The 57,671-nt window shown below is 40.0% G+C and carries 52 protein-coding genes (2 of these 52 only partly in view); 42 read left to right on the top strand and 10 right to left on the bottom strand.

The features are described 5' to 3' along the window. The 4 genes in view from IGJ45_RS13410 to IGJ45_RS13395 are tightly spaced (at most 11 nt apart) and all read left to right on the top strand, a layout consistent with a single transcriptional unit that may run on beyond the window. Window positions 1–902, top strand: partial view of an alpha-amylase family glycosyl hydrolase gene (locus IGJ45_RS13410; protein WP_096710768.1) — the 3' portion only. The gene continues 607 nt to the left of window position 1, outside the view; the window shows 902 of its 1,509 coding nt (coding positions 608–1,509); its start codon lies off the left edge, out of view; its stop codon occupies window positions 900–902. Next, on the top strand, window positions 899–1,804 hold the full coding sequence (locus tag IGJ45_RS13405; protein ID WP_003125481.1) for an MTP-1 family protein: 906 nt from the start codon (window positions 899–901) through the stop codon (window positions 1,802–1,804). Before IGJ45_RS13410 ends, IGJ45_RS13405 begins: the two co-directional genes overlap by 4 nt. 11 nt (window positions 1,805–1,815) lie before the next feature. Then, window positions 1,816–2,883 carry a BtaManbiosPhlase gene (locus tag IGJ45_RS13400; RefSeq protein ID WP_003125483.1) on the top strand — a complete coding sequence of 356 codons (1,068 nt, stop codon included), beginning with the start codon at window positions 1,816–1,818 and terminating at the stop codon, window positions 2,881–2,883. Next, window positions 2,880–4,583 carry a phospho-sugar mutase gene (locus IGJ45_RS13395; protein WP_096710767.1) on the top strand — a complete coding sequence of 568 codons (1,704 nt, stop codon included), beginning with the start codon at window positions 2,880–2,882 and terminating at the stop codon, window positions 4,581–4,583. The genes IGJ45_RS13400 and IGJ45_RS13395 overlap by 4 nt, the downstream gene beginning before the upstream one ends. Window positions 4,584–4,676: 93 nt before the next feature. Here IGJ45_RS13395 and IGJ45_RS13390 read toward each other — a convergent pair whose 3' ends face one another. Both IGJ45_RS13390 and IGJ45_RS13385 read right to left on the bottom strand, forming a co-directional pair. Then, complete coding sequence (locus IGJ45_RS13390; protein WP_096710766.1) at window positions 4,677–6,293, bottom strand: ATP-binding cassette domain-containing protein; 1,617 nt, start codon at window positions 6,291–6,293, stop codon at window positions 4,677–4,679. Further along, window positions 6,290–8,278 (bottom strand): hypothetical protein, encoded by a 1,989-nt coding sequence (locus IGJ45_RS13385; protein WP_438768690.1) that lies wholly within the window; start codon window positions 8,276–8,278, stop codon window positions 6,290–6,292. The genes IGJ45_RS13390 and IGJ45_RS13385 overlap by 4 nt, the downstream gene beginning before the upstream one ends. A 699-nt stretch (window positions 8,279–8,977) precedes the next feature. On the opposite strand from IGJ45_RS13385, the gene IGJ45_RS13380 reads away from it, so the two are divergent. The 9 genes from IGJ45_RS13380 (at window position 8,978) to IGJ45_RS13340 (ending at window position 18,461) form a co-directional block, all read left to right on the top strand. Then, on the top strand, window positions 8,978–9,829 hold the full coding sequence (locus tag IGJ45_RS13380; protein ID WP_438768689.1) for a helix-turn-helix domain-containing protein: 852 nt from the start codon (window positions 8,978–8,980) through the stop codon (window positions 9,827–9,829). Window positions 9,830–10,368: 539 nt separating this feature from the next. After that, window positions 10,369–10,734, top strand: coding sequence for a RidA family protein (locus IGJ45_RS13375; RefSeq protein WP_005470422.1), 366 nt, complete (start codon window positions 10,369–10,371; stop codon window positions 10,732–10,734). 285 nt (window positions 10,735–11,019) lie between these two features. Continuing rightward, a complete protein-coding gene (locus IGJ45_RS13370; RefSeq protein ID WP_005470423.1) occupies window positions 11,020–11,781 on the top strand; it encodes a formate/nitrite transporter family protein in 762 nt (253 codons plus the stop codon). Between the two features lie 310 nt (window positions 11,782–12,091). After that, on the top strand, window positions 12,092–14,818 hold the full coding sequence (locus tag IGJ45_RS13365) for a sigma 54-interacting transcriptional regulator (RefSeq protein WP_156247766.1): 2,727 nt from the start codon (window positions 12,092–12,094) through the stop codon (window positions 14,816–14,818). A gap of 79 nt (window positions 14,819–14,897) precedes the next feature. Continuing rightward, a complete protein-coding gene (locus IGJ45_RS13360) occupies window positions 14,898–15,338 on the top strand; it encodes a PTS sugar transporter subunit IIA (protein WP_003125495.1) in 441 nt (146 codons plus the stop codon). Beyond that, window positions 15,313–15,795: a PTS sugar transporter subunit IIB gene (locus IGJ45_RS13355; RefSeq protein WP_003125497.1), complete on the top strand. Its 483-nt coding sequence runs from the start codon at window positions 15,313–15,315 to the stop codon at window positions 15,793–15,795. The genes IGJ45_RS13360 and IGJ45_RS13355 overlap by 26 nt, the downstream gene beginning before the upstream one ends. Before the next feature lie 18 nt (window positions 15,796–15,813). Next, entirely contained in the window at window positions 15,814–16,599 is a 786-nt protein-coding gene (locus tag IGJ45_RS13350; RefSeq protein ID WP_287040408.1) for a PTS mannose/fructose/sorbose/N-acetylgalactosamine transporter subunit IIC, read from the top strand. After that, window positions 16,592–17,389, top strand: a complete 798-nt coding sequence (locus IGJ45_RS13345; protein WP_103300160.1) for a PTS system mannose/fructose/sorbose family transporter subunit IID — start codon at window positions 16,592–16,594, stop codon at window positions 17,387–17,389. The genes IGJ45_RS13350 and IGJ45_RS13345 overlap by 8 nt, the downstream gene beginning before the upstream one ends. A 16-nt stretch (window positions 17,390–17,405) precedes the next feature. Further along, window positions 17,406–18,461, top strand: a complete 1,056-nt coding sequence (locus IGJ45_RS13340) for an SIS domain-containing protein (protein ID WP_113849276.1) — start codon at window positions 17,406–17,408, stop codon at window positions 18,459–18,461. A 335-nt stretch (window positions 18,462–18,796) separates the two neighbouring features. Here the strand turns inward: IGJ45_RS13340 and IGJ45_RS13335 are convergent, their stop codons facing one another. Continuing rightward, window positions 18,797–19,120, bottom strand: a complete 324-nt coding sequence (locus tag IGJ45_RS13335) for a MazG nucleotide pyrophosphohydrolase domain-containing protein (RefSeq protein ID WP_113849277.1) — start codon at window positions 19,118–19,120, stop codon at window positions 18,797–18,799. Window positions 19,121–19,190: 70 nt separating this feature from the next. On the opposite strand from IGJ45_RS13335, the gene IGJ45_RS13330 reads away from it, so the two are divergent. From IGJ45_RS13330 to IGJ45_RS13290, 9 genes are all read left to right on the top strand, one after another. Next, window positions 19,191–19,754, top strand: a complete 564-nt coding sequence (locus IGJ45_RS13330) for a TIGR00730 family Rossman fold protein (RefSeq protein WP_003125504.1) — start codon at window positions 19,191–19,193, stop codon at window positions 19,752–19,754. A gap of 346 nt (window positions 19,755–20,100) precedes the next feature. Further along, entirely contained in the window at window positions 20,101–22,023 is a 1,923-nt protein-coding gene (locus tag IGJ45_RS13325) for a BglG family transcription antiterminator (protein WP_156247762.1), read from the top strand. Between the two features lie 4 nt (window positions 22,024–22,027). Then, window positions 22,028–22,348 carry a PTS lactose/cellobiose transporter subunit IIA gene (locus IGJ45_RS13320; RefSeq protein ID WP_003125506.1) on the top strand — a complete coding sequence of 107 codons (321 nt, stop codon included), beginning with the start codon at window positions 22,028–22,030 and terminating at the stop codon, window positions 22,346–22,348. 25 nt (window positions 22,349–22,373) lie between these two features. Next, window positions 22,374–22,712 carry a PTS sugar transporter subunit IIB gene (locus tag IGJ45_RS13315; RefSeq protein WP_003125507.1) on the top strand — a complete coding sequence of 113 codons (339 nt, stop codon included), beginning with the start codon at window positions 22,374–22,376 and terminating at the stop codon, window positions 22,710–22,712. A gap of 15 nt (window positions 22,713–22,727) precedes the next feature. Then, complete coding sequence (locus IGJ45_RS13310) at window positions 22,728–24,077, top strand: PTS sugar transporter subunit IIC (protein WP_003125508.1); 1,350 nt, start codon at window positions 22,728–22,730, stop codon at window positions 24,075–24,077. A 233-nt stretch (window positions 24,078–24,310) separates the two neighbouring features. Further along, entirely contained in the window at window positions 24,311–25,393 is a 1,083-nt protein-coding gene (locus tag IGJ45_RS13305) for a M24 family metallopeptidase (RefSeq protein ID WP_409531209.1), read from the top strand. Beyond that, window positions 25,377–26,417, top strand: a complete 1,041-nt coding sequence (locus tag IGJ45_RS13300; protein WP_252711582.1) for a M42 family metallopeptidase — start codon at window positions 25,377–25,379, stop codon at window positions 26,415–26,417. The genes IGJ45_RS13305 and IGJ45_RS13300 overlap by 17 nt, the downstream gene beginning before the upstream one ends. Then, window positions 26,410–27,603, top strand: coding sequence for a MalY/PatB family protein (locus IGJ45_RS13295; protein ID WP_409531702.1), 1,194 nt, complete (start codon window positions 26,410–26,412; stop codon window positions 27,601–27,603). The genes IGJ45_RS13300 and IGJ45_RS13295 overlap by 8 nt, the downstream gene beginning before the upstream one ends. Before the next feature lie 512 nt (window positions 27,604–28,115). Further along, window positions 28,116–30,455, top strand: coding sequence for an HAD-IC family P-type ATPase (locus IGJ45_RS13290; protein WP_176333031.1), 2,340 nt, complete (start codon window positions 28,116–28,118; stop codon window positions 30,453–30,455). An 82-nt stretch (window positions 30,456–30,537) separates the two neighbouring features. Here IGJ45_RS13290 and IGJ45_RS13285 read toward each other — a convergent pair whose 3' ends face one another. Further along, complete coding sequence (locus IGJ45_RS13285) at window positions 30,538–31,512, bottom strand: S41 family peptidase (RefSeq protein WP_103300168.1); 975 nt, start codon at window positions 31,510–31,512, stop codon at window positions 30,538–30,540. A 242-nt stretch (window positions 31,513–31,754) separates the two neighbouring features. Here IGJ45_RS13285 and IGJ45_RS13280 point away from each other — a divergent pair, with 242 nt between their 5' ends. The 11 genes from IGJ45_RS13280 to IGJ45_RS13230 all read left to right on the top strand — a co-directional run bounded on the left by IGJ45_RS13280 (window position 31,755) and on the right by IGJ45_RS13230 (window position 41,852). Then, the gene (locus tag IGJ45_RS13280) at window positions 31,755–31,967 is read left to right on the top strand and encodes a helix-turn-helix transcriptional regulator (protein WP_003125516.1); all 213 of its coding nucleotides are present in this window, start codon (window positions 31,755–31,757) and stop codon (window positions 31,965–31,967) included. Next, window positions 31,964–32,548 (top strand): hypothetical protein, encoded by a 585-nt coding sequence (locus IGJ45_RS13275; RefSeq protein WP_409531212.1) that lies wholly within the window; start codon window positions 31,964–31,966, stop codon window positions 32,546–32,548. The genes IGJ45_RS13280 and IGJ45_RS13275 overlap by 4 nt, the downstream gene beginning before the upstream one ends. A 287-nt stretch (window positions 32,549–32,835) precedes the next feature. After that, entirely contained in the window at window positions 32,836–33,300 is a 465-nt protein-coding gene (locus tag IGJ45_RS13270) for a PTS sugar transporter subunit IIA (protein WP_005470450.1), read from the top strand. Between the two features lie 11 nt (window positions 33,301–33,311). After that, window positions 33,312–33,620, top strand: a complete 309-nt coding sequence (locus IGJ45_RS13265; protein WP_103300170.1) for a PTS fructose transporter subunit IIB — start codon at window positions 33,312–33,314, stop codon at window positions 33,618–33,620. Between the two features lie 21 nt (window positions 33,621–33,641). Then, window positions 33,642–34,754, top strand: coding sequence for a PTS fructose transporter subunit IIC (locus tag IGJ45_RS13260; protein WP_223132521.1), 1,113 nt, complete (start codon window positions 33,642–33,644; stop codon window positions 34,752–34,754). A gap of 34 nt (window positions 34,755–34,788) precedes the next feature. Then, complete coding sequence (locus tag IGJ45_RS13255) at window positions 34,789–35,673, top strand: class II fructose-bisphosphate aldolase (protein WP_409531213.1); 885 nt, start codon at window positions 34,789–34,791, stop codon at window positions 35,671–35,673. Window positions 35,674–35,710: 37 nt separating this feature from the next. Then, a complete protein-coding gene (locus IGJ45_RS13250; RefSeq protein ID WP_225585869.1) occupies window positions 35,711–37,690 on the top strand; it encodes a BglG family transcription antiterminator in 1,980 nt (659 codons plus the stop codon). Beyond that, window positions 37,662–38,327 carry an RpiB/LacA/LacB family sugar-phosphate isomerase gene (locus IGJ45_RS13245; RefSeq protein ID WP_113849285.1) on the top strand — a complete coding sequence of 222 codons (666 nt, stop codon included), beginning with the start codon at window positions 37,662–37,664 and terminating at the stop codon, window positions 38,325–38,327. Before IGJ45_RS13250 ends, IGJ45_RS13245 begins: the two co-directional genes overlap by 29 nt. Window positions 38,328–38,517: 190 nt before the next feature. Further along, complete coding sequence (locus IGJ45_RS13240) at window positions 38,518–39,444, top strand: LacI family DNA-binding transcriptional regulator (protein ID WP_113849286.1); 927 nt, start codon at window positions 38,518–38,520, stop codon at window positions 39,442–39,444. Between the two features lie 251 nt (window positions 39,445–39,695). Further along, window positions 39,696–40,850, top strand: coding sequence for an EndoS/ChiA family endoglycosidase (locus IGJ45_RS13235; RefSeq protein ID WP_225585868.1), 1,155 nt, complete (start codon window positions 39,696–39,698; stop codon window positions 40,848–40,850). A gap of 126 nt (window positions 40,851–40,976) precedes the next feature. Further along, window positions 40,977–41,852, top strand: a complete 876-nt coding sequence (locus IGJ45_RS13230; RefSeq protein ID WP_029486419.1) for an endo-beta-N-acetylglucosaminidase H — start codon at window positions 40,977–40,979, stop codon at window positions 41,850–41,852. 506 nt (window positions 41,853–42,358) lie between these two features. Here IGJ45_RS13230 and IGJ45_RS13225 read toward each other — a convergent pair. From IGJ45_RS13225 to IGJ45_RS13215, 3 genes are all read right to left on the bottom strand, one after another. Then, a complete protein-coding gene (locus IGJ45_RS13225; protein WP_003125527.1) occupies window positions 42,359–42,547 on the bottom strand; it encodes a hypothetical protein in 189 nt (62 codons plus the stop codon). 183 nt (window positions 42,548–42,730) lie between these two features. Continuing rightward, on the bottom strand, window positions 42,731–43,393 hold the full coding sequence (locus IGJ45_RS13220; protein ID WP_409531214.1) for a hypothetical protein: 663 nt from the start codon (window positions 43,391–43,393) through the stop codon (window positions 42,731–42,733). Window positions 43,394–43,929: 536 nt separating this feature from the next. Next, complete coding sequence (locus IGJ45_RS13215) at window positions 43,930–44,694, bottom strand: MurR/RpiR family transcriptional regulator (RefSeq protein ID WP_156247750.1); 765 nt, start codon at window positions 44,692–44,694, stop codon at window positions 43,930–43,932. A 180-nt stretch (window positions 44,695–44,874) separates the two neighbouring features. Here IGJ45_RS13215 and IGJ45_RS13210 point away from each other — a divergent pair, with 180 nt between their 5' ends. The 4 genes from IGJ45_RS13210 (at window position 44,875) to IGJ45_RS13195 (ending at window position 49,683) form a co-directional block, all read left to right on the top strand. Next, a complete protein-coding gene (locus IGJ45_RS13210) occupies window positions 44,875–46,464 on the top strand; it encodes an alpha-glucoside-specific PTS transporter subunit IIBC (protein ID WP_156247749.1) in 1,590 nt (529 codons plus the stop codon). A 58-nt stretch (window positions 46,465–46,522) separates the two neighbouring features. Continuing rightward, entirely contained in the window at window positions 46,523–47,854 is a 1,332-nt protein-coding gene (locus tag IGJ45_RS13205; RefSeq protein ID WP_176332920.1) for a 6-phospho-alpha-glucosidase, read from the top strand. 197 nt (window positions 47,855–48,051) lie between these two features. Continuing rightward, window positions 48,052–49,215 carry an MFS transporter gene (locus IGJ45_RS13200; protein WP_409531215.1) on the top strand — a complete coding sequence of 388 codons (1,164 nt, stop codon included), beginning with the start codon at window positions 48,052–48,054 and terminating at the stop codon, window positions 49,213–49,215. Window positions 49,216–49,227: 12 nt separating this feature from the next. Further along, a complete protein-coding gene (locus IGJ45_RS13195; protein ID WP_176332921.1) occupies window positions 49,228–49,683 on the top strand; it encodes a PTS sugar transporter subunit IIA in 456 nt (151 codons plus the stop codon). An 89-nt stretch (window positions 49,684–49,772) separates the two neighbouring features. Here the strand turns inward: IGJ45_RS13195 and IGJ45_RS13190 are convergent, their stop codons facing one another. The 3 genes from IGJ45_RS13190 to IGJ45_RS13180 are packed head-to-tail and all read right to left on the bottom strand — an operon-like array spanning window position 49,773 to window position 52,326. Beyond that, window positions 49,773–50,549 (bottom strand): ABC transporter permease, encoded by a 777-nt coding sequence (locus IGJ45_RS13190; protein WP_409531216.1) that lies wholly within the window; start codon window positions 50,547–50,549, stop codon window positions 49,773–49,775. 2 nt (window positions 50,550–50,551) lie between these two features. Next, complete coding sequence (locus IGJ45_RS13185; RefSeq protein ID WP_138371185.1) at window positions 50,552–51,355, bottom strand: ABC transporter permease; 804 nt, start codon at window positions 51,353–51,355, stop codon at window positions 50,552–50,554. Continuing rightward, entirely contained in the window at window positions 51,352–52,326 is a 975-nt protein-coding gene (locus tag IGJ45_RS13180; RefSeq protein ID WP_409531217.1) for an ABC transporter ATP-binding protein, read from the bottom strand. Before IGJ45_RS13180 ends, IGJ45_RS13185 begins: the two co-directional genes overlap by 4 nt. 358 nt (window positions 52,327–52,684) lie before the next feature. Between IGJ45_RS13180 and IGJ45_RS13175 the strand changes: the two genes are divergently transcribed. The 5 genes from IGJ45_RS13175 to IGJ45_RS13155 form a co-directional block, all read left to right on the top strand. Then, window positions 52,685–53,011 carry an LPXTG cell wall anchor domain-containing protein gene (locus IGJ45_RS13175; RefSeq protein ID WP_171917309.1) on the top strand — a complete coding sequence of 109 codons (327 nt, stop codon included), beginning with the start codon at window positions 52,685–52,687 and terminating at the stop codon, window positions 53,009–53,011. After that, on the top strand, window positions 53,008–53,805 hold the full coding sequence (locus IGJ45_RS13170) for a WxL domain-containing protein (RefSeq protein WP_171917308.1): 798 nt from the start codon (window positions 53,008–53,010) through the stop codon (window positions 53,803–53,805). The genes IGJ45_RS13175 and IGJ45_RS13170 overlap by 4 nt, the downstream gene beginning before the upstream one ends. A gap of 73 nt (window positions 53,806–53,878) precedes the next feature. Continuing rightward, on the top strand, window positions 53,879–54,937 hold the full coding sequence (locus tag IGJ45_RS13165; RefSeq protein WP_371823112.1) for a DUF916 and DUF3324 domain-containing protein: 1,059 nt from the start codon (window positions 53,879–53,881) through the stop codon (window positions 54,935–54,937). Window positions 54,938–54,941: 4 nt separating this feature from the next. Then, a complete protein-coding gene (locus IGJ45_RS13160; protein WP_409531218.1) occupies window positions 54,942–57,260 on the top strand; it encodes a WxL domain-containing protein in 2,319 nt (772 codons plus the stop codon). A 217-nt stretch (window positions 57,261–57,477) separates the two neighbouring features. Then, on the top strand, window positions 57,478–57,671 hold the 5' portion of the coding sequence (locus tag IGJ45_RS13155; protein WP_409531219.1) for a hypothetical protein. Its footprint extends 1,213 nt past the window's final position; 194 of the gene's 1,407 nt are visible here — the first part of the coding sequence; the start codon lies at window positions 57,478–57,480; its stop codon lies off the right edge, out of view.

Below are 57,671 nucleotides of genomic sequence, written 5' to 3'. Positions count from 1 at the left end.
TTGATAATCCAGTGGGAAAAGATGGGAAACAAGATCATCGCAATGATGTGAATCAACCGGGGATCAAACGTGTGTTAAAGGAATTAAATCAGTGGATCAAAGCAGTCGATCCATCAATTTTTACAGTGGCTGAAATTAGCTCGGATCAACTCTCATTGATCAACAGTTATACAGAAGATGGATTGTTCGATACCGCATTTCATTTTAATTTGGGCAGCATGGAAGCATTGGATCTTGAGAAACTAGCTAGGGATTTTAAAGAAATGAGTCAACAAAAGAAAATGCCTACGCTGTTCTTTAACAGCCATGATATGAGCCGTTCATGGCAGCGGCTTGCAAATGAAAACCGCGACATCTATCGCTTATTGACCGTGTTTCTGTTGATCAATCGTGGCATTCCCTTTTTATTTCAGAGAGAAGAACAAGGTGTCGGTGACTATTTGCCTCAGCAGCTAGCTGATATCAGGGATATCCAAGCAAAAAATAAATACCAAGAAGAACTGATTTTAAGAGGAAAGTCACACGCTTTAATAATGGCCAACCAAGTGAATCGTGACCGCTCGAGGGGCATGCTCCCGTGGCTATCAAATCAGCAAAGCGGTTGGATCGGATTGGCAGCGGTGAACCAGGAGGCGAAGGGGATTTTGGCAGATTATCAAAAACTGATCCGATTGCGAAAAACAGAAGGACCTTTTACAGCCATCCGCAACATTGAGTTAACAGGAGATTGCTTGAGTTATCAAACGGAAAGCCTACAAATTATTTTAAATTTTGGACAGCCGATCAAGCACTCGTTAGAAGGAAATCGAAAGACCATTTTTGGAAATGGCATGTTAAGTGAAGATGGTCACTGGGTTCATCTGCCGGCAAATGCATGTTGGATTGGAAAGGAGCAGCTATGATTTATATCAAGCAATTATTGCAGGAGTATCGAAATGAGAAAGCCAAAGTAGTCAAAAAAGCCGCAATTTTGCGATTTAGCGGTGTGGGTGATCAAGATGTTTATAATATCACTGCCCCTTTTGAATTGGCGGGGAAAGAAGTGATTGCAGGTCGCATTGAATCAAGAGACAGTGAAGTTTCCACTGTCAGTTTATTTGAAGAGGTTGAATCAAACAGGTGGACACTAATCGCTGATAGTATCGAACTTTCTTTACAGGATCCTTTTTATACTCGAATTGACGGACAAGTCATCCTTGGGGGGGTTGAAGTTGTTTTTCTAGAAGATGGCACAGCGAATTGGCGTACGGTTTTTTATCACTTGGCGACTCTTTCCGAAGCAAAGAAAATCTTTGAGGGGCCGTGGGGGATGAAAGACTTGCGCTTGAAACAATTATCTTCTGGAGAAATCCTAGTGCTGACACGACCGCAAGGAACTAAAGGTGGCCGAGGCAAGATAGGTGCAACGATCGTTCATACTCTTAGTGATTTGACCATTGAAACAATTACAGAAGCCCCGTTACTGTCTGACCAGTTCTGTGAAAGCGAATGGGGTGGCGGCAATGAGATCCATGAGATTGATGGCGACATTTGGGTCTTAGGCCATATCGCGAATTTCGATGATCAAGGAAATCGTCATTATTATGCGATGGTTTTCTGTCTGGAACGAAATCAATTTGCTATGACACAGGCAAAAATTATTGCAGAAAGAAACGATTTCCAACAAGGACCAATGAAACGCCCAGATTTAGAAGATGTCGTCTTTAGCGGTGGTATTCATATATATAAAGATCATATTGTACTATATGCCGGCATCAGTGATGCAGGCGCGCAGAAAATCAAACTAGAAAATCCATTTAGATAGAGGTTAAGCAGATGAAAATAGAACGTTTTAATGAAAATCCATTGATCACTCCCGCAGATGTGAAACCATTACATGAAGGGTATGAAGTGATTGGCGCCTTTAATGGTGGAGTAGCAAAATACAACGATGAAGTCTTACTTTTATTACGTGTGGCAGAGCGCCCAATCTCTGACGACCTTAACGTTATTAAAGCGCCTGTATTTGATCCAAGAACACAAACGATGGAAGTATTAACATTCCACCGAGATGATCCAGATTATGATTTTGACGATCCGAGAATGATCCGCAAAAAAGACAAGTTGGATAGTTTTGTCTATCTGACATCTCTTTCTTATATTCGAATTGCCCGCAGTAAAGATGGGCATCATTTTACGATTGATGAGGAGGCATTCTTGTATCCTTTCAATGAATATCAATCATATGGCATCGAAGACGCGCGATGCACACAGATTGGCGATATTTACTATATCAACTTTAGTTCTGTCTCACCAATGGGTGTTTGTGATTCATTAGTAGCTACCAAGGATTTTCAATCCTATCAAGATTTAGGGAATATCTTTGCACCAGAGAACAAAGATGTGCTGATTTTTCCAGAACAAATCAATGGGCGTTATTACGCCTTACACCGTCCCTCTCTGAAAAGCATTGGCAACTATGACATTTGGATTGCTTCTTCGCCAGATTTAGTTAGCTGGGGACAGCACCGGCATTTACTAGGGATTCGTGAAGATTGTTGGGACAGTGGGCGTGTAGGTGGCGGGTTGGTTCCTATTAAAACCAGCGAAGGCTGGTTGATTATTTATCATGGTGCGACTCCTGAACATCGCTACTGTATGGGTGCAGCCTTAGTAGATTTGCAAGACCCAACGAGAGTCCTTGCTAGAAGTCAAAAACCAATCATGGAACCTGAAGCAGACTATGAAAAGAATGGGTTCTTTGGCGATGTCGTCTTTGGCTGTGGTGGCATACAAATTGGCGATCAATTGACGATGTATTATGGCGTAGCAGATACTTCAATGGCTGGCTGCACCTTGTCGATTGCAGAGATTCTCAAACAATTAAAAGAGGAAACAAAATGAATTGGCAACGAAAATATCAAGAATGGTTAGATTATCCATCTTTGGAAGCAAACTTGAAAGATCAGCTGCTCGCTCTGTCTGATCCTGCTGTGATAGAAGAACACTTTTATGACTATTTGGCTTTTGGGACAGGGGGGATGCGGGGAGAGCTAGGTGTTGGCATCAACCGAATCAATGACTACACCATTAAGCGGGCAGCACTTGGATTAGCTCGCTATGTTCAAAAAGCGCATGCTGAACAACAGGGGGTAGTGATTTCTTTTGATAATCGACATGGTTCTAAACGATTTGCGGAATGGACCGCTCGCGTATTAGCCAGTCAGGGGATTCGGGTCTATTTATCTGATCAATTACGTCCGACCCCGCAATTGTCTTTTCTAGTTCGGTATTATAAAGCCTTTGCAGGTGTCATGATCACTGCGAGTCATAATCCTAAGCAATACAATGGATTTAAAGTGTATGCTTCGGACGGCGGTCAAATTACACTAGGAACTGCCGAAGAATTGATGGGAATATTAGCAAGTATTCAAAATGAATTAATGATCGAAGCGGATTTATTGTCAACTTATGTCGAGCAACAGTTGATTGATATTTTTGGGAAAGAAGTAGATGCGTTGTATTTAGATCAATTGATTCAGGTGGCCCAAAATCCTGAAAGGATCCGCCATTTTGGCTCACAGCTTTCAATGGTTTATACCCCACTTCATGGTACTGGAAATGTATTGATACAAAAGGTCTTTCAACGCTTGGGATTTACGAATCTTCGGACAGTGAAAGAGCAAGAACTGCCTGATCCTGATTTTACAACTGTCTCTTCTCCTAATCCAGAAGACCAACAGGCGTTTACTCTAGCATTGAAAGAGGCTCAAACACAGCCAACACAGCTAATTCTAGCCACAGATCCAGACGCGGACCGCTTGGGTGCTGTTGTACGTAAGGACGGACAGCCAGTCTTTCTAAATGGCAATCAAATAGGGGTGTTATTGCTTGATTATTTGGTTCGAGTAAAACAAGCAGCAAATTCATTTATCGCAAAAACGATTGTAACATCTGATTTAGGGGCAAAAATTGCCGAAGCTTATGGCATTGAAGTTAGAAACACGTTAACAGGATTTAAATTTATTGGGGAACAAATCCAATTATCAGAAGAAACAAAAGATAAAACGTTTCTTTTCGGCTATGAAGAAAGTTTTGGGTACCTGGTAGCCCCATTTGTCAGGGATAAGGATGCGATTCAAGCAGCTGTATTATTGGCTGAGACCGCACTGGACTGTTTCCTTTCCGGAATTGATTTAGTTGATCGCTTGAATGAAATCTATGACCGTTATGGTTATTACGAAGAGCAATTAGAAACAAAAGTTTTTCCCGGTAAAGATGGACTGTCGCAGATGAGTCAGCAGTTAGATCGTTTAAGATCACTGTCATTTTCTCATTTGGGGGATTTTGTCTTAATGGCCAAAGAAGATTTCCTGACTTCTGAACGGTGGATGGCCGGTCAATCAATCGAAAAAATTACATTACCATCATCCAATGTTCTAAAATATATATTTACCGATGGTTCGTGGGTCTGTCTGAGACCTTCAGGTACAGAACCAAAGTTTAAAATTTATTATTCTGTCAATGCGTCAAATCAACCATCCGCTACACAGAAGATGCAGCAGTTGCGAACAGCTTTTCACCAGCTGTTAAAATCTGAATAAAAAGGCTTCTAAAAAAGTGTCCTCCAAAACTGGGGGACACTTTTTTGAAGACTTTTAATGATGAGAATTTTTTGCTCCACGGTTCATGAACTGTTAACCTTCGGCAGTGGCCATCCGTTGATATTCGGGCGTTAAAGGGGCGCTGATAGAAATAATTTGATCAAATTTATGAAGGTTTTCTTCCAGTGGATGATGACTGATCATCACAACCGTCAACTCGTTGTCTTCCAAAAGGAGATTCTCAATGAGCAACGTATTCTTTTTATCTAATGAAGAGGTTCCTTCATCAAAGAGGATGACTGATTTTTTTTGAATAAAGGCTCTGGCTAAACCAATGCGCTGTTTTTGTCCACCGGAAAGATTGGTACCGTTGTTTTCAACTACTTTGTCAATATCATCTACAAAATCTGCCGCGGCTTTATTCAATGCTTCGGCTATTTCTGTGTTTGCGTAGTTGTTCCAAAGAGCGACATTTTCTTTATAAGAAGTGTTGAACAAATAATTGTCTTGGTCGATATATTGAATAAAAGAGTGGCTATCCATATCCATCAACTGATGACCATCCACCTTTATTTCGCCTGAATAGCCTTCCAAATCACCAATCAAGATTTTTAATAAAGTACTTTTTCCGCTGCCACTATCACCCGTGAGGAGATATTTCCCCCCTTTTTTTATGTCTAAATTGAAATTTTCTAGGATCGGGAGATTTGCGTCATAGCCGAAAGATAAATTTTCGATTCGTATACAATCAGTGAATTCGTTGTAGGTTTTTTTCGTGGCGCGAACGATTGGCTTATCAACAAAAAATGTTTCTATGACGGGCTCTATGGATCTTAGTTCCATGGCCGACTGACCTACCAACGATACAGAGTTAAAGATGTTTGCTGCTAAATTGCCACTGGAACTAATAGCTCCAATCGTCGTTTGTCCGATAATTGCCAGAAAGCCTGTCACAATATCTACGACTACTTGACTCAATAAACTAGAAAAAGCAATGAGGTTCATAATCTTGTGATTTGTTTTTGCAATGGCAACCTTATTCTCAGAAAGGTCTTGAGAGTATTCGGTAATCTTTTTTGGAATTTCTGCCAGCCTATTATTGTAACGGAAAACGTTGTAACCTTTTAAGATATTGGCAATCCTTTTTGTATAAGAGGAATTACTAGTAGATAACTTTTGTCCAAGCGCCACAAGGACTGTCCCGAATTTATTAGGGATATAAAGGATCAATCCCGTTAAACCAAGGACCAAAACGACCAGCCAAAGGTTAAAAAGGGCCAATGCAACAATTGAGAACAAAATCAACCATCCGTTAGAAAAAAGACGATATAAACTCATCACGCCCTGCGTTTCGATTTGTGTGATATCATTTGTCAGCTTCGACACATAGCCATCAGCCGTGATTTTATTGAAGTCTGCTAATGGGACTGTCTTGATAGAGTCAGCTTCACGTTTTCGCAATGAAAGACTGATTTTTTGTAGTTCTTTCTCCTGATAAACTGAAAATAAATAGTTTGAGCAGACATAAATCAGCCAAAGAATGAGAATCACTAGGTCCCAAAAAAGAAATTGGCTGATATTTCTGGCAAAGATAGCATTCGTGGCAAAAGCCAGTAGATAACTTGGCAGAACGCGTAAAAAGGATAAGAGGCCTGACAGCAACAAAATTTTAAGAATATTGCTTTTATAATGTTTATAGAGTGTTTTCACTGATGATCCTCCAATGTCTGTCGGATACAATCCACTAAGAATAAGACGCCGATTTCCCCTGTGAGAAATCTCGCTTCTATTCTTGAATTGGTGCAGTCCGGGTATCGATTCTTTCCTTTGAAATTGACCTTGTAGGATAGTAGATTCGTTAATAGAGAGTTGTAATCGTTTCTTTTGAGATTATTTGTCAGAACTTTCAAATAGGCGATACCACTAATACCGTATCCAAAGCTGACATTTGAAGAAACCAGTGGCAGTTCTTTTATTTGCTCAAAGGTTTCATTTTTCATGGCTTCTGTCCCTGATCCACTTCGCAAAACATACCATTTTGCCAGTAGCAGACCGGCTTTACCATTTGCCAAATAAGGTGATTTATTCGCATTTCTTTTACTGATTTGCGGGAAATGTGTCTTGCCAAATTTTTCTGTATAGTTCAGCCAATCAGTAAGACTCTGGAGTATTCTTTCCTCACGAAAAAAACGATAAGCTTCCACCAATGAACAGACGATCATTGCTGCACCATCAAGAAGCCCCTCTCCCTCAACCCCATCAAATTCTGAAATAAAGCTGCCATCTTGATTCTGAGAACCGATTAATTTTTGTATCCAGAGGTGAATCATAGGTTTCAATCGATTGATCGTTTCTGCTGGACTCATAACCAAAACAAGAATAATCAAGTGAGCATAATCAACCGAACCGGTTTTATTTACATGTCCTATTTTTTCAAAAGAGAAATCTACGTTATTTGTAAAAGTTATTTTTTGATTGTCCATTAAATAACTGAGATAAGCCAAAATGAATAGTTCTTTTTCGTTTGCTAAGTCTGTTAAATCAACCGAACTGCTTTTTGAGTCGATCAAATGAACTGCATTCTTATCCACGTTGGAAAGATCATCAGCTAATAGATTTTCTTTTATTTCGTTATACGCTAATGAGACGGCTTCAAGTGGGTGGGTGCACATAAGATGGAGCTGGATTTCAAGGTTCGTCGAATGAGGTCTCAATAGTAAATTGCTGATCAGTGAATAATAACGACGGTCTAGCTGATAATGACAAGCAAAAAGATAAAATGTCTCCAGTGCTGCTTGCTGATCCAATTGCGCCAGTTGGTTTGTTCCGATGAAAAGGTTAATAATCAGGAGCCCTAAGGAAACATAATCTCGCTTCATTCTGTCGATTGAATGATCCCCATTATCAAAACCAGGAGTCTTTACGATGTAATCGTATTGTTCAAAAGCAAATTTTCCACCTTCAAAATCTATGATTACTGGCTGTCCGTCTCGTAACATAATATTAGTATTGGAAATGTCATGAATCGTGATTCCAAATTTATGAATCGCTACTATCATTTTCATTAACTCGATGATTATCTTTTGAGCATCCTGGCGATAGCTGCCAGTAAGATCGTCGAAATACACTTCTTCAACTACTCGATCTGAGAACTCAGAGAGGGTGGGTCCTTCAATAAATTCGACTACCGTAAAATAATGCTCCCACTCGTAAAAACTGTCATAAACCTTTGGGCAATACTGCGGAAAAAGGTTAAAGAAGGCTATTTCTTTCTTGCGCATGTCAATACAATCACCTGATGAAGAGGATTCGATATAGGGGCGCGCTTCTTTAATAATCACCTTTCGATTGCCGATAGTATCCGTTCCTAAATATACATCGCCGGTATTGGAGTAATGAACAGCTGTTTCTACTTTGTATCTATTATTCAGCAATGCAGATGGGTTCTCTTGTTGTGAACTATCATGAAAAGGATCTTGTACAAAAGGCGGCTGAGAATAATAAGGCAACCGTTTGTCTTCGATAATAGAGCCATCGGGACAAATTAATTGCTTTCTTTCTGTCTCTGATTCATTTTCGTCCGCTCGACAACGTCCATACCTGTAGTAGAGGACTTTACAATCTTTATATCTCTTGTCTGAAAGAACGTAAGGTCCCTGAAAATCATTTAATCGGGTATATAACTTTTCGCACATCACAATAAACTTCTCTAAAGTTGAGGGATAGATTGTGATGAACTTTCCTGAATAGGCTCTAGGGGTACTTTTAGAAAGGTTGTTTGTAAACTGATCAAGATTCTTCAAAAATTTCATATCTACATCATTTTCGATACAGCATGAGATACATTCGCTCAGTATCAAAAAATAATTAGTATAAGTAGCAGAAACATGAATTTTCCATCCTTGCTTGGGAACGTTCTGGTTAATGTTTAAATAAGTAAATGCTTGATCTGTATATGTATTTTTTAGATCAGGATAGATGAAGTGGAATGTATTGATGAAATCCATTGATTCCCTCTTTTCTTGACGTATTGATTTCATTTTTTTGAAAAACTGGCTTTATTCCCCTTTTGCTCGACAAGGATCAAACCTAAGCAAGGGGGACTTTGACATCTCTTTGTATCTAATTAAAAAAGAATAGAATGACCAAGGGGGGAGTATTCTATTCTTTTTTAATCGCATTTATTTTGTTGCTGGTACTTTTAGTGAGATTTGACATTTAAACGTAAAGATTGAATTTGGAGAAACGGCAGAATCTTCTTTAAATGCTTGTAAGCTTAGTACTGTATTCATCTGAACACCACCTTTCCACTTGTTACCGTTACTATATCATCGGTAAATGTTCCCCCGTATTTAAAAATGTGTAGTATACTATACGTGAAAAGGAGTGGTCAGATGAAGGCGTATGGCCCATTGATCAAAAAAATCAGAATGTCGAAACACTACACTCAAAAAGAAGTTTATTCAGGTGTAGCTTCCCGCAGCTTTTATGCGAAATTTGAAGCAGGAGAGTATGCGATCGAAGCATTTAAATTCAAGCGTATCTTAGAAAATATGAATATGAGTGAACCAGAATTTTTCTTCCTTTATGATAAGGAGAATCCTGCAACTAAACGAATCACGATTAGAGACGTCATTGCTATTTACTATGACTTCAATCTGCATTCTGTCGATAAGTTATTAGTGATCTATAGGGACAATAAAGCGTCAGAGATAAGCTCAGATCGGTTGATCAGCTCTGCAGCATATGCTTTGGCTTGGTCACTAAAACCGACCATCGATCACTGGCCTTTAGTGACTTTAAGAGAATATTTCACACGTCTTGAGAGTTTTTCAATGATGGAACTGGAATTGTTCATTACAACTTTTTTTATCTTTTTTGATGAGGAAGAACGAATTGAGCCATTACTCTCAAAAGCGATTGCTGCCGCAATCACTTGGTGGTCACTTTACCCAGAGTTGATTGATCGACTAATCGGCGCATTGTATGTCAATATGATTCAATTCTTGATTACAAATAATGAGTTAGAGAAGGCATCACTCTTAGATGAAAAATTGACGGAATCGCTTACTGATTCTACCTTCTCTCTGACCACGCAGCTCTACTTTGCTTTTTTTAAAGCCTTTCTAGCAGAAGTAACGAATATCTTAAACTTGCTCAGAAAGAACGATCGACAAACTTATACCATTCTTAGTAAGATCATCCAGTCGACAGCTTTTAGAAAAATTCTCGATATATCTTCGTAAGCAGGCTGCTTAAAGGAGGGGCTAGTGAGCAAAAAGACATTGACCGCTACCTAACTGTTTTCGTTTCTGACTCGGGGAGTAGTGGCTGCCGGTCTGTTTCCACTCGTGCTAGTTGATTGAAGGATCAACTGGCTTTTTTTGTTTGCCCTGCTGAATCATTCGTGAGAGTAAAAGTCTGAGACGTAACTATGCTTTTCCAGCGCCTGGTTGGAGATTATTTTCTAAAAGGATCAAAGCGATTAGCGAAAAGAGCTATCGAACGAGCAGCAATATGGATCACGTGTGTTCGAATCGCTGTTTTGATTCACTGTTGAAGGTAGGGGAACAAGACGCAACCTTTCTTTTTTTACATCAAACATGTCGCCTCATTTTCTAAGTGGTAGGCGATAATTAAAGGTGCAGAAAAAGCAGAGGAGGCATTGAGAGGTGTTGAGTATCTCGTTGGAACAAAGCAGAACAATTTTATGTATTTTAGTAAGAAACCAGAGGCTGTTTTTTCAGACAAAAATTCAAATAGATTATTTCAGGAGGCGAGTTAGATGAAGCGCTATGACATTAACCGAGATTGGGCAAATTCAGGAGTGATTGAGGCTGGGAATTTAGTCTTTGTTGGCTATTGTGTCGGAAATATCGGACAATCGGTCGAACAACAAATAATCGGTGCTTTCGATCACTTGGAAGAACGGTTGAAACTAGCGGGACTTACGTTAGCAGACGTGGTCCAAATGGACGCTCTTTTCAAAGATATCTTTGATATTCCGATAATGGAAAAAATCATCAAAGAAAAATTTAATGGACAATACCCTGTCAGAAAGTCTATTCAGACTTCTTTTGCGCACCGTGGTGAGGTAGGCATCTTGTTTCAAGTGGATGCCATCGCATTTAAAGGAAAGGACTTTGAATAATAAAAGAGCTGAATTAGTCATTCAATTCTAAGATATTCAACTCAAGAAGGGGATTTGCTTCTAGAGTGCTTCCCCAGATCAAAAACAAACGGATTCCTCGGTAAACAACGGACGTTGATTTAACCGGGGATTTTTTAATAGAATCTGATGAAAATTTCGTGAATTTTTTTACAATAACAATGCAAAATCAAAAACGATGGTGTTATAATCGTTGATGGAAATGTGAAGAAAATCACTATTGTTTTTTATCAGAAAATCTATTGGAAAAGTAGGGATCAAAGAGTTATGCACACACCAGAAGAAATTATGGACATTAGTATTCATCTAGGCACCAAAAAAGTACAAAAACCGATCATTGCGAAACTTATTTTAGGATTTATCGGAGGGGCTATGATCTCTCTTGGCTATTTAGCCTATGTTAGAGTCTCTGCCTCTATTCCAGAATCACTTTCAAGTCTCACCAGTCTAGTTGGAGCAGCGGTTTTTCCAATCGGGTTGATCGTCATCCTGCTTGGGGGCGGTGAATTGATCACAGGGAATATGATGGCGGTAGCGATTGCTTTTATGGATAAGAAAGTCACGTTTCTGCAACTAGTGAAAAACTGGCTGATCATTACCTTAGCTAATATGGTCGGTGCGATCTTTGTGGCGTATTTTTTTGGTCACTTTGTTGGATTGACAAGTTCAGGAGTTTATTTAGACCAAATCATTCACCTTGCTGATCACAAAATAGCTGCGTCTTGGTTACAGGCAATTGGTTCTGGTATCGGCTGTAACTGGTTTGTCGGTTTAGCATTATGGTTGTCTTATGGTGCGAAAGATGCGGCTGGGAAAGTATTGACGATATGGTTTCCAGTCATGATTTTTGTTGCCATCGGGTTTCAGCATAGTGTGGCAAATTGTTTTGTCATTCCGGCAGCGATCTTTGAAGGCCACGGCACATGGTTGGAATTCTTTGCGAATTTTATTCCTGTCTATATTGGGAATATCATCGGAGGTGCGCTATTTGTATCCGGCTTTTACTATGCCAGCTACAAACATCATTAAGAAGTTTTCGAATAACAACACAATCCTATTCGTTTGTTGATAATGAGCTTTTTATATGGAAACTTGGTTCATTGTAAAAATAAAATTACTAAAGAACATCGAAGCGCGTTTTGAGCAGCTTCGATGTTTTTTTGTGACAAAGTTGTTTAGTAATAAAAACAGAAAGTATCAGGCATTGGACAGGCCATGAAATAACAAATAAATGAAAGCGATTCCCTGTGAGATTTAATTTCGTCTTTAAAAGAAATTTTTCCGTGGTATACTCTTCTTTAACATTTGTTATTTCGAGGGCAAAGAAAGAGGTGTAGAAATGAATGTTGAAGTAGAAGTGACTACATGGAGCCGAGAATTAGCGAATCGTGCTACTAAAGAAGCGGTTGAATCGGGACTGTTTACAACAGCCGATATTGAAGCTCAACTCTCCTTTAGTCGAACACAAGCGAGTCGATTGGCCAATCGTTTTGTTGATCAAGGCATTTTTTTTAAAATCAATACACGGCCCGTCTTGTTTGGCAATCGAGGAGGTTATCAAGAAAAGTTCGCTATCGAAGTATCTGAAGTCCTGAATTCAGTAAAAGAGTTAAGCGACAAAATCGAGAAAGTACCTATCAATCGTGTATTTGAAAAAGTGATCGGTTACGATAAAAGTTTGGCTGAACCCATTGAACAATTGAAGACAGCTGTATTTTATCCAAATAATGGTCTTCCTGTTATGGTAATGGGGGATACAGGCATCGGAAAAAGTTATTTCGTGCAAATCATGTATGAATATATGGTCAAAGCAGAAGTTCTATCAGAAACAGCTCCATTTAAAGTATTAAATTGTGCACAATATTATAATAATCCAGAGCTCTTGTCAGGATTATTGTTTGGTTACTCCAAAGGAGCCTTCACTGGTGCCTACGAAAAGAAGCGCGGGTTATTAGAAGATGCGAACGGTGGTCTACTATTTCTAGATGAAGTCCATCGGTTGAATGCGGAAGGACAGGAGAAACTTTTTACTTTCATGGATAAAGGGACCTTTTCTCGGATCGGTGAATCAACCGAGCGAAAAGCAACTGTCCGATTAGCCTTCGCGACAACTGAGAAAACCACCGCTTTTTTACAGACGTTTTTGCGTCGAATTCCTATTACTATCTATTTACCTAATCTGAGCGAACGCAGTATTTTAGAAAAAAAAGAAATTATCGAGAAGCTCTTTCAAGTTGAAAGCAAACGGCTTGAAAAGAAAATAGTGGTCAGCTCGCAGGTAATGAATATTTTTCTTCATACCATTTATTCAGGAAATATTGGTGAAATTGAAAATGCCATTAAGTATGTTTGCGGCAGTGCGATTTCTCAAAATGTTACTTCAGATGAAGTCCATGTTTCCATCAAGGATCTGCCTGCACAAATGTATACGCTTCCTCGAAATAAAATCGTTAGCCAGTTTTCTGAGTCAACTAATTACGTTTTCGACGGGGAAAAACAATCTCTTTCCGAAAATGATGGCCGGCAAGACCTTTATGCGTTTATTCATCGATTAAATCAAATTTATTCGTTGAGAAAAAATGATGAGGATGCGGAGATGCGTACGTTGATCGATCAACAAGTGGTTGGCTTTATGGATCGGTTAGTCTTTACGGATTCAAAGCAAAAACCAGTTGCTTTGGAAGAGTTTGTGCATCAAACGATGCAAGAATTATTTCGGGAAATCGAATATCAGGCGTTCTTTCATTATGATGGAAGCTTCGTTCTATTTGTGTCTCACTACATTTACAAGTATATTTTGAGAACGTCTTTCGTTTCTCAGCCTTCTGAATTTTTGCTGGAAGCCTACATTGAGCAGCATTATGGGAAAGAACGGCAAACGCTAAAGAAAATTTTTCCTGAAATTGAGCGACGTTTAGATATTCAGTTCGATTCATTAGACATTAATCTTTTCTCATTATTCTTTTCGACACTACGTTATACAAGAAAGAGCAAAGACATTGATGGATTGATTATTGCTCATGGTTTCGCAACCGCTAGCAGTATCGCCAATGTGTGTAATCGCATGCTAGGAGAGTCAATATTTACCAGCTTTGATATGCCAATCGAGGCCTCCATTCATGACATCTCTACAAAGGTAGAAGAGTATGTACGAGAAAACGGAACAGTCAAAGGACTGGTAATCCTAATCGATATGGGGTCGTTGAATATGATCTATGATTTATTGAAAAAGACCGTAGCAGTTCCAATTTTGTGTATGGATCAGCTAGGGACTTTGATGGCACTAGAGATTGGCAATATGATGCTTCAAGGCACTCCTTTAACCGAGATTGCGGAACGGATGAAGGAATCGATCACACCGAACATTCAACTGTTCGAACCGGAAAAGGCTCAAAAAAAAGCGATAATCACCACTTGCTTTACTGGGATAGGTACAGCGATTCAGATCCAAAAAATGTTGTCGGAATGTTTGGAAGGATTGCTTGAGGTAGCGTTTTTCCCTATGGAATATAGTGAATTGGTTACCAACGGGGTACCCGCTAGTATTTCTCAACACTATAATTTATTAGGCATTATTGGAACCGACGATCCTCTGATTCCAGAGGCCGAGTTTGTTTATTTAGAAACCATTATCTCTGGTGGGAACGCGCAAAAAATGTCAGAGATCTTTGGAGTTGACTTGGATGAAAATGGCATGAAGATTGTGAATGATCGGATGGTAAAAAATTTTTCCCTCATTCGAGTCCTCGATTCGTTAACTATTTTAGATACTCAAAAAATCATGTCGATCATTGAAGAATTGATTGTCACACTGGAAGAACGATTAGCACTGAAATTGACGAATCCACGAAAAATCGGTCTTTATGTTCATATCTCCTGCATGGTAGAGCGTTTGATACGGCAAGTAGAAATTACCGAATTTGCAGATCTTGAACAATTTGTATTTACTCATCAACGTGAAATCAGAGTGATCAAAGATGCAGTCAGTGTGCTGGAAACAATCTATAGTGTGCAGATTCCATTGCCAGAAATTTGCTATATCCATAATATCCTTTTTCTTGACTGATAGATGAGGACTTTTCGAAGCGTGTCACTAGTTGGCACGCTTTTTGCATTATAAAAAAGTGTAGTGAGGAGGAAAAGAGATGAAATATTTAGTAGCAACCCACGGCACATTTTCTAAAGGGATTATTGATAGTTTGAAATTGATTGCTGGTGAAGATATCGAGATCGATTGTTTTTCAATGACCAAAGAAAAATCGAGTGATGATGCGGAAGCAGAGATGACTGCTTACTTAGAGCAGAATCAAGATCAGACGTTGATCGTCCTAACAGATGTCTTTGGGGGAAGTGTGGCAAATCTATTTACCAATCATTTATTAAACGGATATGAATTCCAGTTAATCACCGGTGTCAATTTACCTATGTTACTTTCTCTCATACTCTCAGAGGAAACAGCTGAGCTATCTGTTGAGGATTGGGTACTTAGGGGAATAGAAGAAGGGAAGAAAGGAATTTTACACATTAATCAACTAATCAAACAGCAAGGAGGACAAAACAATGACGATATCTTTAGTGAGGATTGATGATCGGTTGATCCACGGCCAAGTAGCTTTTGGCTGGACGACGGCCTTAGGGATCAATACGATTTTAGTGGTAAATGACGATGCCAAAAATGATCAAATGAAATCTATGGCTTTAAATTTGGCGAAACCTTCCAATGTTGTTCTATACATTCGAGGAGTAGCGGAATCCGGAGAAATCGTTCAAAAATTTGCATCATCAAAAAAGAGTAATGTCTTGGTTTTAGTTAAGACGACCGAGGATGCTCGCCGATTGGTCGAAGCTTCAGGTGGGGTAATTACCACATTAAATGTTGGGGGCTTGCGTTATGGCGAGGGGAAAAAGAAATTAACGGATCTAGTGGCAGTGGACGAAAAGGATATCGCTAACTTAAAAATGATTAAGGATGCCGGTGTCCAAGTAGAATTTCGGATGCTGCCTAGAGATAAAAAGAAATTGTTGACGGACTTTGACATTTAGAAGAAGGAGGGTTACACGATGGTTGCTCAAGCAATAATGTTAGGGTTAATTGCTGGAATCGGTATCTTGGATGGCAGAATATTTGGTCAGATGATGTTTGATCGTCCGCTTGTTACCGGTTTATTGGTGGGGTTGGTTTTAGGCGATGTAAAGAATGGAATTATCATTGGGGCGCAACTTGAATTGATCTGGATGGGGATCGCCGGTATTGGGGCTTCTACACCGCCAGATGTGGTGACAGGAGGGATTTTAGGAACAGCATTTGCGATTTTGTCTAATAGCGGTGTTGAAGTAGCTTTAGCATTAGCTGTGCCGATCGCAGTTTTAGCGCAATCTTTAGGCGTATTGGTTCGGATCATCAATGCTTATTTTACCCACAAAGCAGATAGCTATGCGAAAGAAGCAAATTACAAAGGATTAGCCTTTTGTATGTGGATTCCAGTTGGTTTGTTCTTTTTAAGTACATTTCTACCAACCTTCTTAGCTATTTTATTAGGTGCGGATAAGGTAACGGGAATGATCGAAGCTGTTCCAAATGTCATATTAGACGGGTTATCTGTAGCTGGAAATCTGCTTCCTGCCATCGGATTTGCTTTGTTGCTGGACATGCTTTTTTCAAAGAAAATGGCGCCCTTCTTTTTCTTGGGCTTTTTAGCAGCTGCCTACGGAGGACTAAATATTACTGCGATTGCTTTAATCGGTGCTTGTATCGCAGTGATCTTGCACTTCTATATTGAACAGAAGAAAGAGTCTATCCCCAGTGTCCCAGAAAACTTGACGGAAGGAGAGATCGATTTTGAATAAGATTGAGAAGAAGCAGCTAAAAAGTGTATTCTGGCGGTCCTTTGCTCTTCAAGGTGCGTTTAACTACGAACGGATGCAAAATGTCGGTTACATGTATGCCATGCTGCCAGTCATCAAAAAGCTCTATAGAAATAAAGAGGATCAAGCAGCAGCAATCACACGCCACTTGGAAATTTTCAACACGACACCAGCGGTAGTACCAACGATTATGGGGATCAGCGCAGCGATGGAAGAAGAAAATGCGAACAATCCGGCTTTTGATGTCCAATCAATCAACGCTGTCAAAGCATCACTGATGGGGCCTTTAGCTGGGATCGGTGATTCGATCTTCTGGGGAACTGTTCGGATCATTGCTGCCGGTATTGGTGTATCGATCGCAAAAGATGGCAATCTTTTTGGTCCATTGCTGTTTTTAGTTTTGTATAATTTGCCAAATCTATTGGTTCGGATCTTTGGATTGAAACTGGGGTATCAAGTAGGGGTTAATTCGTTGGACCGTATCCAAAAAGAAGGCTTGATGGATAAAATTATGGCAGTAGCAACGATCGTTGGATTATGTGTTGTTGGAGGTATGGTGGCGACGATGCTGAATATCACGACTCCATTAAAGTGGAATATCAGCGGAGCAGAAATCGTGGTTCAAGATATACTGGATCAGATATTACCAAAGATGCTGCCGCTAGCCTTCACCTTTGGCATTTATAAGCTGCTAAAAAAAGCGAGCATTACTAAGATTACGATCGGCATTATTATTTTTGGGATCGCTGTTCATTTGATTGGCATTCTATAATATTGGAGGAGAAAAAATGGCATCAATTCAAGAGTATTTACAAGAGACACCAAGTAAATTGTTAGAAATTATCGAAAAAGGAGACCGTCTTTTTTCAAGTATCAAAAAAGAAAAAATCACTCGGATTTTTTTGACAGGGTCTGGAACGAGCTATCATTCCGCGTTGCAAATGGCTCCGCAAATGCAAAAACTATTACAACTTGAAGTAAGAGCGGTCTATCCTTTCACGATCACTGAAGAGACTTTTCTGAGTGATAATGAACAGACATTAGTTGTCGGAATCTCTCAAGGAGGTAGCTCTTTTTCCACCTACAACGCTATGAAACTAGCGAAAAGCAAAGGTTGTATCACTGCTTCCATGGCAGGAGAAGAACAAGCATTTATTGATGAAATGGCTGATTTTGTTCTGACTGTCCATTGTGGACCTGAGAAAGCAGGGGCAAAAACAAAGGGCTTTTATTGTACAAAACTGAATCTATTATTACTTGCTCTCTATCTGGGACTTGAGCAAGGAACGATTTCTGAAGAGACATTTGAACAACAGATCCAAGGGGTGGAAACTGCTGCTGGACAGTTCCAAGCTGTTTATGAGACTTCATTAAAATGGATTTCTGCAAATCAGGAACGATTAGTCACTGCAAAAGAAATCCGTGTGACTGGTCCGGCAGCTATTTATGGAGATGTTTTAGAAAGTGCCCTGAAGTTGTTAGAGACGATGCGTTGTCCGGTGAGTGGATATGAATTTGAAGAGTTTATTCATGGCATCTATAATGCGATCAATGAAGATTCGATGGTCTTTATTTTAGACAACGGCGATGAGCCAAGGTCTGAGAAAATGAAAGAAGTTTTGTCCGAATGGTCGGATACTATTTTTCTGATTACGACTTATGAGTCAGACGCAGCAGATCTGGTCTTACCTGTGACCACCGATCCAGAGTTTATGACGTTCAATTTCATTGTCTTATTGCAATTGATCTGTGGAGAAATTCCTCATTTGCGGGGTGTCGATCCTTCCACACCAAAAGATCCGCAATTTCATATGAAATTAGGCAGCAAAAAATTCAATCGTTGATCTGTAATAATGATTTATAATACGGGACTGTGACATAAGTCATCATCCAACAAGTTAAACCGAATAATAGTCTGTTGCTAGGATAGATTCCTCTGACTTTTGCGACGAGGAGTCCCTGCACCGCAGGAGCAATAATCATTAATGTTCGGCTAGTTTTACTTGTAGGAGACTTATGGCACAGTCCCTTTTTTTGCTTCAAGTAGACTAGAAAATCTGACAATATTTTTCCCCTAGCTAACTCGTTGACAATGACAGGTGATCAACTGGGCGCACAACTTAGGATAACGCAAGATAACGCGTAGGAAAAGAAATATAAGTGATAGTTAGCAGCTAGACTATCCTTCCTCTTTAAATCGCTCTTCCAGTTTTGCTTTATGATGAATCATAATGTCTTCGAGAGCAATATCGTATTTATCTGCGAGAATCAATACGTTGTCAAAGACATCGCCAAGTTCTTCCATCAAATTCTCTCGATAGTAGGCTTGATCTTTTGCAGACTCATCAGGTCGATCTCGCCCAATTTCGACGCCGCGGATGGCCCGGGATAGTTCTCCTACTTCTTCCGTAAGAAATCCAACACGAATAAAAGGATCATATTGATACCAGTTCCGTTTTTTATAAAAGTCGATCACCCATGAGTTGTATTCATTGATTTTCATATTGAGCCCTCCTTATTTCTCGACTATAATAACATGAAGTGCAATCAGATCGAAAGGGGATCATTTGAGAATGAATGTCGCAGTCTATTGTGGAGCAAGTATCGGAAGTTCAGAAGAATACAAGCAAATCACCAAAGAATTAGGCAGATGGCTAGGTGAAAATCAGTATAACCTTGTCTATGGAGGCGGTAATGCGGGATTGATGGGGATAATTGCCGAAACCGCTATTGAAGAAAATTGTGAAGTAACAGGCATCATACCAGAATTCTTGGTGGCACGAGAATTAGCAAAAGAGAATCTTACGTCACTAATCGTTGTCTCGAATATGCATGAAAGAAAACAAAAAATGATCGAGCTGGCTGACTTATATGTGGCATTACCAGGAGGACCGGGAACCATTGAGGAAATTACAGAAGTCATCTCTTGGGGCAGGATCGGGCAACATGCCAACCCATGTGTGCTGATCAATTTCAACGGCTTTTTTGATCCATTGAAACAACAATACCAGGCAATGGTAACAGAAGGGTTCTTGACCCAAGAAGACTTCGACAAAATTCTTTTCGCCGAATCACTTGCCGAAATCAACGCATTTGTCACTGATTTTGTGCCTCCTGCGATTAGGGTGTATAAATAGAAGTATACTTGATCAAAAATAGAAGAATCGATTCGATCAATAATGGTTCTGTATTGAACAAGCCAACAGCTTTGTAACGAGGCTTTTGGCTTGTTTTTGTATATTAGTTATCTTTTTTAGAATGCGAATGGAGTAGTTGAATGAGGCTAACAGCTGAAATGATGCAGGATCAGCAGTGTTCAGAAAAATATCGATCGATCCCGGTTATGTAAACCGAATCGTTTGCACGTAGAAGGAAGTGGTTATTCTTTTGAATCAGATTATTCTTGCATCATTTATCGGAAAAAGTTGCCATTTTAAGTAAAGGGCTTACATTGTATAGTTTATGTGAAGGCGGGAGGAAATTATGCGACAAGAAAAAATTGTTGAATACTTATATGCAAAGAAGCAAGCAATTGCTCCCAAGGCATTGGCCGCTGAATTTCAGATTTCTGAGCGGACCTTGGCTAATGATATCAAGTGGTTAAGAGATATCGGACGAACAGAAGGATTTTCAATAGAGCGGATTCGTTCGGCAGGCTATCAACTGGAAATTTCTGATAAAACAAAGTTTCTAAGGTTTTTATCTCATGCAAAACGTCAAGAAAAGATCGATAGCGGGAACCCGAAAGAACGAATTAAGAATATCGAACTTCTCCTGCTGTTTCATGAAGAATACATTACGATGCAGCAGATTTCAGAATGGTTAGAGGTAAGTCTTTCAACAGTTAAAGCAGATATCAAACAAGTCGAATTGTTTTGCAAGGACTACGGATTAACTTTATTCAGCAAAGCACATTATGGTTTGAAGATTGTCGGGACTGAAGAGAAGAAAAGACAAGCAATTCTTTATTTGATTCGCAACATTATCCATACACCCGTCCTGACGGAACGATATAAAGCTTTTCACTTCGTCTTTGATGAAGAGGCGCTACGTTCCTGTTTATCAGAAAAGTTGCAACAGCATCAACTTAAAGCGAGCGATATTGTTTTTGAGAATATCATACAGCATATTCGATTGCTTGTTTTTCGAATCACACAAAATAATACTTTAACGAATGACGAACGAACCGTAAGGACAGCAACCGATAAGTATGACCTTTTAACAGAAGATTTGGTCTCCTATTTGGAAACGGCTTATCCCATTACTTTTTCTACTATGGAAAAAAATTATTTGCATGAGCAACTGAGAGGAAAATTTTCGGTCCTTGATGATCGAACCAGTAATCAGCAATTGAAACAAGCAATTGAAAAAACACTAGAGCTTGTCGATTTACGTTACCATACACAGTTTAGAACAGATCAAGAATTAGGTAATGCCCTGTTGATGCATGTCGCTCCATTACTTCAAAGACTGTATACCGGACATCAACTAGATAATCCGATCATTGATGACATTTATACGCAATATGCCAATGTATTCAACGTTGCGATGGTGTTCATCAGTGAATTAAACAAGGACTTGGACGCAGATATCAGCAAAGATGAGATAGGCTACGTTGCTATCTATTTCGCAGCTAGTCTTGAGAAGCAGGCGAATCAGTTAATCGATGATTATAAAAAAATAGCTGTCATTTGTTCTACTGGTGGCGGTGCTTCTTATTTATTGAAAGTTAATTTAGAGCGGCTTTTCAGCAATGCTGAAGTCACCACATTTGCTTTGAACGAAGTTGATCAGATTGATAAAAGTTTTGACTTACTGATTTCCACTGTTCCTCTGGATCAGGAACAGTTTGCTATCCCTATCATCTACACAAAAACGATTTTAAATCGGGCAGAAATCAATAAAATCGAAAAAGATTTAAGCCTATTGCGGGAATCGGAAAATAAAGTATTTGATGTACACCAGTTTATTCTCAGTTTATTTGATCCTCAGTGGTTTCAAATTGATACGGAATCAGAAGATTATTTGCAACTACTAGAAAGCGAAGCGGCTCGTTTAGAAGATGGGTGGGCCGAGCAGGGATTTAAGCACAGTGTTCTTGAGAGAGAAAAAATGATCGATACCATCTATCAAAATGGTATCGCAGGACCCCATCCTATGGAGCAGGCAGCGATCAGGGAAGTCATCGATGTCATTTTGTTAAGAAAATCAATTTGGTACAGTAAAAAAGAAATCAAGGTTATTTTCTTGATCAATATCAAGAAAGATCATTTAAATCTGCATAAAGAAATCAGTCGATTGATGATCAAAATGATGGAAGACCAAGCGTTAGACAATCAACTAGCCAAAATCACGAATTTTCAAGACTTTAAGTCTTATATACAAAGTTTAATGAAAGAAGGATGAAACAATGAACGAAAAAGAAGTTGATATTTTTAAAATCATCTCTGCAGCAGGAGATTCGCGAGGAGCAGCTTTTGAAGCGCTAAGATTCGCCCGTAAAGGGGATTTTGAACAGGCAGAAGCAAAAATGAAAGAAGCCAAAGAAAGGAGTATTGATGCCCATGATGTCCAGACAAAGTTGATTACCGGTGAACTGAATGGCGAGAAAACAGAAACTAGTCTATTAATGGTTCATGCGCAGGATCATTTAATGACAAGCTTATTGGCACGCGATTTGATTGAAGAAATGATTGGTATGTTAAAGGAAAAAAGCGAAGAAAATAAGTAATCAAAAAAAGTAGGAGGAAAGAAACATGAAAATATTGCTTGTTTGTGCAGGAGGCTTCTCAACGACAATGATGATGGAGTCAATGAAAAAAGTTGTCAAAGAATCAAAAAGCTTAGATGAAAAAGACTATCCAATGGAGGCAATCGGTGTCGACAAATTGGAACGCTATATCAATGACTATGATGTCATCTTAGTTGGGCCACAATTGAGTCACAAATATGATTTCATTAAAGGGGAAGCAGATAAAGTGAACAAACCAACTGTTTTATTAACGTCGGATATCTATGGGTCCATGGATGGGGCTACGGTAATGAAACAAGCGTTGGTTGCATATCGTAAGAATGAAGCATTGAAAACTCAATAATTAGGAGTGAAAAAAATGGAAAGTCCAAAAAAACAGGGTGCTTTTGAAAAAGTAGAAGCATTTATTCGTAAAACATTGGTGCCGGTTGCTAATAAAGTTGATAGTAATGCTTACTTGACTGCGATCAAAAAAGGAATGGTCGTAATGACACCAGTGCTATTATTAGGGTCTGTTGCAGCAATTTTTCCGTCTATTCCTGAGTTCATTACTACACAGGGAGTTGCAAATTGGTTTGAAAGCTACGGTTATATTTTTGGGATTATTTCAAAAGTTTCATTAGGGTTAGTTGGTTTGTATGCAGTTCTAGCAATTTCGTATTTCTTAAGTGAACACTATAAACTTTATACAGTGGGATCAATGATGTTGTCAGCAATTGCCTTTTTGATTGTAGCAATGGATGTGGATGACAACGGCAATATCGTCGCCAGCTATCTTGATTCTAAGGGCTTATTTACTGCAATTTTCATAGCGATTATTTCGGTCAAACTCTACCAATTCTTCACGAAGCACAAGTTGGTGATCAAAATGCCAGAGGGGGTTCCGGATTTTGTTTCCAGTTCTTTCGAATTGATCACGCCCACTGCGGCTATCGGGGTTCTGTTTATTGTGATCCGTGCGGTTACCGATAGTTTATCTGGGGGTGTTCTTTTACCGCAAGTCATCATGGATATTTTAGCACCGGCTATTGGCAGTCTAGATTCGCTATGGGTGATTTATCTAGTATTAGTTTTACGGTTGGTTTTCTGGTTTTTTGGTATCCATTCAGCGGTTCTTTCCCCGATTCTTTCACCAATCGCAGTGCAATATTTGTCCGAGAACATTGCAGCGCACGAAGCGGGAGAACCATTACGCCATGTCATTACGAATGGTACCTTATCGGCCTTTGCCAACTTTACCGGTTCTGGTGTGACGATTGGCTTAGTTTTAGCAATGATCATCAGTAAGTCACAACGATACAAAAAAGTAGGGGCAGTTGCTTTACTCCCTTCCATGTTTGGTATCAATGAACCTGTGTTGTTCGGTGTGCCGATCATCTTGAATCCAGTTTTGATGATTCCATTTATCTTTGGTGGGGCATTAGTAGGAATGTTCCCAATGATTTGTATGAAACTAGGTTTACTGAACTACCCGATTTTTGATCCGCCTTATGTGCCAATATTTATGGAAGGGTTTCTCACAGGATTCGATTGGCGAGCAGTCATCATTCAAGTGATTCAAGTCGCTTTATCTTTTGGCTTATATTTGCCATTCTTCAAAGTATTGGAGAAACAAGAATTCGAGCGGGAAGCATTATTAGAAGCAGAAAAAGGCAACTCAGTCATCTCAGATGAAGATGAACAATACTTAACAGATATTGATTTCTAGCCAAAGGGGCTGGGGCATAAGTTAGAACAAGTAGCGGATAAACAATAGTGTGGGGAATCTTGTCTGGTAAATTGGGGTACTAGTCCTCTTGCAAAAGAAACCATTCTATCGGTCATCACTTATCTTGTGAACTTGTGCCCCGTTTTTACTATTCTGAGTATATTGTTTACCCTTGAGACGAGAATCAACTATTAAAGATGATTCAGGTTAGAAAAGGAATGAGGGGAAAATAGATGAGGATCGATGCATTAAGAGCAAAACTAGCGGAAAAAAAATTATCCGGACTTGTAGTCACAGATAAAACGAATCGTCGCTATCTTTGCGGATTTACGGGGTCAAACGGCTTACTACTAGTTACTGAAAATAAATTAATTTTGTTTGTGGACGGTCGTTATACAGAACAAGCGTCTCAACAAACAACTGGTGTGGAAATTTGTGAGATCCCGATTGGAAGTCATTTGATCGAAGTAATGCGACCATTTATTGCAGGAATGAAGGTAGGTTTTGAGGCGGAAACCATTTCCTATCAGACTTTTACTGAACTTCACTTTTTAATGAAGGAGGCCAATGGTCAGCTAATCGCCACCAAAAACATGGTGGAAAGTTTAAGAATGATCAAATCATCTAAAGAAATTTGTGCCCTCAGACAGGCGGCGCAGATTGCCGATCAAACATTAGAACGGATCATGCCAATGATTCGAGTAGGGATGACAGAACTAGACTTAGCGAATGAACTCGATTATCGTAGCAAGAAATTAGGTAGCGAAGGCCCGGCTTTTGAAACAATCGTCGCTTCTGGAGAGCGTACCGCGTTGCCTCATGCCCATGCTAGTCAGAAAAAACTTGAAGCGAATGAGCTGATCATGATTGACTTTGGAACGATCTACGACGGGTATTATTCGGATATCACACGGACGATAGGCTTTGGCGAAGTAAAACCCGAGATTCGAGAAACTTATGAGATCCTATTGGCAGCTCAAAAATCAGCTGTTCAAAAGGTTTCTTTCAATAAAACGTTAGGAGAGATTGATCAAGTTGCAAGACAAGCACTGAGGAAAGAGGGCCTTGAGGATCATTTTAGTCATAATTTGGGACATGGCATTGGTCTTTCTTGTCATGAATATCCGGCCCTAGCACCCCAAAATGAGTTGCCAATTCAAGCCAATATGACGTTCACAATTGAGCCAGGAGTCTATTTCCCGAAAGAAAAATTCGGTATTCGCATCGAGGACGATGTATTAGTAAATGATCTGGGGAATGCTGAACTTTTGACGAAATTCAGTAAGGAGTGGATAACCATTGATTGCAACCGATAAATTATTAATGCGTCTTTCTAATTTAGATGCACTGCCTGGTCAAGAGTCTCAAGTGCAAGAGGTGCTGATGACGATCATTGATTCGAATGGTATCAAAGATTCATTTGGAAACCTCTATTTTGGAGATTTGACAACAAAAAAGAAAAAAATCGCACTCTATGCCCATATGGATGAAGTCGGTTTTTTTGTCCACCGTATCACAGAGGAAGGCTTTGTCTACTTCTATCCGATTGGTGGATGGTGGGGGCATGTCATTTTGGGGCAGCAAGTGCGAGCAACTTGTCGTAAAAACGGCTCTATCATAGAAGGTGTGGTGGGAACACTACCAAAATCAACGCATGCAATGTCGGAAGTAGTACCAATCAGTGAGATGTATATAGATTTTGGGGCCAAATCAAAACTTGAATTGGAAGCTGCTGGTTTGCAGATTGGTGATATGATTTTGCCAAATACTCAAGCCAAGAAAAGTTTTAATCAGCAGAAGATTATTGGTAAAGCATTGGACAATCGTGTTGCCTGTACGATCATGGCTCAGATCAAAAATCAGATTAAAACGCAACATGTCGAAATCATTGGTGTGGGGACTGTTCAAGAAGAGGCTGGGACACGAGGATCGAAAGTTGCCGCGCAGCAAGTAGATGCCGATATCAATATCGTTATTGATGTAGCCAATGGGAAAGATACGCCAAAAGCTGCGGACTATCCTAATCGTATTCAAGGCAAAGGTCCAGGTCTTGTTCTGGCCGATAAAACCGCATTAGGAAATATAAAGCTGTTGGATTACTGCAAGGAAGTTGCTGAAAGCAATCAAATTCCTTGGCAATATGATTTGTTAGCCGGAGGTGGAACGGATGCTGGTTCGGTTCAGTTAGAGGCCGGTAAACCAACCCTAGTCTTTTGCGTGCCGGTTCGCTATTGCCATTCGTGGCATTCCATCGTGGACATCAATGACGTTGAAGCGACGATCGAGTTGATTTCTGCGGTTATTCGTTCATTGGATGAAGGAGGGATCGATCTTGAGTAACTTTAAAGAACAGCGCTCTCGCTACGGCACGTATTCGACCCAGTGGGATTATGTCCAAGATCGTTTCGGAGAAAAAGGGCTATTGCCCTTCTCAATCTCAGATATGGATTTTATGATCCCTGATGGAACCAAAGAAGTATTGGCTAAAGCTGTGACTAGAGGTTTTTTTGGTTATACTCGCTGGAATCATCTTGATTATAAGCAGAGCATCAGCCATTGGTTTTTGCAGGAATTTGATTGTACGATTGATCCAAACTGGTGTGTCTACTCGCCAAGTGTCATTTATAGCTTATCTCTTTGCATCCAACTATTAAGTCGAAAAGGAGACAAAGTAGTAACATTTACCCCGTGTTATGATGCTTTTTATCATTGTATCGCCGGTAACGAACGGGAGTTGATCCCATTTTCCTTAACCAATGATGGGGAACGGTTTACGGTTGATTTTGATGCTTTAGCCAACGTATTTGCTATCGAAAAACCAGCAATTTTTCTGCTATGCAATCCGCACAATCCAACTGGCCGAGTGTTCACTGATCAAGAACTATCCAACTTGGTTTCGCTATGCCAAATGCATAACATCGCTATCTTGAGTGATGAGATCCATATGGATGTCCGGCGCCCAGGAGAAAAACATCGACCTATCTTAGAATTTATTGATTCGATAGAGGTGCCTGCAGTTTTGCTATCCTCCGCATCAAAGACGTTCAACACGCCAGGACTGGGTGGCTCTTATGCTATCTTTTTGGATGAAAAATTACGAGAAAGATTTTTGACGATATTGAAAGCAAGAGATGGTCTATCGTCGATTCCATATCCTGCACTACTAGCGACAATGGACTGTTATCGGAATCAAAAGAAATGGGCCGTTGAACTCAATCAAACAATCGACGAGAACTTTTTCGAAGCAAAGAAGATACTGTCTGCTGATCCGCGAATTCATTTCACTATTCCAGAAGCAACCTACTTAGGCTGGATCAACATAAAAGATTTACCTTATAGTATGGATGAATTGCAAAGTGTTCTGGTAAAACAAGAAAGAATCGCGATCATGAATGGTGAGGTTTATGGACCAGAAGGTAAGACTTACCTGCGGTTTAATCTAGGTGCACCAAAAGAGAAAATCATTGCTGGGTTGGAAGGTCTCATGCATGCCATTGACTCTTTGGATCAGAAACATTTGAATTAGTCAGAGCGTCATAGGATACTTGTGAATGAAAATTTACTGATCAAAAAAACGGAAATCATTAAAGGCTCAAAAACTTTTTATCAAAGTTTTTGAGCCTTTTTTGTCGAAGCGTGTTCTTTTAACTTTCATTCCAACCCTTTAGAATTTCTAAAGATAAAAAACAACCCGCAAAAAAGATGATACCTCTCTAGTTATTTATTTTAGCAGAAAGGGATTACGAGTATCGTTGATAGAACAAGGTTGCTGAATGTTCAAGTACTAAACAAACGAGGTCAGAAAGGAACATTATGCCAAAGCGTGACAGTGAAGTGACAAAAATGAAACGCCAAGCAGCAGCATATTATGCTATATTTTACACAATTAGGTCATCTTTTATGAGAGGATAAATTATTCTTTAGACTATAAAAAATAAAAGTTCCGCAAAAACCAACCGGAAGTCCTATAGATTAACCAGCCATTCTTACGTAAGATGGAATGGGAGTATGACAAATGATAAGAAGAAAGGGTGAGACATCATCGAAAACAAACATGGATTAACCTCAGCAGAGGTAAAAGCACGGATTCAACGGGGAGAAGTCAACAAATCAAAGAAAGATAAGACGAATTCGTATCCAAAAATCATTTTTACAAATGTTTTTACTTTTTTTAATCTGATCAACAGCCTCCTCTTTTTCTTAGTGGCATTAACTGGTTCTTATCAGAATGGCTTATTCGTTTTTGTCGTTTTTAGTAATGTGATCATTAACATGTTTCAAGAAATCCGTTCGAAGCGAACCCTTGATAAACTGGCGCTGTTAAAAGTTGCCAAAGTCAATGTGTATCGTGATGGCAATTTAGAAACATTGCCGATCCATAAATTAGTCCTAGATGACATTCTGTTATTGAAGAATGGTGACCAAGTTCCGGCAGATGCCAAGGTCATCGAAGGTTCATTGGAAGTGAATGAATCGCTATTGACAGGAGAAATGGATAGCATCAGTAAAGAACCTGATGCTGAACTGTTTTCAGGCAGCTTTGTCACAGCCGGTGAGGCACTTTGCCAAGTCATCCACGTCGGCGAAGAAAATTATATTGAAAAAATCAATAAGGAAGCGAAAACGATCAAGCGACAAAAATACTTGATTCAAGGAAGTCTGAACAAAGTCATTCGCTGGATCAGTATGATTCTGATTCCATTGTGTACGTTGTTATTCCTTAAACAATATTTTATTACACATGCCTCTTTCAACAAAGCCATTTTGCGAACTGTCGCCGCAGCTGTAGGAATGTTTCCAGAAGGATTATTTTTACTGACGAGTGTGACCTTAACCATCAGTGCCGTCTATCTGGCACGAAAAAAAGTCTTGGTGCAAGAGCTTAACTGTATCGATGCGTTAGCACGAGTGGATGTTCTTTGCTTAGATAAAACGGGAACGATCACAGAAGGACAAATGACAGTAGAGAAAGTGATCCCTTTTACCTCAGAAGAAGAAATGACAGAGATCACGCAAAATCTACTGGCACATTTACCGGACAAGAACCCAACGGCCATGGCATTAAGAGACTTCTTTCCAGAGAAGGAAACGTATGCGATGCAGCATGTCGTGCCTTTTTCTTCGGAACGAAAATTCAGTTGTGTTTCTTTTGAAGGAAAAGGGACCTACTTTATTGGTGCGGCCTCTATTCTTTTATCCAACGAGCATGCCCCTGTTTTAAAACAAGAACGAGCGCTGGCTGAACAAGGGTATCGGGTCATTGTATTGGCACATAGCCCTCAGACTTGCGAAAATCATGAGTTGCCTGCAACGATTGAACCTTTAGGATTTTTCTTATTATCGGATACGGTCCGATCAGATGCCAAAGCTACTCTAGAGTATTTCAGATCCCAAGCCATTCAGTGCAAGATCATCTCTGGCGATGATCCGGTCACGGTTAGTCAAATCGCCAAAAAAGTCAATCTTCCCGGAGCGTCTGATTATATCGATGTTTCGACGCTTACCTCCGAAGAACTGAAAGAGGCAGTCGGCAACTATCAGATTTTTGGTAGAGTGACTCCACAGCAAAAAAAAGAAATGGTCATTTATTTAAAAGAAATGAATCATACGGTTGCTATGACAGGAGATGGGGTCAACGATGTCCTAGCTCTTAAAGAAGCCGATTGCTCGATCGCAATGGCATCAGGAGTCGATGCAGCAAGACAAGTGGCAAATTTAGTTCTGCTGGAAAACCAGTTTTCGGCGCTGCCTTCGGTACTGGATGAAGGGAGAAGAGTCATCAATAATATTACCCGCTCAGGGTCGCTCGTTTTGGTTCAAGTGCTTTTCTCCATCTTGATCACTATGGGAACACTGTTATCGGGGACCGCTTATCCTTTTGAACCGATCCAACTTACGATCATCAATGCTTGTTTTGTAGGCATTCCTACCTTTTTGTTGAATTTCGAACCGGATTTCAATCGGATCAAAGGCGCCTTTTTGTCTACTATTTTCAAAAATGCCTTCCCGGCTTCGCTGTCAATCGCAATTGGAACATTACTTATTATTAATATCGGGCACTTGTTCGGCAGCAGTGGTCAAGCTTTATCGATCATGTGTGTGATTTTTACTGCATGGAATTACATCTTGATCCAGCGGAAAATTTATCCGCCAAACAGCAAGTACCGAACATTTGTCTTCTTCGGCACACAGCTTCTCTACTTTATCGCATTGATTGTCGGAAGAGATCTATTTAATCTCGGCAATACGACCTATATCAATTTGATTTTGTTGGTCGCATTACTCAACTATTCCGTCTTTATCCAACGATTAGCGAGCAAACTGGTCCATCGTGTTTTTCGGCGCTATGCTAAAAAAGGTGTCCTTCAAAAATCCTAACTTGAAAACAGCGCTAGTGAAGGCGCTGAGATAGAGTAGATCAGAATCTAAGGATTTAGTAAGGCTTTTCTCAAATTGCTGGTTAATGAATGGATTTAAGCCATTTTAGTGCAGCATCTTCCGGGTGGTCAGTTATGACATCAGGAAGAATTGGCTTTTCTTCATACAGTATCCCATTGGAACCTTTGATTTTTGCACCTGCTAAGGACAAAGCGTATTTTCCATAAAGAGGAATCATTGAAACCCCTGTGGCATAACCAGCTGTTTCTTCTCCAAAAGAGGAAACATGGTCTTGTCCTAAAAGAGCAACCAGTAGAACTTCAGCTGAACTAGCAGTCTGATGATCTGTTAAGACAGCAATAGGCAAGTGATGAAAGTTTAAGTTAGTTGGTAGACTTAAATTATCTTCTTCAAAACATATTTTCCCGTCTTTCTTGAAGACGGGGATTTTTTTGTTAGGAGAAGTAAATTCGAATAGTTTACCTTCTTTAAAGAAAGGAGCGCATGCCCCTAACATAGGCATCATATTGCCACCGGTATTCCCTCGTAGATCAATAATGACACCTTTGGGATCAGATATCTTGGAAAGTTGTTCGAGTGCTGTAGTAACGTAAGTGTGCACATTTTCTTCATCACTAGCAGGAAATGAAGGCAAAATGAGGGTCACAATGTTGTCTTCTGCCAAGATTCTAGGGAAAGTAAGCAGAGCTGGATTGAAAAGTGGCGCTTTATCCTCTTGGACTTCAATAATAGCTGAATGATCACCACCAGCTTCCTTTATGGCTTCATTGAGCATGGGCACAACATCATCAAACGTATCGTCTTTTTTGACTTGAGCTAGATAGTTTGGTATTTCTTTCTCAAATCCTGTCTCTTTTGCATATACTCCATAATTCTCCATAATTGTTAATGCATCTTTTGTTAATCGATAGACGGAAGGTGGAATCATATAGATCGGTTTATTAAAAAGTGCGAGTCCGATCTGTAGTCCAAAGAAATGGATCGACAGTCCTAAAATTGCACCGACGGAAAAAAGAGCGATTAATACTTTCTTCATCTCGTACACTCCAATCAATTTTTTATAGGTGGGATTCATTCATTTTAACAGATTATATTGTCAAAATAGAATGATAAGTTATTTTGTTACTAATGAGGGGCTATATCTAACATTTGAAGGAATAAGTTTGTATTTGGAGGATAGATTGGATTTTATCGAAAATCGGAAATGTAAAGGAATCTTTACACAAGCTGTGAAATAGGGTAACTTCTATGTAAAGGAAACTTGACAGGAGTGAGAAGATGCCAGTCATCAATCGTTTAAGAAGCATACGTGAGGAACAAGGATTATCACAAGGCGAATTAGCAGCGATTATGGGCGTTTCTCGTCAAACGATCAACGCCATCGAAACCCACAAATACAATCCTTCATTAGAGTTGGCATTACGGATTGCTCATTATTTTAAATTATCAGTGGAGGAGCTGTTTAAATTGACTGGAGGCACAAACGAATGAAAAACAAGTGGGCAAGTATTTTTGAGAAAGTATTACACGTGCTGTGGGTAGCAGCAAATTTGATTTTCTTTACCTGGGTAGGCTATTGGTTTATTGGAGTCTTATTTATTCTTGGCTTTTATCTCTTGTATGGATTACTTCTTCGATCAGTGAGTAGAATGGAAAAAGAGTCTTATGATGAACGGCAGAATCAGTTGAAAAGCAATAGCTATAAGTGGGGATTGAAAGTTGGATTTATATTATTATTTACTATGCCGGGTTTTTTCAGTAATCCTAGTGATTTCGCTTTTTTTGTCATGGGGATCGTAGGTAGTGTGATAGTGGGCTATCAAATGTTGAGTGGCAGTTTTTTTGGACACAATGCAAGGAAGGGAGAAGTCTATACTATCTTGAGCGTCTTTCTTTTTATCGGTGCAGGAGGTACGTTTCTTTACTGCCGCGACATGGTCATTGGTTCACAGAAGCTAGTTGCAGCGGGGAGAATCACCATTGATTCCGGGTTTTGGCTTGTTTTAGCCAGTTTAGTGATTGGCCTAACGGGCTGGATGTATGTGTTTAAGGAAAGAGCAAATAGGGCTTAGAATTATACTATTATACTTAGGGTACCTATTTCCTTGGCTTATGTTCTTCTCCATCAATAATTAATTTTATAATATTAGAAATCTACTAACCCGAAAAGTCCAAAAAATCTTGGGCTTTTATTTTTATCTATAAATTTTTTTACTTATAAATGCCCAGGTCTTATTATCTGAAAGTCATGATTGAACAGCAAAGAAAAAAATTCCACAATGCTCTTCCCAATTTCTTTAAAAGCGCTTTCTTTTTTTCTGTTATTCTTAGTGTAATAAGAGATGGAAGGAGCGAAAGAATGGAAACAGTCAATGAAAATCAAACAATATTTGATCGGAATGTTATTGATCTAAATATGAAAGCCAGCACAAAAGACGAAGTGATTCGTGAATTAGCTACTCTATTGTACAAAGAAAATTATCTCAGCAAACTTGACGATTTTATTGCCTCTGTATACGAGCGTGAGGCAGAAGGGATCACAGGAATGGGGAATAACGTGGCAATTCCCCATGGGAAATCAGATTCGGTCATGCGAGCTGGAATCGCAATCGGTAAAACAAACAAAATGATCCACTGGGAATCTTACGATAATCAACCAGTTAATTTTTTCTTTTTGTTTGCGGTTCCGGACGATGTATCTGGTGCAAAATTACACCTGCAATTGTTGAGTAAGGTTGCAGCAAAATTAAGTGATGATGAACTATTAAATCGATTAAAAATAACCCACTCAGTTGATGAGGTTATCGATCGATTAAAGATTTAAGGAGGAAGAAAATGAAAATAGTTGGAATCACTGCTTGTACAGCAGGAATCGCGCATACGTATATTGCAAAGGAAAAAATTGAGAAAGCTGCCATAAAAGCTGGGGATGATGTGAAAATTGAGACGCAAGGTTCGATTGGGGTAGAAAATGAATTAACTGAAAAAGATATTCGTGAAGCAGATATCGTGTTGCTAGCTACGGATATTGGCGTATCTCGGGAACGATTCAAAGGGAAAAAAGTCATTGACATTCCCATAGCAATGATCATGAAATCACCAGAAGGTGTAATCAAGAAAATTCATGAAAAATTAGGCTTATGATCAAGGAAAGGAGTAGCATACATGAAGGGGAAATTTGAGGTAAAGAAACACGTAATGACAGGAATTTCGTATATGATTCCGATCATTGTAGCCGGTGGTATTTTGGGGGCACTAGCAAAAGGGTTTGGCGGATACAATATTGGAGATTTAGTTCAACCGGGAGTCACGCCGTTTTCTGAGATGGATCCTTATACGTGGACAGGTTTTTGGTGGGGAGTCAACAAGCTGAGTTCCTATGCCATGGCCTTTGCGGTTGCGGTTATGGCTGCTGGCACCGCCTATTCCATTGCTGGACGGCCAGCTATTGTACCAGCACTTATTTTAGGATATACCGCTAATGAAACAAAAGCCGGATTTTTAGGGGGCTTGCTGGTCGCTTTTGTGATTGGTTATGGTGTGAATTGGGTGAAAAAATGGAAAGTACCAAGTTGGATGCAAGGCTTGATGCCGGTCTTGGTTATCCCAGTAATAGTTACTTTAGTTAGTGGGATGTTGTTTCTAATGATTTTCTCGCCACCGTTAGCTTTCATTATGGATAGATTCCAACAATGGATCATTGCGCTGAATGGCGGAGCAAAGTCTGTGATCGGTGGGGTAATCGGTGCCTGCATGGGATTTGATTTAGGCGGTCCTATCAATAAAACTGCTTCACTGGCAGCCAATGCATTAGGAGCAGATGGAATCAACGGTCCAATGGCGGCTAAACTAGTTGGAGGGATGACACCGCCAATCGGGGCATTCATTGCCACTTTGTTAGCCAAAAAAAAATTTGCACAAGCACAAATCGATACCGCTAAAGCTGCTTTTCCAATGGGGTTATGTTTTATAACCGAAGGTGTACTGCCATTTGCGGCAGCAGATCCAGTTCGTTTCATCATCAGCTCCGTATTAGGATCCGCAACTGCTGGAGCAATAGCGGTAGGATCTGGCGTGGAATCAGTTGCGGCTCATGGCGGTATTTTTGTGATACCAATGATGACGAATCCATTAATGTTCGTTGTAGCTCTGGTGATCGGTTCAGTTGTTACCGGCGTTGTCTATGCGGTCATCAAACGTGAAACGGTAGCAGAAACTGAAACAGTAGAAAACAGTGAAGCAGACGATTTCGATTTTGACATTACTTTAGAAGAATAAGAAACGCGATCATATGAAGAAGAGGGGTACAACAATGTTAGTAAGTATGAAATCAATTTTAGAAGATGCCAATAAAAATTATTATGGTGTGATGGCGATGAATAGTATCAATATTGAAATGGCGCGTGCAGGAATCGAAGCAGCCGCAGAACAGCGTTCACCGATCATCATTCAATTCGGTCCTGGTCAAATGAAAAATCATGCACATAAAGAAGAAATGATTCCATTGATCAAGGAACTGGCAACCAGAGTTACTATTCCTGTTGCGTTGAATCTAGATCACGGCATGGACTTCCAAGTCATTGCTGAATGTATCAATCAAGGCTTTACAAATGTCATGTTTGACGGTTCAAGCCTGTCTTATGAAGAAAACTTGCAAAAGACGGCAATGGTCTGCAGTCTTGCACATAGTGTTGGCTGTTCTGTTGAAGCAGAATTAGGACATGTAGGACAAGCGCTGAACGAAGATGATGCAAATATGGATCTTTACACAAATCCTGAACAAGCATTACACTTTGTTCAAAAAACAGATGTTGATGCTCTAGCTGTTGCGATTGGTACCGCACATGGCAACTACCCCAAAGGGAAAATACCACAACTAGACTTTGAGCGTTTAGCAGAGTTAAAAGAAACGTTGCAGATGCCATTAGTGCTTCATGGAGGAAGTGGTTGCGGGAAAGCCAATTTAAGAAAAGCAGTTTCTTTAGGAATCAATAAAATCAATGTGGCTACAGATGCGTTCACTGTTGCAAAAGAAGCCATAATGAGAGAACTAAAAAAAGACGAGCAAACGGATTATATGCATTTATGTATGGCTGCTGAAGCAGGAGTGAAGCAATTTGTGAAAGATTACATTGAGGTAATCGGCTCAAAGGATCGTTATATTTTCGGCGAGGTTACTTACACGGGTCATGAATAGTTGATGAAAGGCAGAATCTGATAGGAGGGCTTTGGATTTGATAAAAGACAAATTAGTAAAGAGAGAGATCTTACGTTTTCTTCAGAAAAATCCGGAGACCTCTATCAAAAAAATAGCTGAATATGTTGGCAAATCTGAAAAATCGATTCGGAGGAAAATCGCCCAAATCGATGATTTGTTGGTAGAAAATAAACTTGGACGAATTGATACGAAGCCTGGTAGAGGGATCTTATTTGTGCTCTATCCAAATAAGCAAAACCAGTTATTAAAACATTTCAGTGATTTTTCTATACCTGAAGGAATTTCCCAAAATGATGAATGGACATTAATTTGTTTGCTGTTGGAAAGGGCGAGTAATCACTTTATCACTCAAGTAGAATTAGCTGAAAAATTATATGTCAGTATACCTACTTTCAGAAAACTAATGAGTCATGTGAAAGAATGGTTTGCTGATCATCATATTATGATTCAAACGATTCCCGGAAAAGGACTTACTTTGGTAGGTGATGAATATTCAAAACGGGTAGCGATTCGAGATGCGATCCTTCTGCAAGAAGATGAAAAACAAACTGTTGTTTTGCAACGATTTGCCAGAGGAATATCTGTTGAAGAAATCTCTGAGATTATTCGAAAAGCAGAAAGTGATTGGAAAATCAAATTTTCTAATACCTCATTTATCAAAATACGAATCATGCTGATTTTGAGCGTTGGAAGATTTTCTTATGCCTCTGATATGCCAACGATTGATGATTTTGAAAGAGAATACACCAATGAATATAGTTTTGTTGAAACCCTTTATCGTGGATTAGAAAAAAGAGGATTCGGAACATTCAATGAGGTAGATAAAAGAATACTTACTGCGGAAATTCTTGTATCAAATAAATTGCGCTGGAAGGATTCGGCAGCACTCACTAATTTAAAAAATCAGTATGATAACGATTTGCTTGAATTTGTTCATACAATCATTTCATCTATTTCAGAAATTTTGCAACAGCCATTGACGGAAGACAAAATTTTGGAAGAAGAACTGACAAACCATCTTCGTTCTGCTATTTTTCGAATGAAATACGGGCACAAAAATTCATCTGAATTGACCCGAGACTTGAAAAAACTCTATGGTCGCGTCTTTTTGAGCGTTTGGTCAACAAGTCAATTATTTGAGGACTACTATAATGTACAGTTAACCGAAGATGAGATTGCTTACATCGTTTTGTATATCGAAGCCGCTATATTGAGAAATCAAAGTCAAGTTGATGCTTATTTAGTAACGGATCGAGGCCGTTCCCAAAGTTTGTTTGCCACTGAATATATTAAAAAAAATATTCCAGAAATCAAAGAGATTCATATTATACGAGAAGAAGAAATTGACTCTACCAGAAAAGATGTCCTTTATTTAACGATGGTTCCAGTAGATTCGGTCACTGCAGTTCCGATTTCTTATCTTCCTTCAAACAAAGATCTTGTGAATATTCGAACGGCTCTTTCTCGTTGGGGAATTGTACCTGGATCAATCTCTATTTTTTCCGATGCATCCAAGCCGTTGCTGGATCCAAGATTGATCTTCGTAAATCAAACATATACAAACAAAGAAGAAGTCGTGACATTTTTATCCAATCAACTAGAAAGTTTAGGGTTTGTATCGCCAAATTTCTATCTGACGGTTTGGAAAAGGGAACAAAAGACAACTACCTGTATCGGTCATCATACAGCGATTCCACATGGAAGTATGACAGAAGTATTTGAACCTAAAGTAGCAATAATGGTTTTGAATGAACCAATTCTTTGGTACGAGGATGAAATGGTGGACACGGTCTTTTTACTGGCCACTAGAATGCAGACCCCGATTGAAATTAGACAGAACAAACATTTTTATCGGGAATTAACCGATTTCACAGAAAACGACTCACTAATGGCCGCTTTTAAAACGAAAAAAAACGCTTTGGCAGCTTTCAATTATCTTTTTTTAAAAATAAATGAGGTGGAAAAGAATGAAAATCGCACTTTTGAACGAATTTAGTCAGGCAGCAAAGAATCCAATTATCCTAAATGAATTGACAACAATCGGCAACAAATATGGTCATGAGGTTTATAATGTTGGCATGAGTGAACCTTTATTATCAGAAGATCTGCCAGAAGCTTACAGCAAAGACAATCCACGTTTGACTTATATTCATTTAGGTATTCAAGCGGCACTGCTGCTTGATTCAGGAGCGATTGATTTTATTGTGACTGGCTGCGGCACTGGACAAGGCGCATTAATGTCTCTAAATGCCTATCCCGGTGTGATATGCGGGTATTGTATCGAACCAACCGACGCATATCTTTTTTTGCAAATCAATAATGGTAATGCCCTGTCTTTGCCTTATGCTAAAGGATTCGGCTGGGGCGCAGAGCTAAACCTGGAAACAATCTTCGACCGTGCTTTTGGTTCTAACAAAGGAAATGGGTATCCTAAAGAACGGAAAGCATCACAAAATCACAATGCAGAAATATTGAATGAAGTAAAACAGGTGATGGCAAAACCACTACTGTCAGGTTTGAAAGCACTGGATCCAGCTTTGGTTCGCACCGCGTTAACCCCACGTTTTTTGGAATGTTTTGACGCTGGCTGCCAAAATCCTTCTATAAAAGCCTTTGTAGAAAAAATGAGATAGGAATGAAGAAGAGTAATCAACAACCCGAAGTAGGGAGAACTACTTCGGGTTGTTTGTCTATCACTTATGTTAGAGAAATCTTCCTTTTCATCCCCACAATCTGTCTTTATATTCCTTTTATGGTAGACTACAACTAGACAGAGGAAGATAAAGCAGCAGTGAAAATACATAGCATAAGGAGCAACTGTTTATGGCAACGATTCGAGATATTGCAAGAATGACTGGTTATTCCATCACTACGGTTTCCCGGGTTATCAACGGCCATCCGTATGTGGAAGAACAAAAGCGTCAAACCATTTTAGCCATGATGAAAGAACTGAACTATAAGCCGAATAAGATCGCTCAGAAACTAAGCTCAGGAAAAACATTCAATGTGGGAGTCATCGTACCATTTGTCAACCATCCCTTCTTCGATAGAATACTAAATGGCATTATGGAAGAAGCATTTGCGCAACAATATAAGGTGACGCTTTTACCAACTAATTTCGATAAATCCTTGGAGAAGGACTATTTAGAAGAGTTCGCTGCCAAAGGGTTCGATGGATTGATTGTCATCACTCGTGCCAACCATATTGAGACATTTCGCCCCTATCTTGAAAATGGTCCTATCGTTTTTTGCGAAGATGCCAGCGGAACGGATGTCCCATTTGTAACGATCGATCAAGTTGGCTCAGTGACAGCCAGCATCCTTTATCTTAAAGAACAAGGCGTTAAACGGTTAGGCTTGACTCTTGGCCGCAGCAAACGACTCAGCTGTAATTCGATCAATACGATCGCTAAAGCAAAGGAGCTCTTTCCCGGGTTTTCAGAAGAGGACATTTTTTGGGATTGTATCAAAGCAGAAGATGGCGAGGCTGCGGCTGTTTTTTTCAAAGACCGGGGCGTTGACGGGATCATTACCAATGGAGATGAAATCGCAGCGACAATATTATCTCAATATGGGGAAAGAAAAGCACCTCTGATTATCGGTCAAGAAAACTTACTGATCAGTCGATTACTGAACTTTTCAACCGTTGAATTCCATTTGCACCTCTGTGGACAAGAAGCGTTCCGTCTATTCCAGGAACGGAGTAGGGAACAAATCGTTTTACCGTTTGAATTGCTTGTTCGCAGTTAAGCAATGCTCTAAAAAGTGTTATCAAAATCACCATTCTTTTTTAGGAGACTGCCGTTTTGCAAGAAAAGGATAAGAAAGCCCTCATGAGAATAGAGGGCTTCTTTTGTTGCTATTTTTTAGTGCATTCTTTTTTTACTTTAAAGAAAAATCTTTAATTTGTTATGAAATACCTATAATTTGTTCCTAGATATTTCATTAAGTAAGCGCTAACATAAAGTGTATCAAATTTTATTCTGAAAGGATGGATGTTGATGAAAAAAGTCGTTTTGGGATTGTTTGCCGCTAGTTCGTTGTTGCTTTGTGGGTTTTTGTTTGGGGTTGAGGGATCTGCCACGACTGTTGAGAAATCGGAAAAAACATTTATGGTCTATTACCGCACATGGAGAGATCAAAGTATTCCATCTGAACAAAATAATCAGATCCGAATGACAGATATTCCTTATGGTATTGATGTGGTCAATGTGTTCCACGCAAATGTGAGTGATGCAGATAGTAAAGTCTTTTTTGATGAAGTCGCCAATGTTTATGCACCAGAATTACACAAGCGAGGAACAAAGCTTGTACGAGGATTAGATTATCGCGAACTATTGAAAGTTCCTACAACGCAGAGCCAACCAACAGCAAAAGAATTTGACGATTATGCAAAGCAGCTTTTAGATAAATATATGACACCAGGAATTGATGGCCTTGATTTTGATATGGAAAGTACTTATACTACCAGTCAACTGAAAATCGCCCATGGGGTGATCGAGGCCCTCTCAAACTATATTGGACCGAAGTCAGACACAGATACACTGCTGATTTATGATACTGTAGATATCTTTTCCCTAGAGCCATTTACTCCTGTTTCATCAGCGTTCAGTTTTTTGGGTGCACAGCAATATGGATCGAATGCCACGCGGGCGGAGTCTTCATGGAACAACACGTTCTCAAAGACAGGTATCGAACGATCTCAGTATTTAGTCGGTCTCTCGTTTCCTGAAGAACGTACCAATCAAACATGGGGAGATACCCGTGAACCTTATGAGTCCAGCAATCTCTATAGTGTCGCAAATTATGTCCGTACAACTGAAACTGGAGGCATGTTTCTTTATGCGATTGACCGCGATGGTATCCAAGGAAGAAACGATCAGTTGTTGAAGACGGACTTTCTCTGGACAAAAACGGCGATTTTGGAATCAAAAGGTTACTCTTTGGCGGAGTCTCAAGCTTTTGCTAAACATTATCTTGCTAGAAAGAACGACCAGTTTTCCGATCGCCAAGTTCAAGAATTAAGTCAACAAATCGAACGTGCCACTTCTCATTATGAAGTGAATCGAGTGTTTTTGGCTGCTAAGTATGAAGAAGCGGTCAGCCCTGAATATGACCCATTGAAAGAAGCTGCGCTTATGGCAGCAGAACAATAGACTCTATGCAAAAAAAATCTTCGTAAATGATGTGTAAATATCTGATTATTATAGGAGGCGTTGACAGTGAACAATAAGAATCAACTAGCAGTGAAACCATCTCGAAGATTCACAGTTGCTTTTGTGATGATGGTTCTTTTAAGTCTCTTTTCTTTGGCCGCACCGGTTTTAGAAGCTCAGGCTGCCGATCAAGTCACACCGAAAACAGTGATGTATGTTGAAGTCAATGACAACGAATTTAGAAACATTGGGAAATATACGCTAGCCGGAACGGACAAACCTGCAATCGACATCGGGATCATTTTTGCTGCGAATATCAATTATGATCCAGCGACAAAGCAAGCCTATCTTCATTTAAATGAGCAAGTACAAAAAACACTAGCCGAAAAGGAAACCCAGATCAAACCGTTACAAGCACGAGGCACAAAAGTTCTCTTATCGATATTAGGAAATCACCAAGGAGCTGGTTTTGCAAATTTCACAGATTATGCCAGTGCTGATGCGTTTGCTGCGGAGCTAGAACAAGTGGTGAAAACGTATGGTTTAGACGGAATCGATTTTGATGATGAGTATGCAGAATACGGGAAAAATGGGACACCTCAACCAAATGATCAGTCATTCATTTGGCTTATTCAAGCATTGAGAAATCGTCTTGGGACAGATAAGCTGATCACACTATATAATATTGGTCCCGCTGCCGAGAATTCAATGTATAATGAAAATGTTTCAAAGACGATCGATTATAGCTGGAATCCATATTATGGCTCTTGGCAGGTTCCTTACTTTGTTGGAATGGGGGCCGACCGTTTAGGACCAGCGGCTGTAGAAGTAGGAAGAAACCAAGCGCAAAGCATTCAATATGCTAAACGGACGAAGGCTGAAAATTACGGGATTTTCCTAATGTATAATCTTCGCAGCACCAACTCTGCCGATTATCTTTCAGGAATCACACAGGAATTGTATGGAAAGAAGACTGTATATACAGAGACTATTCCAAACTAGAAGGATTCAAATCAAAATGAGAAATGTGTCATAGATAACGACTGTGGGGGACGCTTCAACAAGAAGTGCCTTCGCAGTTTTTTTATTCGAGGATAGGATTATCAGCAGATCTCCGTAGCTGGAAATTTATCAACAAAAGTAGAAGAAATGTTTTTTTATTGGGAGATTTGAGGGAAATAGAATAGTAAATCTTTGTTTTGCTCAGCAATAAGACCACTTGAAATTCGTAGAAGAATGGCTTACCATTGTTCTGTAGTTCCGAAAAACAAACAAGGAAGAAGTACCAGGCAAGAGCACTTGGGGAAGATTCTCTTGGGGGAAGCCTGATACATCTCCTGTTTTTTTATTTTAACATTATTTGCAAATAATGTAGAGAGATATTGAATAAATAAAATAAAAATACTTTATACATTTTGGTGTTTCAACGAAGCAACACTAATTGGGCTGCCTTTTTTCTGTCTTGGGGATCCTGTACCTAAAATCAGTTTCCTCAGTCTCTGAAAGTTTTATCCCACCAATGATGCAGTTTTGATTGAAAAGTTGCAAAGTTTCGCAACTCCTGTTTCAGAAGTACCTTGAATCAACACTGTAGCTGTATTTTCGTAAACATGAATAACGCTAACATCTTGTAAACCACTAAAGCCAATAACCTTTGCCTGATAGTCTTGACCAGGAAACACTTGATATTTTTCCATGTTTGCTCTCCTTTTTTATTTTAATTTATTCTTATTTCAAAAGAATAATAAGTAAAAAGCATAAAAAAGTAAAGGAAAACGATTTAAAGGAGACAACTAAGATTTTGCTGTTCATTTTGTTCTTTTAAAAATGTATTGAAGGGGATACTCAAAGCCAATGTAGTTTTCTTAGGAGAACTTAAGTTATTTAATTATCAAGTAAATTAAGTAGGCATTTGGCAAGGTTTTCAAGTTATCTGGTGCTAGATTATTTGCCATATCATCATAGATTTTTAATCCATCATTTCCTTCTGCTAAATAAAGCAGTGGGACTTTTTTATTTTTCTCGAGTTTCACTTTGCCGTTTTTGATAGTAGTCACAGCACCAAATTGTCTGTCTTCCTGTGTAAGGGGAAAGTCATAGTCGGAAAGATCGGTGACTGTTTGTGACATGGCGCCATTGGAGAATAACTTCACCAATAAATGATTCTGCCCTTCCGCAATACCAAAGTTTAAATAGCCACTGATGGAAACATCTTGTTCATAAGTCAAAGAAGCAACTGATTCCTGAGTACTTAATTCACCTTTGCGATAGTGATCAAAATAGACTGTTAATGAGGTTGCCGTGGTGTTGAATTTTAGTTGCGAACCATATGCCAGTAGCAAACTCGTCAAATCTGGTTCATTTTCTAGTTGAACAAGCTGACCATCAGGGACACCAGCTATTTTGCTACCCTGAAAAGGCCAGTAATTGAAGTGATTCAAGAACAGACCCAACACTACAACAATCAAGGTAGGGAAGAGGATGAAAACAAGACGTTTTGGCTTGCACGATTTATGGGTTGTTGGCTTTTCAGATAGCTGCATGTTGATTCGCTCCTTTTAAGTTGATCTTTCTTCTTTGATTTTCTCACAGTATAGTGTTTAAAACAATATTCAAAGTGTAAAAATAATCTATTGGTTGCTTTGCTTAGATATGTGATGATAGTTTTTGCAAAAGGTGTTAGATGGGAACGATCGGTTAGAATCCTTGAATCACGAATGACTTACGCTCGTTAGGATTGAAATAATTGTCGTATTATATCTTTGTGTCTATAATGAAATCAGGAAGGTAATAAAGAACTTCCTAGATCATTTGAAAAGGGTGTGCAAGTTATGGATAACGTATACCGAAATAACTTTGTAAAAAGAACCGTTCAATTGATGTTTGCTCCAAAAAAAATTCGTAAAAGACCACCGGATCAGTGGATCAAAGTACCTCATCACCGAGATAGTCGGGGAAAGGACGAGTGATCCTGTATCTCGTAACTATGCGTAAAATAGTTTGATCATAATTGTATTTGTACAAAGCAAAAGGAAGACCACTGAGGGGGTCTTCCTTTTTTTGCAGCTATTTATAAAAATCACAAATCGATATGCTGCTTTTGCCAAGCATCGTATTTCAGCAAAAGATACTCGATCACAAAAAAAAGTGTTGAGGTGGACTCAAAAGGATATGCTGCTTTATCTGAAGGGCGTATCTCCGGATTTAAAACAAAAATGGTTTCTGTACATAATTTTGCAACCGTTGAATTTCTTAGCTTCGTAAGTCCAATCGTATCGATATGTCGCTGTTTCAACTGTTTTGCTAATTTGACGACGGTTTCTGATTCACCATTGAGTGTAATCAGAAAAACAAGATCATCTGGCTGGATGATTTTATAAAACTGTTCATTGATCGATACAGCATCAAAATCGTAGACAAGCAATCCATTGTGGAGAAAAAGTAGTTTCATATAACTTGAAACAAGATTCTGAATGTCGCCAGATCCATATATAAAAATGCGGTTAGCATTTGCCATCATGGCACAAATCGCTGAGAAATCTTTCTTCTCTAAATTTTCGATTGTTTGGATATGATTAGCGAGAATTTCTCCCTCGATTTCTGATAAAAGTGCGCTCTCTTGCATCAATTCAGCTTTTAGATGGTACTTAAATTCTGAAAAACCATCAAACCCGATCTTTTGGCAAAATCGCATGATCGTCGTTCTGGAAACAATGCATGCTTTAGCTAAGTCGTTGATCGACATGGTGAGACATTGCTTTTTGTGGCTAATGATATAGGACCAGATCAGCAAATCAGTCTCGGTCAATTTTGTTTGAAACCTCGTGATACGATCTTGCAACATATTATTTCTCCTTGCACTCATTTACTTTTGATCAAGTGTGACGATTCACAATTTGTGTGAAAAAATCTTTTTAATGGTGAATTACTCTTAAAGGAGGGAAAAGGGTTTCACATGCCTATTTTAATAGTAAAATGTGAATCAGTAAAGCGCTTAACTAAAAAACGTGAAGGACGAAAAACTATGATGAAAAAAATTCAAAGGTTTGGCGGAGCAATGCTGGCACCAGTAATGTTGTTTTCATTTTTTGGTATCATTATTGGCTTTTCATTGCTATTTTCGAATCAGACGATTATGGGGGATATCGCAGCGCCGGGTACGATGTGGTATAAATTTTGGAATGTCATTGCTGCGGGGGGCTGGACTCCATTTTTTCAACTACCAATATTGTTTGTAGTAGGATTGCCTATTAGTTTAGCTAAGAAGTACGCAGCCAGAGCGACGATGGAAGCATTAGTTACCTATATTGCTTTCAATTATTTCGTGAATGCAATTTTAACTTTATGGCCAAATTCGTTTGGTGTGGATATTACTCAAGCTGCCACGACCGGATCAGGTTTAACCTCAATAGCAGGAATCGTTACATTAGATACAGGGATGATTGGGGCTCTCTTGATATCAGGGATCGTTGTTTATATCCATAATCGCTATTATGAGCAGGAATTGCCTGAAATGCTGTCCATCTTTAGTGGTTCTGTCTTTGTTACAATGATTGCTTTTTTTGTAATGGTTCCGTTAGCGCTGCTCATGTGTTTTGTTTGGCCAACAATTCAAGACGGAATGAGAAGTATGCAAGGCTTCTTTATCAATTCCGGAAGCTTAGGGGTCTTTGTATATCAATTTTTACAAAAAATACTGATTCCAACAGGATTGCATCACTTTGTCTATGCACCATTTGCCTATGATAATGCTGTTATTGAAGGTGGAATGGCTGCTTATTGGGCAGGACATATTGGTGATTTTCAAACAAGTGCTCAATCACTAAAAGAAATGTATCCTTTTGGTGGTTTCTCTTTATCGGGCATGTCTAAAGTCTTTGGAACAGCTGGATTAAGTTTGGCGATTATTCAGACGGCTCGCCCAGATAAAAAGAAAAAGGTCATTGCTTTGATTTTACCGGCTGCTTTGACAGCTATTTTGACCGGAATCACAGAACCAATTGAATTTACTTTTCTATTTGTAGCTCCAGCATTATGGGTAGTACATGCGTTCTTGGATGCTTCAATTGCTACAGTTTCCTATGCGTTTGGTGTTGTTGGCGATTTTGGCGGCGGTCTAATCAATTGGCTAGGACTCGACTGGTTGCCATTGTGGAAGTTCCATAGTTCTACGTACATCACTCAAATTATTATCGGGTTGATTTTCACGGCTATTTGGTATTTTGTCTTCACTTTTATCATCAAAAAGTTCAATTTGAAAACACCAGGACGGGAAGATGATCTCGAAAGTGTGCAGCTATACTCGAAAGCTGATTATGAGAATAAGCAGAAAGATAAAAGTAAAGAGAAAGAGGAGAAAATTCCAAAACATCTGCGACAAGCACAAGCGTATATGGCATTAGTCGGAGGAAAAGAAAACGTGATCGATGTGACCAACTGTGCGACACGGCTACGATTAACTATCAAAGATGCCAACAAAGTTGCAAATTCAACTGAATTTCAAGCGGCAGGCGCATCTGGATTAGTCAATACAGGAAATGGTGGTATTCAAATCATTGTCGGTCTAACTGTACCGACAGTTCGGGAATCTTTTGAAGAACTGATGAAGGAATAAATGATGATATAAATCATTTGAAATCAATAGCTATTAACATTCATTGGAGGAAATAAATATGAACAAGAAAAAAAGCTCTATACTCATTGCTGGCGGAGGAAGCACTTATACACCGTCGTTAGTGATTATGTTATTGGAAGGACAAGAACGATTTCCAGTAAGAAAAATCAAATTCTACGATAATGATGCTGAACGTCAAGCGGTCTTAGCAGAAGCTTGTCAAATTATTATTTCAGAACGTGCACCTGAAATCGAGTTTGAATACTCGACAGATCCCGCCGAAGCTTTTTCAGATGTGGATATCGTTATGGCACAGTTACGGGTCGGAAAGTACGCAATGCGGGAACAAGACGAAAAAATTCCATTTAAACACAATGTTGTCGGTCAGGAAACTTGTGGACCGGGCGGCCTAGCTTATGGTTTGCGCTCAATTGGTCCTGTCTTGGAACTGGTGGATTATATGGAGAAATATTCGCCTGATGCATGGCTTTTAAATTACTCTAATCCAGCAGCTGTGGTCGCAGAAGCGACCAGAAGGTTTCGACCAAATTCGAAAATCATCAATATTTGCGACATGCCGGTCTGTTTAGAAGACATTATGGCACGTGTGATTGGATTGAAAGATCGTAAAGATTTTGAAACGACATACTTTGGCTTAAACCACTTTGGCTGGTGGACCAGTATAAAGGATCACGATGGAAATGATTTGATGCCTAACATCAGTGCTCATGTAAAGGAATACGGCTACACAGAGCAAACACAGCAAGGGCAACATAAAGAGTCAAGCTGGTTGGAAACAATGTGGGCAGCGAAAGAACTTCATGAAATCGAACCCAAATATCTGCCAAATACGTATTTGAAGTATTATTTGATGGCTGATTCAACGGTTGCTCATGCCAACAAAAACTATACCAGAGCAAATGAAATCATTGATGGAAGAGAAAAATATGTTTTTGAAGAGTGCCGGCGAATCGTTGCCAACGGAACAGCGAAAGATACCACGTTTGCATCCAATGAACATGCATCTTTCATTACAGACTTAGCTTGCGCATTAACTTTCAACACAAAAGAACGAATGATATTAATCGTTGAGAATAACGGAGCAATTGCTAATTTTGCACCGGATGCGATGGTAGAGCTGCCTTGCTTAGTTGGAAAAGATGGGTACGAAGTTTTGTCGATCGGTGAAATCCCAACTTTCCAAAAAGGATTGATGGAACAGCAAATTGCTTCAGAAAAACTTGCTGTCGATGCGTGGGAACAAGGGTCTTATCAAAAGCTATGGCAATCTTTCACGATGAACAAAACAGTACCTAGTGCGAAAGTAGCTAAAGAAATTCTCGATGACATGCTAGTAGTGAATGAGCCTTACTGGCCTAAACTCAGTTAAGTGATAGAAATGATGAAAGGAATCGGAACTGTAACCTAAGACATTAGTCAGATATATCCGAAGGTATGAGATAGCAGACACTTTTCGTTAGTAGGTGTCGTAATCTTGTTAGACAGCAGGAATAAGCCCATACCTTTCGGACATTCTGATTAGTTGAACAAATTGCTGGTACAGTACGACATTTTTTAAGACAGAACATGGAAGTCAAAACAAAGTTTCAGGTAATTTATTTTTCTCAATATGCAATTATGGCAATCCTCATGACACAAATTGTTCCCTTCTTAACAGAGCAAGGGTATAGTTCTATTCAAAGGGGGTGGTTTCTCGCATCGTACAGTGTGACAACTATTCTTTTTCAAATCGTTCTGGGTTATTTGTCAGATAGGAATAATCGGTTGAAAAGAATCTCGATGACCGTTTCTTCATTATTGGTTCTTTTTGTAATCAGTTTCTATCTGTTGGGAAAAGAACAATGGGTGCTTCATTTAGCAAGTTTAGCTATTGGCGGTGGATTGGCTAATACTGCAGCAACTTTATTGGATAACTGGGTCTTGTCGGAACCGCCAACTGCCAGACACTTATCCTATATCAAAGCCATTGGATCTTTGGGATGGAGTACGATGAGCTTGCTGATCCCACTGTTCATTGTCGGAGCTGACTATCGTTTGTTGAGTCTGCCTCTGATGGTACTTTTAGGAGTTACGCTCTTTGTATCGAAAGATACACCTGAAGCGATGCGAATGAATTTTGAGCCTGCTGTTGAACAAGCTCACACCGTTCAAATAAAAGATATTCTGGCGCTATGTAAAAGTAAACCATTTTTGCTGTACAATAGTCTTTTTTTTCTCTTATATTTGACGATCGTTGCGAATAATACTTTAGTTATTGATAAATTGATCACGATGACAAATGGCAAAGATTATGTCGGCTTGAAATGGTCGATTCAATCATTTTGTGAAATACCGGCTTATCTTTTGTTGAACAAAACGATTACGAAATGGAAAAATGAACGCCTAGTAATGATTTCAGGTGTTTTTTTAACAGTGCAGTTTTTCCTTTTTTATTTAGCCGATCGACCACTCATCTTATTAGGCGTTAGTTTTTTACAATTCTTTACTGTACCGGTGTTTACGATTGGTAGTCGGTTACTTATTAGTCAAATCACTCCTAGAGCAGTTTTTTCTTCGGGTCAATTGATCTCTGTCAGTTTCTACATTGGCTGTTCATCATTTCTTTCTCCTTTGCTCTCTGGAATAGTATCTAACGCTCTTTCTATTGATCAAACAATTCTTCTGTTTGGTTTATTGCCGATCCTCGCATTTATTTTATACAAAGTCTTTACAACTACAAAAAATATTTAAGGAGGAACACATATGTTTTTTTCAAAGAAAAAATGGGTGCTGGCACCTGCTGCAGGTAATGTCTTACCCATTGATCAGGTGAAAGATGACGTGTTTTCGTCAAAGATGATGGGCGGTGGATTTGCCATAACAGATCATAATGGAAAAATTTTTGCTCCTATTACAGGCTCCGTAGTGGATGTTTTTCCTACCAAGCATGCGATCACACTAAAAACAGAAAGTGGAGCAGTCGTATTGGTGCATATGGGATTAGACACAGTGGAGATGGAAGGTAATCCCTTTACCATTCTTGTCGAAAAAGGCCAGGAAATACGAGCATCTGATCCGCTAGCGATAATGGATATTAGAGCGCTTGCTTCAGCAGATAAGGACAGCGTTCTAATAGTTGTATTGGTAGAAGATGACGGTGTTCTTCAAATAAACAGAGGACAAGTCAATTGGGGAGAAAAGTTGTTTTATTATCAATAATTCATGTAAAGAAAAGCAGTTCATCCGACAATGATTCTTTTTCAAAAATAATTGAGAAAGAATTATTGACTGAAGGAACTGCTTTTTCATTACGAACCGGTAGAAACATACTTGCTCAGACCAAAGCGCCAAAACAAGAGGGCGGGAATACCAAATGGCAAGCATAGTAATGGGGCGAATGCCCATAGTGGCTGCTCCAGCCGACCAATGATAAATAAAAAGGGATAGTATTGAAACCAAGCCATTGGAATGACATAGGTCAAGATTCGCAAGACATGTTTGCCGTAGATGCTAAATGGATAGCGGCCAAATTCGCGGGCGCCGTCCGTAAAGATGTTCATGAATTCCAATCCCTGAAGGGTGAAAAAAGAAATGGCGGCATAAATCAAAAAGAGAAAAAAGAACAAGACGGCACCACAGAGAATCATCAAAGTCAGAGTCAGCACTTTGATCGGCTGCCAATCAATGCCACTTGTGGCCAAGACATAGCAAAACAAGAGCAATGCTTGCAGGAGCCGACCAATGCGAGTGAATTCCATTTTAGCAGCCAGTACTTGAAAGACTAGCGGTCGGGGCCGGACCAATGCGCGATCAAATTCACCATTGGCGATCATTTGCGGGAATAGGTCGAACCCGCGGGCAAAACATTCCGCTAATGAAAAAGAAAAAAGGATTGTCGCAAAGCATAGCAGCACTTCCTCAAATGAGAAGCCATCCACTTGATGGAACCGGGAAAACATAAACAAAACTCCTAGAAAAGCGGTAAAGGAACCAAGGAATTGGCCTAACGCCGTCAAGAAGAACGAAACCTTATATTGCATTTGACTTTTCAAATGGATACTAAAATATTTCCAGTAAAGAGACATCTTCAACCCCCCTGTACGATCACTCGTTTTAACGCACGAGCCATCCAAAACTTGCCACCAGCTACCAATACCACCAACCAAAAAAGCTGCATTCCCAGCGTCAGCCATAACGCATTTCCAACCAAATCCCCGCTATAAATCCGCAAAGGCACATTTTGCATCGCGGCAAAAGGCAGCAATTCAGCGATTTGTCGAAAAGGCTGTGGGAAAAATGGCAACGGAATAATGGCGCCAGCGAGAAATTCACCGATTGCCCCCATCACGACCCGCACCCCGAGAGAAGAAAGGGTATAGAATGTCGAAATATAAATCAACATGGACACAGCCACTACGACGCCTAAACTTAAAACCAGCGACAGCATAAATAGCAGTATGCTCATCAGATTTTCTGGTAAGACCAAACGATAGGGCACTGGCAACAAAAAGGCGATAGCAAAAATCGGCAGGCAGCGCAGCAACGCTTTTGCACAGCGATTCGCTGCCGATTGGCAAAACCAGCGGTCATAGAGATCCATTGGACGAGCCAACTCGTAAGCGATCGTTCCTGATGTTATGGCATCAAAAATCTCATTTTCAAAAAACCATAACATGAACAATGCTAAGAAAGCTTGCTGCATCCAGACATAAGAAACGGTTTGCTGAAAGGTCATTGGAAAAGCAGCTGGATCGGTCTGATAAAAGGCGCGAAAAGCGAAAATCTCCAACATGCCCCAAACGAATTGTGTCACCATTCCAGCGAATGCTGCCGATCGATATTGCAGACTATTTGTAAAACGGATGCGAAAAAGTGCCTGATACTTGTTCATATATGGTACTCCTTATACAACTTAGCAACCATTTCTTCTGCTGTGATACTGGAAACAGACAGATCAGTGATCTCCACTTGCTGGCTAAGCTGTGTGATAGCTTGCGGCACGGTCAGCTGATTTGGATCAATCGTTAGTTCCAATCGCCCGATTTCTGCTTGGGTCACAGTGACGCCTGCTGGAAGTGTCGGTGCGGTTCCTAGATAATCGATCTGCAATGTTTTGGCGTCAGAGAAGCGTTGCTTCAACTCTGGCAATTGACCATCTAATAAAATTTGCCCTTTACCAATCAGTAAAATGCGTTCTGTCAATGCTTCAATGTCCTGCATGTCATGGGTCGTTAGGATGACAGTCGTTCCCTTTTCCTGATTACGCTTTTTGATGAATTGGCGCACTGCGATCTTAGACACCGCATCAAGGCCAATCGTCGGTTCATCTAGAAACAAAATCTTGGGATCATGGAGCAACGAAGCGGCAATCTCGCAGCGCATACGTTGCCCTAGACTCAAGGAACGGGCGGGTGTTTTCAACGTTTCGCTTAGATCGAGCAAAGCGACTAGCTCTTCCAGATTTTGCCGATAGACTTGCGGATCGACCCGATAAATATCACGAATCAGCTCGAAACTGTCGATGACTGGGACATCCCACCAGAGCTGACTGCGTTGACCAAAGACAACGCCAATGTCTTGGACATGATCGATCCGTTCTTTCCATGGAACGCGCCCGTTGATCAAGCATGTTCCGTCATCAGGTGTCAAAACACCGCACATGATTTTGATGGTGGTACTTTTCCCGGCACCATTCGGGCCAATGTATCCGACCATTTCTCCTTCTTGAATCGTAAAGCTGATATCTTGTAAAGCGGGGATCGTTGAAACCTCTCGATGAAAGAGCGCCTTGGTAGCATTACGAAAACCACTTTGGCGTTTCGCGACTTTGAAGCTTTTGTTGAGGTGTTGCACTTGGATCATTTGGATTCACTCACTTTCTTTTTTGGCAAAAAACGCGACAAAAAGAGCATCCGAAAACACGAATACTCGCAACGAGTTGGTCCAAACGAACATGGTTGGGGCAGCGGTTCGTCAGCCAAACAAAAGTAACGCTAGTGTAGCATAGCGAATGACTGAATTCAATGGAATCCTTTGCAAAAAAAGCGGTTTTTTCTTGGCGTTCTTTAAAATAAAATCAATTTTTGTAGGACTTAGTACAAATAGTGATTTCAAACCAAGCAAATGAAAATGGCATAATACAAATTGTTAAAAGAACGGTCAAACATTGAATTTCAAAGCAATAGCGTTTGATTGGTTCTAACAATAAGGAGGAGGGGTAATGAAAAAAGTACTTTGCATACTAATTGGTTTGTCTTTAGGTTTTATTGCAAGGACCGAGGTTTATGGGACGCAAGTTCAATCAGTGGAAACAGATAGCTCTGTGAATTTTATCGGTGTATACGAACCTATAGGTACACCAGATCCACCACCTGAGATTGGTACAAAACCACCAATCAATGAGGCACAGCCGCCTAGAGGATCCCTTCCAAAAACCAATATGACAGTTAGTCACTGGATGGTTGGGTTGGGAATCGGAATGATATTCTTTATTTTACTTATAGTAACGGGAAGAAAAAAACAAAAGAAAGAAGGAATGAGTATATGAAATTGATTCGTTTAGCAACAATCGCAGCCTTATCAACTACAATCTTAGCAGGAGGCGCAACTGGCGCTTTTGCAGAGGAAGAAGGAAAAAATGAAATTCGGAATGTTGACACCTATGGTCACATCGAATTCACACCAAGTACCGATGAAGAATTGGTCGTTGTCCCACCTGAACAAGGTCCAGATGTAGAGCTTCCAACCGAAGTACCAGAAACAACCGGTCCTTTATCTATCGTTAAAGCAGCACATATGAACTTTGGGAAACAAGTAATCTCTAACCAAGATAAAACCTATAACATGGTGGCGGAGATGCAACAATTGAAAGGCACTGAGGGAGACGAAAATAAAGTACCTTATGTCAGCTTTGCACAAGTCCAAGATACTCGTGGAAACTACACTGGCTGGAGTCTGAATGTCGACATGTCCGAATTCACATCAGACACGAAAAACAACGTGTTGACAGGGGCACGCATTATCTTTGCCGATTCTCGAATCCAGTATGAAGGGGTGGATCAAGAGTTAGCTCCTATGAACCATGCGGCAGGTCTTGAACTTGAACCAGGTAAAGGCGGCGTGACAGTAATGTCAGCCGATGCGGACAAAGGTGCTGGTGTTTCTTCAGTTGTCTGGGGAGACCAAGCAGATTTGAATGCTCAATATGCGGATGATGAAATCGAAGTTGTTGAAAACAGCGCGATCAAATTATGGGTACCAGGTACGACAGCGAAAGATGCCACAACCTATACGTCAACCCTCACTTGGGAATTAACAACGACACCAGGTGCAGATGCCTAAGCACCTTCCTACATGAAGAAACGATCACAGCCCAATGCTTTTTATTGGGCTGTTTTTAGAAAGGATCAAAAACGTGAGAAAAACAATGTTGAGCAGATTCAATCGTGCAGTGGCGTGTATTATCGCTGTATGCAGTGTACTCGTTCTCCTTCCTTTGCGTGGCGTGGCAGATGATCAAACCATGAATTTTTATGTGACGCCAGATTTTCCTGAAAGTCAAGTCGAAGGATCTGCCAGTTATTTTGATATAAATGCCGATCCTGGAACAACCGAAAAGTTAACTTTGACACTGCAAAACGCGATCGATGCACCGGTGAAGGTAGCGATCACCCCACATACGGCGTATACCAACGTGAATGGGGTCGTTGAGTATGGAAAAACAGCTGAAACCCCTGATTCTACGCTAGTCCATTCGCTGGATAAACTGATCGAAGCACCAGAGCCCATCGAATTGGCGGGAAAGGAAACGAAAACGGTCTCCTTGCGGCTAAATCTGCCAGAGGAAACCTTTGAAGGCTTTCTCGCAGGTGGGTTGCGGATTTCAGAAGTCAAAGAAGAAACAGAAGAAGACACAAGTGACGAAGAAGGGTTGGCAATCAAAAACGAGTTTGCTTATGTGATTGGCGTAGTCGTGAGCAATTCACGCGCCAGTGTACGACCAGATCTAGATCTTATAGACGTCTTTCCAGATCAGTTAAATTACCGTAACGTGGTCAGTGCAACGCTTCAAAATGGTACACCGACGTTTATCAATCGACTGGAAGTAGAGGCGAATGTGCACCGAAAAGGGGAAGAAGACGTCTTGTATGAAGCCAAAAAAGAACAAATGCAGATGGCACCCAACTCCAACTTCGACTTTCCGATCTCATTAAACGGCGATCGATTTCGTGGCGGGGACTATGTGCTGAACCTAACCGCAAGATCGGGAGAAGAAGAATGGCAGTGGACCGAAGAATTCACGATCAAAGCGGACGAAGCCCGGTCCTTGAACCGAGACGACGTGACCATCGACTCCAGCCCGAATTGGCTGCTTATTGGAAGTGTCTCCTGTATTGTTCTTCTATTAGCAGTGATCGTTTATTTGGTCCTTCAAAACAAAAAGAACAAACACAACCAAGGCACAAAGGAGTGATACTTTGAACCGGAAATTACAAAAAAGCTGGGTCCTCAGCAGTATGCTTCTATTAGGTATGAATGCGACATTGCCAGTGGTGCACACGGTCTTCGCAGAAACGACGCCAGAAACGCAACAAGTAGAAGCAGAAGAGCTGACTTCACCCTATGACAACCTGCTGGAAGCACCTGCAGACAGTGCAGAAGAAAATCCCCAACCCATGGAAGAAGCTCCAACGTTTTCTTTTGAACACAAGGAAATGCGCGGGACTGTTGGCAAAACAACGGAAGTGGTGATCCAAGTGGATCGTGGGATCGAGCAGGTTCAAGTCACGATTCCTGAAGCGGTGATTGTTCAGCTGGAAGAATTTCCAGATGGAATGGAAGCCAGCCAAATAACCGAAACCCAGTGGTGGTTATCTGCTAAAGAACAGACGACCTTTATCCTACCGCTAACTTCTGAAACCGCAGGAAGTTATACGATTGTTGTAGAAGATGAAGTAGAAGGTTCAGTCGTGTTTGAAGAACCCCTGGTGGAACCTGAAACCGAAGAACCCACTATTGACTCTGGTACGTCCGAAGAGGAAGATTTTGTAGAAGATACCGCAACTCCCGAAGTGCAAGAGGACGAGGAGTCTAACGAGCAGGAGGCAGAAGAGATTACGCCAGCAACCACTTCCAATGTCAGTACCTGGGCACAGTTTCGGACAGCAATCAATACAAGCAGTGTGACGGTGATTAATGTTCTAGCAGATATTTCTGGGAATACGAGTTTGAACGGTATTACTAGAAATTTAACAATTAATGGGAACGGAAATACGATAAATTCTCAAAATCAAGGGTATCGTATAGCCAACAATCGTCAAATAATTGTTAGAGACGCTATATTAATAAGCAGTATAGCTTCGGGTAACAATTTATTTTCCCCAAATTCTACAGGATCCTCTTCTACAGGATCCTCGTCTTATGTATTTTCTGATGTAACTTACAGTGGAGTCGCCTTTTTTGTAGGGGGAAGGGAAGGCGCAATACAAACTGTCGTTTTTGACGGTGGAACTAATTCTTTTTCGTCTACTGGGAATGCAACCACACTTTTAGCAAACTGCTCGGTAAGAATAACGAATAACTCAACAGTAACAATTGAGAATAGATGGCTAATGGGAACTTATACAATATCAACTGCTTCAATAGGTGCACGAACTTCACTTACTGTAGATCAAGGTAGTAGTTTGATTGCCAAGAACATGGTACGCCCGATTGAAGTGAACACAATAAATATTTTGGGAACGCTAGATATTTCGAATCCTGTAAGTTCCTTTTCTCAATTTACACGGGTTACTTCTGTACCCATGAGAATATCATTTGGTAAAAATAGCCAAGTGCTTATGCGTCAAAGTAATTCAAATCAAAATACTCCTATTGTAACTACGACGGCTGGAACGGTAATAAACATCGAAAAAGGGGCACAGTTCGATTTAATTAACGATAGTAGTGGAGGTATTATTTCTGACAATAAGAATAGCAATACTAGTATACAAGCTGAGAATTTAGCAGTTTGGAGGCGAGGAGCACAAGACAGAACCACCCCCTCTCAAAACTTCGAGAATCTTGAAGCACAGTTAACCGGTGCGAATGCCTCTACAATCACTGAGACCAATCACAATGTCTTTCGATCGACGTATTCGAAACAAGGTCTAGCTGGGTATTCACGTATCAGTTCGTCCGGTATTGCAGGAGAAGGCCCAGTGGATCCGCTGACACCTGATACAGAGATCGATCCAGATAATCCACCAGTCATTCCCGAAAATCAAGGAGAGTTTCGGATTGATTTTGCCTCTCAATTTGTGTTTGGTGAACAAGAAAGAAAGGTCTTTGAAGAAGCTGTCTACTATGCGGCACCTCAACTGGGTCTTGATGAGAACGGAGCACCAATTGAAAGTGAACCAAAACCCAATTATATCCAAATCACAGATAATCGTGCGGAAGCCGATAGTTGGGAATTGTCGGTTCGGCAAAGTGAACAGTTCAAAACTGGTCAAGGTCGTGAACTGGCTGGGGCGCGTTTACAGCTGAAGAACAGACAGATTGTGGCCGATCATGATGGGGCACAGCCGCGGGAAAACAGTAGTGATGAGGTAATCACTCTTGAACCAGGCGAAAAACAGCCGTTGCTCACTTCTGCCAATGGAGAAGGCAAAGGAACATGGATCTATCGCTTTGGCGATGGAACAAGTTCTGATCAAAGTGTTGTTTTAGTCGTTCCCAAAGAAACGATTCCGGAAATCGCAACGTATCGTACACAACTAATTTGGGAATTATCTGCAGTTCCTATAAATGAGTAAGTGTAAATAGAAATGGTTTATCATCAGACAGATTGGGAGAAGAGGATTGGACAGATCCTGTTTCTTCCAATCATTTTTGCTTTTTTATGGAAGAACCGTGCGGTCTTTGTACAGAAAAGGTATAATAAATGAGAATCATTCACCAGTACGATTAAATAATAGGCCAATTGAGTGGCTGGTTAGAGAAAGCTGGTATAAGGGAACAAGGAGGTTCAGAATGTTTCAACTAATCAAAAAATGGCTCGTGACATTTGCACAAACAACGCCATTTCTTTTAAGTAATACGATTATCGTGGTTCCGTATTTATTATTCCTTGGACTGAACGACGGCAAGAGTTGGCGAACGATTCTGCCATTCACTTTGTTTTATACATTACGGATGACGGGAATCTTTCTTATCCGAAGTATACG

It is taken from the genome of Enterococcus sp. DIV0574, from assembly GCF_051711125.1.
Taxonomy (GTDB): Bacteria; Bacillota; Bacilli; order Lactobacillales; family Enterococcaceae; genus Enterococcus_D; species Enterococcus_D gallinarum.
The sequence above is the reverse complement of the archived record's forward strand: the minus strand, read 5'-3'. Positions and strand labels throughout refer to the sequence as shown.

Bases quoted from the DNA above. Each gene is read 5' to 3' on its own strand.
- IGJ45_RS13405 (WP_003125481.1), top strand. From the start codon at position 899: ATGATTTATATCAAGCAATTATTGCAGGAGTATCGAAATGAGAAAGCC.
- IGJ45_RS13400 (WP_003125483.1), top strand. From the start codon at position 1,816: ATGAAAATAGAACGTTTTAATGAAAATCCATTGATCACTCCCGCAGAT.
- IGJ45_RS13395 (WP_096710767.1), top strand. From the start codon at position 2,880: ATGAATTGGCAACGAAAATATCAAGAATGGTTAGATTATCCATCTTTG.
- IGJ45_RS13385 (WP_438768690.1), bottom strand. From the start codon at position 8,278: ATGTGCGAAAAGTTATATACCCGATTAAATGATTTTCAGGGACCTTAC.
- IGJ45_RS13380 (WP_438768689.1), top strand. From the start codon at position 8,978: ATGAAGGCGTATGGCCCATTGATCAAAAAAATCAGAATGTCGAAACAC.
- IGJ45_RS13375 (WP_005470422.1), top strand. From the start codon at position 10,369: ATGAAGCGCTATGACATTAACCGAGATTGGGCAAATTCAGGAGTGATT.
- IGJ45_RS13370 (WP_005470423.1), top strand. From the start codon at position 11,020: ATGCACACACCAGAAGAAATTATGGACATTAGTATTCATCTAGGCACC.
- IGJ45_RS13365 (WP_156247766.1), top strand. From the start codon at position 12,092: ATGAATGTTGAAGTAGAAGTGACTACATGGAGCCGAGAATTAGCGAAT.
- IGJ45_RS13360 (WP_003125495.1), top strand. From the start codon at position 14,898: ATGAAATATTTAGTAGCAACCCACGGCACATTTTCTAAAGGGATTATT.
- IGJ45_RS13355 (WP_003125497.1), top strand. From the start codon at position 15,313: ATGACGATATCTTTAGTGAGGATTGATGATCGGTTGATCCACGGCCAA.
- IGJ45_RS13350 (WP_287040408.1), top strand. From the start codon at position 15,814: ATGGTTGCTCAAGCAATAATGTTAGGGTTAATTGCTGGAATCGGTATC.
- IGJ45_RS13340 (WP_113849276.1), top strand. From the start codon at position 17,406: ATGGCATCAATTCAAGAGTATTTACAAGAGACACCAAGTAAATTGTTA.
- IGJ45_RS13335 (WP_113849277.1), bottom strand. From the start codon at position 19,120: ATGAAAATCAATGAATACAACTCATGGGTGATCGACTTTTATAAAAAA.
- IGJ45_RS13330 (WP_003125504.1), top strand. From the start codon at position 19,191: ATGAATGTCGCAGTCTATTGTGGAGCAAGTATCGGAAGTTCAGAAGAA.
- IGJ45_RS13325 (WP_156247762.1), top strand. From the start codon at position 20,101: ATGCGACAAGAAAAAATTGTTGAATACTTATATGCAAAGAAGCAAGCA.
- IGJ45_RS13320 (WP_003125506.1), top strand. From the start codon at position 22,028: ATGAACGAAAAAGAAGTTGATATTTTTAAAATCATCTCTGCAGCAGGA.
- IGJ45_RS13315 (WP_003125507.1), top strand. From the start codon at position 22,374: ATGAAAATATTGCTTGTTTGTGCAGGAGGCTTCTCAACGACAATGATG.
- IGJ45_RS13310 (WP_003125508.1), top strand. From the start codon at position 22,728: ATGGAAAGTCCAAAAAAACAGGGTGCTTTTGAAAAAGTAGAAGCATTT.
- IGJ45_RS13305 (WP_409531209.1), top strand. From the start codon at position 24,311: ATGAGGATCGATGCATTAAGAGCAAAACTAGCGGAAAAAAAATTATCC.
- IGJ45_RS13285 (WP_103300168.1), bottom strand. From the start codon at position 31,512: ATGAAGAAAGTATTAATCGCTCTTTTTTCCGTCGGTGCAATTTTAGGA.
- IGJ45_RS13280 (WP_003125516.1), top strand. From the start codon at position 31,755: ATGCCAGTCATCAATCGTTTAAGAAGCATACGTGAGGAACAAGGATTA.
- IGJ45_RS13275 (WP_409531212.1), top strand. From the start codon at position 31,964: ATGAAAAACAAGTGGGCAAGTATTTTTGAGAAAGTATTACACGTGCTG.
- IGJ45_RS13270 (WP_005470450.1), top strand. From the start codon at position 32,836: ATGGAAACAGTCAATGAAAATCAAACAATATTTGATCGGAATGTTATT.
- IGJ45_RS13265 (WP_103300170.1), top strand. From the start codon at position 33,312: ATGAAAATAGTTGGAATCACTGCTTGTACAGCAGGAATCGCGCATACG.
- IGJ45_RS13260 (WP_223132521.1), top strand. From the start codon at position 33,642: ATGAAGGGGAAATTTGAGGTAAAGAAACACGTAATGACAGGAATTTCG.
- IGJ45_RS13255 (WP_409531213.1), top strand. From the start codon at position 34,789: ATGTTAGTAAGTATGAAATCAATTTTAGAAGATGCCAATAAAAATTAT.
- IGJ45_RS13245 (WP_113849285.1), top strand. From the start codon at position 37,662: ATGAAAATCGCACTTTTGAACGAATTTAGTCAGGCAGCAAAGAATCCA.
- IGJ45_RS13240 (WP_113849286.1), top strand. From the start codon at position 38,518: ATGGCAACGATTCGAGATATTGCAAGAATGACTGGTTATTCCATCACT.
- IGJ45_RS13235 (WP_225585868.1), top strand. From the start codon at position 39,696: ATGAAAAAAGTCGTTTTGGGATTGTTTGCCGCTAGTTCGTTGTTGCTT.
- IGJ45_RS13230 (WP_029486419.1), top strand. From the start codon at position 40,977: ATGATGGTTCTTTTAAGTCTCTTTTCTTTGGCCGCACCGGTTTTAGAA.
- IGJ45_RS13225 (WP_003125527.1), bottom strand. From the start codon at position 42,547: ATGGAAAAATATCAAGTGTTTCCTGGTCAAGACTATCAGGCAAAGGTT.
- IGJ45_RS13220 (WP_409531214.1), bottom strand. From the start codon at position 43,393: ATGCAGCTATCTGAAAAGCCAACAACCCATAAATCGTGCAAGCCAAAA.
- IGJ45_RS13215 (WP_156247750.1), bottom strand. From the start codon at position 44,694: ATGTTGCAAGATCGTATCACGAGGTTTCAAACAAAATTGACCGAGACT.
- IGJ45_RS13210 (WP_156247749.1), top strand. From the start codon at position 44,875: ATGATGAAAAAAATTCAAAGGTTTGGCGGAGCAATGCTGGCACCAGTA.
- IGJ45_RS13205 (WP_176332920.1), top strand. From the start codon at position 46,523: ATGAACAAGAAAAAAAGCTCTATACTCATTGCTGGCGGAGGAAGCACT.
- IGJ45_RS13200 (WP_409531215.1), top strand. From the start codon at position 48,052: ATGGAAGTCAAAACAAAGTTTCAGGTAATTTATTTTTCTCAATATGCA.
- IGJ45_RS13195 (WP_176332921.1), top strand. From the start codon at position 49,228: ATGTTTTTTTCAAAGAAAAAATGGGTGCTGGCACCTGCTGCAGGTAAT.
- IGJ45_RS13190 (WP_409531216.1), bottom strand. From the start codon at position 50,549: ATGTCTCTTTACTGGAAATATTTTAGTATCCATTTGAAAAGTCAAATG.
- IGJ45_RS13185 (WP_138371185.1), bottom strand. From the start codon at position 51,355: ATGAACAAGTATCAGGCACTTTTTCGCATCCGTTTTACAAATAGTCTG.
- IGJ45_RS13180 (WP_409531217.1), bottom strand. From the start codon at position 52,326: ATGATCCAAGTGCAACACCTCAACAAAAGCTTCAAAGTCGCGAAACGC.
- IGJ45_RS13175 (WP_171917309.1), top strand. From the start codon at position 52,685: ATGAAAAAAGTACTTTGCATACTAATTGGTTTGTCTTTAGGTTTTATT.
- IGJ45_RS13170 (WP_171917308.1), top strand. From the start codon at position 53,008: ATGAAATTGATTCGTTTAGCAACAATCGCAGCCTTATCAACTACAATC.